The following is a 56,580-nucleotide window of genomic DNA, read 5'->3' as shown; positions in this document are numbered from 1 at the left end:
CCTCAGGCCTTCTTGCGGCGGCGCAGGGCCACCAGGCTTGCGATGCCCGCGCCCAGCAGGGGCAGGGCGGCCGGAACCGGAACCGTGGCGGGGGTATATTCCACCACATAGGCATAGGGATAGGCCGAGGGATTGTCGTTCCACTTGGTCACTTCAAAGCGCCAGCCCTGAAGGTAATCCTCGTCCGAGCCAAAGGTGTCGATCTGGTTGTTCGGCTCTGCCGTGGCCCAATTCGCATAGATGACCGGGATCGGCCCGCCGGGTTCCGTCACCCAAAGCCAGGTGCCTTCCTGCGCCAGATCCGACCCGCCCAACCAGGCCGCGACCGAAGTCGGATTGACCGCGGTGTTCAAAAAGGCCTGTTCGGCCGCCGAGGTGATCGTGGCCAGATAGCCATTGACCCCGGCATGGGTCCGCGCCGCCGCAGAGGTCCGGGCATTGACCCAGGTGCTCAACTCCGTGACCAATTCATACCAATGGCCATTGCCACCGGACCCCGTGGTCCATTGCACCGGTGCGGCCGCTGCGGTTTGGGCCGCCAGGGCAAGTGCCAGGGCAGAAAGCGACAGAAGTTTCATCAAACACACTCCAAAAATACTGAAGCCTCCACTTTGAACCGAATGCGATTCGAGTCAATCAAAGGGCGTCTTCCGCTGCGCCTGACAGGTGCAATCGACCCGTTTTTCCGCTTTTGGTGCCGCGATGGAGAAAGCCGCCCCAAAAAAAGCCGCCCCCCAAGGGACGGCTTCCGAAGGCCCCGCAGATCAGGCCTTTGCGTTCAGCCCGTCGCGCCTCAGGCCTTCTTGCGGCGGCGCAGGGCCACCAGGCTTGCGATGCCCGCGCCCAGCAGGGGCAGGGCGGCCGGAACCGGAACCGTGGCGGGGGTATATTCCACCACATAGGCATAGGGATAGGCCGAGGGATTGTCGTTCCACTTGGTCACTTCAAAGCGCCAGCCCTGAAGGTAATCCTCGTCCGAGCCAAAGGTGTCGATCTGGTTGTTCGGCTCTGCCGTGGCCCAATTCGCATAGATGACCGGGATCGGCCCGCCGGGTTCCGTCACCCAAAGCCAGGTGCCTTCCTGCGCCAGATCCGACCCGCCCAGCCAGGCCGCGACCGAAGTCGGATTGACCGCGGTGTTCAAAAAGGCCTGTTCGGCCGCCGAGGTGATCGTGGCCAGATAGCCATTGACCCCGGCATGGGTCCGCGCCGCCGCAGAGGTCCGGGCATTGACCCAGGTGCTGAGCTCTGTGACCAATTCATACCAATGGCCATTGCCACCGGACCCCGTGGTCCATTGCACCGGTGCGGCCGCTGCGGTTTGGGCCGCCAGGGCAAGTGCCAGGATCGAAAGCGACAGAAGTTTCATGAAATCAACTCCACCAATGACTGAAGCCAACAGTTTGGCGCAATTGCGAACCGAGTCAATCCTTCCACAGGTTTCGGGCCACCCAAAGGTTTGGGGCCGTCCATAGGTTTCGGGCCGTCCATGGATTTCGGGGCAAACCCTGTCGTCCAAGGGGTTTTCGCCCAAAAATTCCGTGCAGAAATTCCGCCCAAAAATTCCGCGCAAAACCTCCCGCCCCTAGCCCGCCAATTCCGCCGCGATCAGCGCCCGGGCCCGGGTCAAAAGCGCCTGGGCCGCCTCGGGGCTTGCCGCCTCGGTGTAAAGCCGGAACTCCGGCGCATTGCCCGAGGGGCGCAGATGCAGGACCCGGCCGCCCGACACCGTCATGCGCAAACCGTCGGTCGTGTCGATCATGTGTCCGCTTGGCAGGGACAGCGCCTCCAGCAGGGCCACGCGGGCCAGTTCATCCGACACAAGCGCGCCCAGAAAGGCCTGGGCCCGGGCGCTGGGGATATGTTCGATCCGGTCGCTGGCGGTAAAGCGCGCGGGCTCTTGTGCCACGCGGGCGGCCAGGTCAAAGCCGCCCCCTGTCCGCGCCGCCGCCAGGGTCGCGATGATCGGCAAAAAGGCGTCCCGCGTCATCAGCGCGGACAGGCGGCCATTCTGCGCCGCAAAGCCCAGAAGAAAGCCGCCATTGGCCTCATAGCCGACCACAGCGCCGGTTTCCGCCGCCATACCCGCAATGACATAGGGCGAGCCAATCCGGGTGCGCCTGGTGTCAAACAGGTCATCGGCGCCGGAATTCGACGAAATCGGCGTGACGACAAGATCGGCGCCAAGGCTTGCGGCGGTGATCTGGCCCAGGATGTCCCCGGGGATCAGGCGGCCCCTTTGGTCGGTCATCAAGGGCCGGTCGGCATCGCCATCCAAAGAGACGAGCGCGTCGAAAGGCGCGGCATCCGGGCCTTGTGACGCGGCCCAAAGGCCAAGTTGGTGACGGGTGGCCTCATCGACGGCTTCGGTGTCGACGGGGATGAAATGCTCTGACCGACCCAGTTCCGTGACCCTGGCCCCCAGCGCGCCCAGGGTTTGCGCCAAAAGATCGCGCCCGACCGAGGAATGGGCCCAAAGCCCGATGCGCGCCCCCTCCAGCGCAGGGCCAAAGGCCTGCAGATAGCGCGCGCCATAGGGGGTGGCCGCGTCGATATGCGTCTCTGTGCCGGCCTTTTGCGGGTGGGCCGTCTGATTGGGCGTCTGGTTGGGCATTTGGCCCAGGGCCTCGATAATCGCCAACTCCTCGGATTTGGTGATCTCGCCCGCCGCGGTGTAGAATTTAAGCCCGTTGCGGTCGGCGGGGATATGGCTGCCCGTGACCATGATGGCCCGATGCCCCTGCGCCGCCAAGGCCAGGGCCGGGGTGGGCACAGCGCCGCAATCGACGACATCAACCCCGGCCTCTCGCGCGGTCCGTGACACCACAAGCGCCAGCGCCGGAGAGCTTTCGCGCAGGTCGCGGCCCAGGTAAAGCGGCCCGCCGCCCCCCGAAATTGGCCCCAGAGTTGGCCCCAGAGTTGGCCCCGAAACAGTCTCTGTAATAGCCAAAAACGCCCTTGTGTAATCGGCGATCAGATCCGGCGTCAGGTCGCGCACCAGACCGCGCAACCCACTTGTTCCAAACTTCGGTGTCATCAGCCCCTTACCCTTTCGCCTCTCAGCCCTTGGCGCCCTGCCCGCGGGCATAGACATCCTCGAACCGGATGATGTCGTCCTCGCCCAGATAGGCGCCGGTCTGGACCTCGATCAGGACCATGGGGATCTTGCCCGGGTTCTCCATCCGGTGACGCGCGCCCAAGGGGATATAGACCGACTGGTTTTCCGTCATCAGATGGACCGCGTCATCAATCGTCACCCGCGCCGTGCCCGAGACGACGATCCAGTGTTCCGACCGGTGGTGATGGCTTTGCAACGACAGCGCCGCGCCGGGTTTCACCACGATCCGCTTGACCTGAAACCGGTCATGCAGCGCCAGCGTCTCATAGTGCCCCCAAGGGCGGTGATCGCGGGCAAAGCTTTCGGCCTGTTTGGCGCCCTTTTTGCGCAGGGCCTCGACGGCCAGCTTCACATCCTGCGCGCGGGAGGCATCGGCAATCAGCACCCCGTCATTCATGGCCACGGCGATGATGTTGGACAGGCCGATCCCCACCAGCTCCAGCCCCTCGGAATCGGACCGCAAGATCGTGTCCTGACAGTCGATCGCCGTCACCGCCCCCGATTGCGCCACGCCGCGGGCATCGGTGCCCATCTCGCGGCCCACGGCATCCCAGCCGCCAAGATCGCTCCACCCGTCTGAGAAGGCCACCACAGAGAGGTTTTCGGCCTTTTCCATCACCGCATAATCGACCGACTTTTCCGGCGCGCGGGCCCAGGCCTCGGGGTCAAGGCGCAGGAAACCCAGGTCGGATTTCGCCTCGGCCAGGGCGGCACGGACCGGGGCCAGGAAGTCCGGCGCATGGGTCTGAAAGGCTGCGACCATGGTCTGCGCGGTGAACAGGAAGATCCCCGCATTCCACAGGAAATTGCCGGCGGCCAGCATCGCTTCGGCCTGGGGCGCCTGGGGCTTTTCGACGAAGCGCGTCAGGGGCACGGCGGCCGCACCCGGGGGGGCCGCCAGCTCCAGCCAGCCATAGCCGGTTTCGGCATGGGTGGGGGCGATGCCAAAGGTCACGATCTGGCCCGCGCGGGCGGCCGGCACCCCGCGGTCCACCGCGGCGCGAAAGGCCTGGGGATCGGGGATGGCATGATCCGAGGGCGCGATCAGAAGCAGGGTCTCGGGGTCCTGGGCCTCGGCCCAAAGGGCGGCGGCCAGGACCGCGGGGGCGGTGTTGCGGCCCCGGGGCTCGATCAGGATCGGGCCGGGATCAATGCCTGCGGCCTGCAGCTGTTCGGTGACGATAAAGCGGAAATCCGACCCGGTGATCGTCAGGGGAGGGGCGAACCCCGGCCCCGACAGCCGGCGCGCCGATTGGACGAACAGGCTTTCGGCCCCGGTCAGGGCGACGAATTGCTTGGGATAGCTCTTGCGCGACAGCGGCCAAAGCCTCGTGCCAGAGCCGCCACACAGAAGAACCGGCGTGATCATCGCATATCCTTTCCGCCCGCCATCTCCGCCCGCCATCATGGTCGGCGCATGCTGGGGCACTTCACCCCGGTCGGGGGAGCCTTGCCCATGATGGGGGGGCGGGGACGGGGGGTCAAGCGCCGGTTTGGGTTGCGAAATTCGCGCGCGCCCTGCTTGGGGGCGGGGCTGGCGCCCACCCAACTCGCGCCTCAGTTCGCTTCTGCCGCCAGGTTGCTCATCGAGGTGGCCGCCGGCTTGGGCGCCGCGGGGGCCGGTTTGGGCGCCGCGGCGGGCTTGGTGCTGGCGGCCGGTTTGTTCGAGGCCGGTTTGTTCGAGGCCTGGGCCGCGGGTTTGGGATCGGGTTTGGGCTTGGCATAGGGCGCCTTGCAGGGGCTCAGCGCCTCGCCCTGAAGCGCGCGCCAGGCGGCTTCGGTGGCATCGCCTTCGCGGGCCAGCGCCGGATTGGCGTCGTAAAACAGGTTCAGCGATCCGACAGAGCCCGCGCCAAACCCGCCATCCACCGCGCCGGAATAGCAGTTCTGATCCTTCAGCAGTTGCTGGACGGCGCGGACCAGGTCCTTGCCCTGGGGGGTCGGGCCGAACAGCGCCTCGGGCGAGCCGGGCTCGGGGACGACGACGGGCTGGCCTTGCAGCGTCACCGGGGGCAGGGCCCCTAGCGTGGCGGGGGGCAGGGCCGCCAGCACCAGGGGGGCTTTGTCCGCCAGGGCTGCGGGGGGCTGGGCGGCCAGGGCGGCATCGGGGGCCTTGTCCACCAGGGCGGGGGCGGGCGCCATCCCCAGGGCCGCCGCAGGGACAGAGGCCAAGGGCGGGGCGGGAACCGCGGCAAGCGGCAGGGCTTCGGGCGCCGGGGCGGGTTCAGGTGCGGGTTCGGGTGTCGGCGCTGCGGCGGCCACCACACTCTCGGGCTGGGCAGCTTCTGGCAGGGCGGGGGCCTTCACGCCATTGACGGCGACGCGGTCGGGGGCCGCGAAGTGCAGCTCTGGCGCGGGGCCGGGATTGCGCAGGTAGTCCAGGAAATCACGGCTGACCTCGGCCGCCAATTGCCCCGCCGGCCACAGCGCCATCAGCGCCAGACCTGCCATCATGGCCTGCGGCGTCAGGCGGGAGAGCGTCAGGTGGGGGAGGGCCACAGATTGTGATACAGATTGCGCGCCAGATTGTGAGACGGGCAAACCGGAGATCATCGGGCGGGATTTGGAAAGGCTCATCTCGTGACACTCCAGCGCGGCCATGGGCTTGCGGTCTTTGGCCCGGCGATCCGGTGCCAATAGTGCCCCGAAAGCCCGCGCGGGGCAATGTCGGATATGGGGTCGGATATGGGGTCGGATATGGGCCCCCATATCAGCTTTGCCGGCCAAGATCGGCCAAGATCGACCGCAGATGGCCCCCCGATCAGGCTTTGCCGCGCCCCGTGAAAATCCTCTCGCGCAAATCCGTCCGGCTCCGCTAGAGTGGGGCGCAGGATTTGATCCAGGAATTGACAGGGAGGCCCGGAATGTTCGGCCAGAAGACAAATGCGATCGTGAAGGCGGCAATGGCGGCGGCGGCGGGCCTGATGGCCCTTTCGGGCGCGGCCCTGGCCCAGGACAAGGGGCTTGGCATCGAGCTGAACACCACCCTGCCGGCCGATGGCGCCTGTGCGCTGCTGTTCGTGCTGGACAACCAGACCAAGGCGGATTTCGCCGCCTTTCACCTGGATGCCTCGGTCTATGACAAGGACAAGAAGATCGCGGGCTTTTACCGCCTGGGCTTTGCCGAGATCCTGGGCGGGGCGAAAAGCACGGTGCAATTCCAGCTTGCGGGTCTGGATTGCGAGGAAATCTCGGCCGTGACGGTCAATCCCGGCCCGCCCGGCGATTGCACGACCAAGGACGCGGGCGACGCCGCCGCCTGCGAGGCTGCCCCCAGCATCACCGCCGGCCCGGGCCTGGGCTTCGAGGTTCAGTAAAAGGGTCTGAAACAGGCCCTGTTGCGGCGCAAAGCCCTATTCCACCGTAAAGGGCAGAAGGTCGATCGAGGCCTCTGCCCCGGCCTTTTGCAGCGCATGGGCGATCAGCCGCAGGGCGCCATCCGCGGAATGGCCATCCACCAGCGCCTCCAGCTCGGGCAAGGCGACCCCGGGCGACAGCGCCAACAGCATCTCGGAGGCGGGATCGCCCGAGACCTCCAGCCGCAGCGTCGCACGCCCCTCCGACAGGGGCAGGGGCGTGATGCGCCCGGTCTCGGCCCCGATCAGGTAAAGCCGCGCATGGGCATCGGCGCCGGCCAGGCGAATGGCCATCTCAGAGCCTGATTTCAGGGTCTCGCCCTGCTGACCTGTAACCTCCAACCCCGCTCCTTCCAACCCCGTAACCTCCATCTGGACCGGCGCCGTTGCGCCCGGCGCATCACGCAGGTTGGCCAGTTCGACCGCACCGCAAAAGGCATCATTGGGCGCAAAGCCCTGGGCCTGACGGGTCAGGCTTGCGCCCTGAGGCGGGGTGATGCCGTCCAGCGCCGCTTGCGCATTGGCGCCGACACCTTGCAGGACCAGGGCGGTATCGGACCCCTCCAGCCGCAGAAAGCTGCAACTGCCCAACAGGCTCTCGCGCAGCGGGGTCAGCTGAGAGAGAACCGCGGTGCGGATCTCGGCCGGGCTGGGCGTGGGTTCAGGCGCGGGTTCGGGTTGAGCGGGTTCGGGTTGAGTGGGTTCGGGGGCGGGCTCTGGAGCCACAGGTTCGGGAACCACTTCGGGAACCACTTCTGGGGCGGGTGCAGGCTCTGGTTGGGCGGGTGCGGCGGGTTCGGGGGCTTTGACGGGTTCGCTTGCCGCAGTTTGGGTGGGTTCGGTTTGGGTGGGTTCGGATTGCGTAGGCGGGCCGCCAAGGAACATATAGGCCCCGCCCCCGCCCAGCACCGCCACGACGCCCAAAGCCAAAAGCGGCACCAAGGCGCCGGATTTCTGGGTCTCGGATTTTTGGGGTGCAGATTTCTGGGGCGAGGCAGGCTTTGCGGGCGGCAAGAGATCGTCAAGATCGCCCAGACCGAGGGGTTCGGGAGCCGGGGAAACAGGTGCAGAAACAGGCGCAGAAACAGGCTCTGTGACGGCCTTTTCGGCTCTCGCGGGCGGCCCGGATTGGGGTGCGGATTGCGGCTTTTGCAGGCCCACGACGGTGCGGCCGTCACTGTCCTCGGCGGGGTCCTCTGCGGGGTCCGGCTCGGCCTGAACAGGGGCGGCAGGCGCACTGACGGGCGCCTTGACCGGGGGACGCTTGATCACCGTCGCCTCAAGGTCGAAGGCCTCGGCTTCAGGAAGCGGCGTCACAGGAAGCGGGGTCACGGGAGGCGGGGTGGGCTCCCTTGCGGGAGGCGGCGTCACCTCGACCGGCACAGAGGGGGACACGGCGGGGGATATAGCAGCGGCCACCAGAGGCGGGGTCGGCTCGGCCGGGGGAACAGACTCGGGGCCCGGCAGGACCTCGGGGCGCGGGGTCAGGACGGTGGGACCGGCGTCAAAGGCCTCGATCGGGCGGGGCAGCACGGGCTTGGCCTCGTCCAACAGCCGCAGAACCGCTTCCATGTTCAAGGGCCGGTCGGCGGGCTGCGGGCTGAGCATGGAGTGCAACAGCGGCTGCAGCTCGGGGGAAACGGCCGAAATATCCGGCACGCTTTGGCGGCGCATCACCGCCTCGCCGATGTTCTTGCCCATGTCCACGGCCTTGCCGCGGAACAGCCCAAGGATGATCAGCCCCAGCGAGTAAATATCGGTGCGCGCGTCGATCTCGTCGCCAAAAAGCCCCAGCTGCTCGGGTGCCATATAGCTGAACTTGCCGGCGATCTGACCGGCCAGCATGGATTTTTCCGCACTTTGCGCGCCACCCTTGGCGATGCCAAAGTCGATCAGCTTGGCCTTTTCGACGCGGCCATCCTCAAGGATGACGTTGTCGGGCGACAGGTCGCGGTGATAGACCTTGTAATCGTGGTTGTGCGCGGCCGCCAACCCCGAGGCCAGGCGCTTGGTCAGAAGCCGGATGTCGCCCGCCGTCATCGGCCCCTGTTCCATGCGTTCCTTCAGCGAGGGCCCGGGGACGAATTGCATGACCAGACAGGGGCGCCCGGTGGTCTGGTCGACGGCGTAAAGCTGATAGCGGACGATGGCTTCGTGGGCCAGTTCCTCCAGGATCAGCGCCTCACGCTCGAAGAGGGCCATATAGGTCTCGTTCCGGGCGAGGCTGGCCAGGATGATCTTGATCGCCACATTGCGCCCGGTCTGGACGTTGCGGCCGCGGTAGACCTCGCCCATGCCGCCGGCCTTGATCAGGCGTTCGACCTCATAGGCGCCGCCAATGATCTTGGCGCCGCTGGAGAGCGTCGTGGGATCGGGTCCGGCGCCTTGGTCAGTCACGTGTCATTCCTGCCTTTGCCCCCAGATTCGGGACCGTCTTGTCGTCGTCCGGCGTCACGGGCCGGCTGCCCACAGGTTTTGGCCCACAACGCACGACAATGACAGAGACATTATCCTTGGCGCCGCGCGCAAGGGTCAGATTGATCAGATCCTCGCAGGTGGCATGGGGATCGGGCAGGGCCATCATGGCGGCGATATCGGGGCCCAGCAGATGTTCGGTCAGCCCGTCCGAACACAGCAAGAAAACATCGCCCGACTGCGCCTGACCCGTCACCGTATCGGGATTGGCATGGTCAAAGACGCCGACCGCCCGGGTGATCACATTGCGCCGCGGCCAGGCGCGGGCCTGTTCGGGGGTCAATATGCCTTGGGACAAAAGCTCTTGCGCCTCGGTGTGGTCCTTGGACAGCTGATGCAACTGGCCATCGCGCAACAGATAGGCCCGGCTGTCGCCCGCCCAGACCACGGCAAATTGCGCGTCATGGCACAAAAGCGCCACCACGGTCGATCCGATCGTGGCGCCGCCCAGCTTGATCGAATGGTCGCGGATGTTGCGATGCGCCACCTCGATCCGGTCGATCAGCCGCGCCAGCATATCGGGCGCCGAGGTGGGCTGGCCCAACGTGGCTGCGGCGGCGGTGATCATGCCCGATGCCACTTCGCCCGCCTCATGCCCGCCCATGCCATCGGCCACGATCCAGACCCCGGCGTCTGGCAGGGCCAGGATACTGTCCTCGTTATGGTCGCGCACCATGCCGCGATGCGTCATGGCCGCAGAGAGGATCGGAAAGGGCGGGGTCATGGCAGGGTCTTCCCTTGGGCCCGCACCGCAAGGCGCGCGCCACAGGTCGCGGATATCCCGCGGCGCACCCGGGGGGCGCGCCGCGGGACGGGATCAAAAGACGATGCGGACCTGGGCCGTGACGCTTGAGGCTTCGGGGACGCTTTCGCCCGACCGCACGCTGCCCTCGAACTTCAGGAACATCAGCGCGTCCTTGCCAAACATCTGGCCGACGTTCTTGGTCATCGTATAGCCGATCGAGACCTCGCCGAAGGCGCCCAGGCTGGGCGAGTCGATCGTGGTCGAGCTGCCATTCGACGTGAAGGTCGAGGTGCGCTCGCCCTGGAAGTCCTTGTAGTAGTTGGCGGCCAGCGACACGGCCTGGCCTGCGCCACTGGCGGTGACGGGCAGGGCCTTGGTGATCGTGGCCCCACCAAACAGCACGGCAGAGTCGTAATCGCCGGTCTCCAGCTGGTTGTTGGCGTCAAACACCAGGGTATCGCCCGTCACGCGGGTCAGGCTGAAGCCACCGCTGGGGGTGATGTTCCAGTTGTTCTCCAGCTTGATCGAATACTGCAGGCGGGTGTTCAGGCTCAGCGACTGGCTGGACATCGACTTGTCGGCGCCCGCGGCAAAGATCGCCGGGGTCGATTCCGAGAAGTCGTAATCGGCATCGGCATAGCGCAATTGCACGTCGGCCGAGAGCTGACCCTTGCGGCCCGAGACATAGACCCCGGCATAGGTCTGGCTGAAGTCGGTGTTCAAGGTGCCCAGGGCGGCCACGTTGTTGCCAAAGCCGTCGATCGAGAATTCCTGCTGTTCGGTCTGGCCCTGGTTCAGGCCGGCCGTCACGCCCAGAACCGCCGACCAGCCGCCAAAGCGCCCGTCATAGCAGCCATAGTCGCCGCTGACCTGGGCCGAGATGTAATCGCCCTCGACCTTGTTCCCAAGGCCGCCGGCGTTCACATCGCCCTCGACCGTGGCCGTGCCATAGACCGCGCGGCCATAGCCCGCCTTGCGGCAGGCCTCGCCGGTCGATGTATCGGCCACAAGGCTGAAGGGGCTGACCGGACGGTTGATCAGCGAGGACAGCAGCTGTTCGGTCAGGGTCAGGTTGGCGGCCAGGCCGCCGATGGCGGGGTTGGGCGCCAGATAGGTGTAAAGCTCTCCGGTCCCGGCATCGGCCTGATACAGCCGGACCTGGGCGCCGCTGGCGATGGTGCCGGTGACGAACTTGTCCGCCGCCATGCCCGAGCCCGCGATCATCAGCACCTCTTTGTTGCCGATGCCGATGGCCTGGCCCGAGAAGTCGCCCAGCAGGTTGAAGGCCACGGTGCCGGTGCCGGCCAGGGTGCCGACCTCGACCGGGCTTTGCGCCATATTGGCCATGGTGAAGGTCGATTGCCCGTTCAGCGTCAGGCTGTTCATCGTCAGCTTGCCGCCGTCCGACAGGTTGAAGGCGCCTGCGTTGCTGGTGACATTGGCCGCGATATCGACATCGCCCAGGGCGATCAGTTCGGCGTTGTTGATCAGCGTCCCCGTGGTCGTGCTGCCCGAAGCCAGCGTCAGCGTCCCCGAGGCCAGGGTGGTCGTCCCGCCCAGCGTGCCGTTGTTGACGATGGCGCCCGACAGGTTGTTCGTGGTGCCGTTCAGCGCCCCGCCCGCCCCGATGATGCCGCCGGTGATCGTCGAGACCCCCGAGGCCGTGACCGCGGCATCCAGGCTGCCCGCGCTTTGGATATACGAGACGACCGAATTGGTCCCCGCGCCCGACAGGCTGCCGCCCGACAGCGTCAGCGAGGCCATGTTGGTGATCGTGCCGGCATTGGCCAGGCCCGAAGCCAGCGCCAGCGTGCCGCTGCCTGCGCCGTTCAGCGTGCCTGCGGCGGCAATCGCGCCGCCGCCCGAGATCGTGCTGGCGCCCGAGGCCGTGACCGTGCTGGCCAGGGAACCGCCGGTCTGGGTAAAGGTCGTGGCCGTGGCCGTGCCCGCCCCCGACAGCGTCGCCCCCGTCAGCGTCAGGCCGGTGGCCGTGATCGTGCCCGAGTTGGTGACTGCGCCATCCACCGTCACCGCAGCCCCGTTCAGCGTGCCCGTGATCGTGCCGCCCGACAGCGTCGAGGCGCCCGAGGCCGTGACCGTGGCGGCCAGCGATCCCGCGCCAGTCTGGGTATAGGTCGTGGTGCCGACCGACCCGGTGCCCGAAATCGTGCCGCTGTTGGTCAGGCCCTGCACCCCGGTCAGGGCGAAGGTGCCGGTGTTCAGCGTGGCCGTGTTGACGAAGCTGCCCGTCGAAGCGCCGGCCCCCGTCAGGGTGACGGTGCCATTGTTGACCACCGCTGCGGTGCTGCTGCCCGCGCCAAGGCTCAGCGTCCCATTCACCGTGGTGCCCGCGGTGATTGTGCCGTTGTTGGTCAGGGTGCTGCCCCCGGCCACCGTCAGGCCCGATCCGCCCAGCGTGCCGGTGCTTGTCACCGTGACCGCGCCATTCGAGGTGATGCCCGCCCCGTTCAGCGTGCCCGAAACCGAACCGCCCGACAGGGTCGAACCGGTCGAGGCCGTGACCGTGGCCGCCAGCGACGATGCCGCCCCGGTCTGGGTATAGGTCGTGGTGCCGACCGATCCGGTGCCGGAAATCGTGCCGGCATTGCTCAGGCCCTGCACGCCGGTCAGGGCGAAGGTCGCGGTGTTCAGCGTGGCGCCGGCGGTGTTGGTAAAGCTGTCATTGGCCGTGGCGGCGCCCGTCAGGGTGAAAGTGGCGTTGTTCGTGTTGTCGCCGCTGATCGTGCCGGACGCGTTCACCGTGCCATTGTTGACGATGCCGATCGAGGTGGTCCCGGTCGTGGTCAGCGTGCCCCCCGCATTGACCGTGACGCCCGTGGTGATCACGCCGCCGTTGGTCAGGGTATTGCCATTGGTGATGGTCACGCTGGTGCCGGCGATCTCGCCATTGTTGGTGACAGCGCCGCCCACCGTGACGACCCCGCCGTTCAAGACGCCCGCGGCGCCAATCGTGCCGCCGGTCAGGCTGGAACTGGTCGAGGCCGTGACCTCGGATGACAGCGTGCCATTGCTTTGCGTATAGGTGACCGTCTCGGCCGTGCCCGCGCCCGACAGCGTGCCACCTGACAGGGTCAAAGATGCCAGGCCCTGGATCGTGCCGTCATTTGCATAAGACGCGCTGACCGTGGCCGCTCCGGTGCCGGACCCATTCAGCACGCCTGCGGCCGCAATCGTGCCGCCCGACAGCGCAATGGTCCCGGTGGCCGTGACGTCGGTCGACAGGGTGCCGCCCGATTGCGTATAGGCCACCGTATCCGCCGTGCCCGCGCCCGACAGCGTGCCGCCCGACAGCGTCAGCGAGGCCAGGCCCTGGATCGTGCCGTCATTGGCATAAGACGCGCTGACCGTGGCCGCTCCGGTGCCGGACCCATCCAGCACGCCGGTGGCGCCGATCGTGCCGCCCGTCAGGGTCGAAGCCCCGGTGGCCGTGACCGTGGTCGACAGGGTGCCCCCGCTTTGGGCGTAATCCACCGTCGCCGTCGTGCCCGCGCCCGACAGCGTGCCGCCCGACAGCGTCAGCGCATCCAGGCCCTGGATCGTGCCGTCATTGGCAAAGTTGGCGCTGACCGTGGCCGTGGCCGTGCCGCCGCCATCCAGCGTGCCGGTCGGGCCCATCGACCCGCCCGACAGCGTCGCGCCGCCGGTGACATTGACCGTGGTGGCCAGGATGCCGCCGCTTTGGGCATAATCGACCGTATCCGTGGTCCCCCCGCCCGAGAAGGTGCCGCCCGTCAGCGTCACCGCCGCCATGCCGCTGATCGTGCCCTCGTTGACGGTCGAGCCCGACACCGTGGTCGTGGCCGCCGTGCCGCCGTCGATGATCCCCGCGGCGTCGATCGTGCCGCCCGAAAGGCTGGCCGTGCCGGTGACATTGACCGTGGTCGACAAGGTGCCGTCAGTCTGGATGTAATCCGCCGCCGTGACAGAGTTGGCCCCGAGGCCATCATCGGTCAGGATGCCCGCATTGGTCAGCGTGCCCACCCCGGTCAGCGCCGCCGTCAGCGTCATCGTGCCGGTCGCCGTGTTGGTGACATCGCCGGTCAGCGTGCCGCGGGCCTCGAAAGCCGCATTGTTGGTGACATCGGCCGTGATCGTGCCGTTTTCCAGCGCCAGAAGGCCGGCATCGACGGTGATCCCGCCCGAAACCGTCAGCCCGCCATTCAGCGCCACAGTCAGCTGGCCCGTGCCGCTGATCAGCACGCTGTCGGCCACCGCCGCGGTCCCGCTGGTGACGCGGGTCGGGTTCAGGGTCTGGTTCTCGATGAAGACAGTGTCGCCCGCCACGGGGAATACGCCCGCCGCAGGACCGGCCGACGATCCGGTCAGCCAGCTGCCCGGCAAGAGCCAGCTTTGACCGCCGCCGCCGCCCCAATACAGATCGGCCGAGAAAGAGATCTGCGGCAGGATCGAAACCAGGGCTGTGGTCGCCAGGACCAGACGGGCCCGCTTGCCCGCGCTTGCACCCCGGCCCCCCCGGTTTGCCTGCATCTTCGCCCCGTCAAAACCCGGACCGCGCCCCGAACCGCCATTGGAATCAATCATATCACTCTCCTGCAACACCTTGATTGCACGTACTCCCGGCCGAATGCCCGGAAGTTCATGCATGATTAACCATGGAGAATGAGGCCTGACGCGGTTTTGGCAAGCAAAAAAAGGCAAAATCGGGGCAAGGCGGGGGCCGCGCGCCCCAGAAGCCACAGCGCCTTGCCCCGCACGGCCCCCGCCTTGCCCCCGCCCGTCCAAAGAGTACCGGCCAAAGCGCAGGAAGCCTCTTGGTTGTGAGGCGGGGCGGGGGGAAAGGGAGGGGCGGGAAAGGGAGGAAGGGCCAGAGCCCGCAAGCGGCGGGGCGGGGACTGGGGGCGGGCGGGGGGCGGGCGGGGACTGGGGGCTAGAGGCGGGGATGGGGGCGGGGCTCCTCCTCCCCCAAGATATCGCTGAAGTCGTCACCCAACCCGGGCCCCAATTCGGGGCGCAATTCGGGACCCAGTTCGGGACCCAGTTCGGGGCTCACCCCATTTGTCCCCGCTCCGCCTGTTCCCGCTCCGCCTGTCCCATATCCACGCCCAGATCCATTCCGGGACCCGTTTGCCGGATCTTCGCCCCCCGCGTCAGGCTCGGGTGCCCCGAAAGCCTGCGCACCCGCCTCGGCACTCTTCCCGGCACTTTTCCCGGCCCCCATATCTGAAGCCGTATCCGGGGTCTTCTCTGGGGTCTTTTCTGTCGCCCGGTCATAGGCCTGGGCGAAATAGGCCAGGAAGACATCCATCATCCCCTGGTCATGGGTCAGGGTCCTTGCGTCCCAGTCGCGGGTATAGCGCGCCCAGGCCCTGGCCGCGCGCGAGGGGAAGATGCCGCCCTGCGCCCGGGCCTCGACCGTTTCGGGGGCCAGTTCGCCCAGCATCCGCGCCAGGGCCGATTGCATGGCGCCGTAACTGGCCGTCTGGTGCTGGCCGATATCGGCAAAGCCCTGACGAAAGGCCTCGGGCGCGGTCAGGAAAAAGCCCGGGCGCTGGATGAACAGCTGCTCCAGCGCGACATCGGCCCCGGGGCTGGCCTTGAGGGGATTGTTGCCGCGCGGCGCCATCATGGTGCGGTTGCGGCTGCGGATGGTCTTTTTCGTCGAGGCCCGCCCGGCCAGAAGGGTGATCATCGCCTCGGTGGCAATGCGCAGGCAGGCGCCGATCTCGGCCCCCAGCGTCTCGGGGTCCTGTTCCGCCAGGGCCTGCAGATCCAGCCCGGCGCTTTGGGCCATGGCCTGCAAGAGGCGCTGATCGGGGGGAGGCGGTTCGGAAGCGCGTTCGGGGCGCGGTTCGGGGCGCGGTTCGGGGCGCGGTTCGGGGCGCGGTTCGGGGCGAAACTCCGGCCCCAACCCTGGCCCCAACCCTGGCCCCGACCCTGGTCTAAATTCTGGCCTAAATTCTGGCCTAAACTCGGGAACCCGCTCGGGAGGGGGGGCCGGCAGCGGGGCAAAGCCGTAATCGGGCGGGTTCTCTTCCAGCACGGCCTGGATGCGGTAATGGCCGATGACGATCAGGTCGTCATGGGTCAGGCGGCGGATCCCCTCCAGCGGACGGCCATTGACCGTCGTGCCGTTCTTGGAGACATCCTGCAGCCAATAGGCGCCCTCCTGGTAATGCACGCGCAGATGTTCGCCCGAAATGCGCTTGTCAGGATCGGGCAGGACCCAGGCCATGGCGGGATTGCGCCCGATCTGAAAGCCATGCCCCTCGGTCCGATGCGCCAAGGGAAAGCCCTCGGGCAGGCCCGCCATATTGGTGATGCGCAGCGTCAGACGTGGCACGTTCAACTGACCCGACATTGCGATCTGGCCCTTCCGATGCGGTCTTGCGACCCGGCATGGGCCATTACTGCGGCCAAGCGGGGCCTGGCGCAAGAGCGGCCAGGGGGGCCGGGCCGCCCGGGCGCCCCGCAAGGCCGGAGTTTCGGGGGGGAATTTTCGCAGGCCTTTCCCCCCGGAGCTTGCTGGAGGGCCTTTGGGGGGCGGAAAGGGGACTTGGCAAAGGGACTGGGCCGGGGGACTGGGCCAGAAAATTTGGCCAGAAGATTTGGCCGGGGGACTTAGCCGGGGGTCTGGGCCATCAGGCTTTGGGCCATGACGACGCATTGCGCCAGGTTGCGGCGGCGGTCTTCTTGCGGGATGCGCGCCAGGGCCAGAAGCACCCCGGTCGCCACCGCCTGACCCGTCATGTGGCCCGTCATGTGGCCCGTCACGGGAGCCGTCACGGGAGCCGCAACTTCGGGAGCCGCCCAGCCGGCGCCAAGCGCCACCCAGGCGCCGGGGCCGCGCGGGCTTTGCAGCGCGCGCAACAGCGCCCCGTTGCGGCTGGCCTCGTCCTGGGCCGAGACCCAGCGCGCGGCCAGGGCCAGAAGGCTGCGATCCTCGGTCGTCACCACCTCGGGCCGGGCCAGGAGACATTCATGCCCCCACCAGACCGCAAGCCTTGGGGTCAGGGCCTGGGCGGCGAAGGTCAGGGCCTCTTCGGGGATGGGGCTTGTGGCCAGGCGGGCCAGGAAGTCGGCGGCGCTCTCGGCCGGAAGCGGCCGGGCCGAAAGCGCCGCCGCAAGCTCGGGCAGGGCCTGAAGCAGATCGGCAGCCAGGGCAAAGCGCAGGGGGGACAGGGTCAGGGTCATGCAAAGGCCGCGGTCATCAGGGGGCAAGCCTAAGCCAGCCGCGATCCGGGGGCCAGAGGGTTGTAAGGGAGCGGGTTGTAAGGGGGCGGGTTGTGACGAGAGGCTTGAGGGGGTGCAGGTTTGGCGGTTAATCAACATTATGTCACAAGTTGAATATCCGGGCCAGATCACGGGATCAGATCACGGGATCAGATTATGGGGATAGGTCCTGGGGGGCCCTTGCCCAACCTGCACTTGCCCAGCCTGCCCTTGCGCCAGCCTGCACTTGCGCCAGCCCAACGCGTGTTCAGCCCATCTTGTTCAGCCCGTCTCGCGGGCATCGACCAGGCGGCGGAAGACGGCATTGTCGCGATACAGGTCGTCGTGGCGGCCCAGGCCCACCATGCGGCCCTGGTCCAGCACCAGGATCTGGTCACAGGCCTGCACGGTGGAAATCCGATGCGCGATCAGGATCACGGTCTTGGGCGCGCCGCCCGCGCTTTCGGCAGCCGCACTCAGGGCGGCGATGGCGCGCACGACCTCTTGTTCGGTCAGGTTGTCCAGCGCGCTGGTCGCCTCGTCGAACACGATGATCCCGGGGTTGCGATAGAGCGCGCGGGCGATGCCGATGCGCTGGCGCTGACCGCCCGACAGGCGCACGCCGCGCTCGCCCACCTCGGTGTCAAAGCCCTGCGGCAGCCGGGTCTCGATGAAGTCGGCGATCTGCGCCATCCGCGCCGCCTCACGCAGGCGGATGGGGTCGATTTCGTCCCGCGGCAGGCCCAAGGCGATGTTTTCCCCCACCGAAGCATCCAGCAAGAACACATCCTGCGGCACATAGCCCAGATCGGCCTGCCAGCCGCGCAGGGTCTGGGGCGTGACCGGGATGTCATCGACCAGGATGGCGCCGGATTCAGGCGTCAGAAGCCCCAGCAAAAGGTCGACGAAGGTCGTCTTGCCCGCCCCCGTCGGCCCCACGATGCCCAGGGTGGAACCGGGCGTGATCGTCAGGCTGACGCCCTCGACCGAGGGGCCTTCGGACTGCGGATAGCGGAAGGACAGGTCGCGGATCTGCACGGAGCGGGTGAAGGGCAAGGGGGGGGCCTGGGTCTCGGGGAGGGGGGGCAGGAGGGCGGCCTGGGCCAGATCGGCGGACACGCGGTCCAGCGCCGAGGCGCCATAGCGCAGCTGCGACAGCGCCTGATAGATGCCCTGCACCGCGGGCATCAGCCGATAGCCTGCAAAGGCGTAAAACCCCAAAAGCGGCAGGATGTCGGCCATGGCCTCGGATTGGCCGGTGCCCGCCGCCGCATGGGTCAGCATCAGCGACACCGCCAGCAGCAGGATGCCGCCAAAGGCCACGGCCTCGATCGCATAGCGCGGGATCGTGGCCAGGCTCATCGTGGCCGCACGCAGGCTGGCGTAATCCTGGCAGGTCTGGGCAAAGCGCTGGCGATAGCGGGTCTCGTTGCCCAGAAGCTTGGTGATCTTGATGCCGCCCATGGCCTCGTTGATCAGGCGAAACCGGGTCTGGATCAGCGCCGATTGCTGCGCCCCTGCCCGGTCAAGATAGCGCCGCACGCCCAGATAGACCGTGCCGTAACAGGCCGCCAGCACCGCGACACCGATGGCGGCCACCAGGGGATTGACCGCGACCATGAGCCCGGCCAGCAGCACCAGAAGCACGCCCTGCGCGATCAGGGCGGCGATGGGCTGATAGATCAGCGTGGTCAGAAGCTCGACCTCGGAGAGCAGGTTCTTGGCCAGGTCGCCGCTGTTGTGATGCAGGAAAAAGGCATAGGGCTGGCGCAGATAGGTTTCCATCAGACGGGCGCCGATGGCCTGGGTCCGGGTCTGGGTCACGCGGTTGACGAAGTAGAAGCCAAGGCTGCGCACCAAAGCCGCAAAGACCAGAAGCGCAAAGGCCAAAAGGCCCAGAAAGACCAGAAACCCGCGCTGATCCAGGCCGGTCAGGCCCTGCAGCCCGGACAGCCAGGGGTTCGAGGTGACAAGGCCCGGATTGGCCAGCACGGCCAGAAAGGGCATGACCGACAGCGTGCCCAGGCTGTCAAAGAGCGCCATGACGATCGAGATCACGACAACGGCCCAGGCGCGCTTGCGATCGCGGCGGGTCAAGAGAAGATAGGCCTTGGCGAATTGGGTCACGTGGCGTCCTTGGTGGCAGTCTGGGGGTCGGCAGTCTGGGGGTCGGCAGTCTGGGGGGCCGCAGTTTGGGGGGCCGCAGTTTGGGGGGGTGGCGGCCGGGAGAAGAGGGGAGAACGCCTGTCACGGCAAGGGGGGTTGGGGGGCCAAGAGGTCTTCGGGCGGCAAAAGGCGATTTTCGCCGCCGGGATCGACAAAGCCCAGAAGGGCGATGTCGCGGAAGCGGATGGTCTGGCCAGAGTCCGTATGTCCGGGGCCCGTATGCCCAGGTTCCGTATGCCCGGGTTCCGTGCGATCTGGCCCCACAAGGGTGAAGACGGCGCCCTGAGGGGTCTGGTCGCCAGTCAGGTCGCCAGTCTGCTTGCCGGTCAGGTCGGGGGTCAGGTCGGGGGTCAGGCGGTAATCGGCGGGCTGGCCTTGCAGGATCAGGACATCGCGGCCCCCGCCTCCGATCACCAGGTCGTGGCCAAGGCCGGGAATGAAGCGCTCGGCCCCGGTGCCGCCCATCAGGACATCATCCAAGTCGGTGCCAAGCAGGGTGTCAAGGTCGGAGCCAAGGAGGGTTTCGCGCCCCGCAGAGGAGGGATCGGAAGCAGCGGCCGCAGCGGCGCCCGACAGGGGGAGCGCAGAGAGCGTGACCACGCCCTGTTGATACTCCACCCCGCCGCCTGTCCCGAACCAGGCCTTTTGGGTCATGTTCAGCCGGGTCAGCATGGTGGCCAGCGGGTTGGTGGCCAGAAGATCGGCAGCCGGGGCATTGGGGGCGGGGGCGTTGAAGGAGGGGGCATGGCTTTGGCCCAGATGGGTGTAAAGCCCCCAGGCGCCGGTTTTCGAGGTGGCGGCCACCTCGACCAGCGGCATGAAGGGCCCGTCCGATATCTGCGCCCAACCCTGCCAGAGCCGCCGATAAAGCTCTGCCATCTGCGGCCCATGGGCATAGGCGGCGAAGAAAGGGGTCAGGATCTCTTGGTCGGTCTTGGTCAAACCGGTCACGGCAAAGGACTGAAGCAGGTGCTGGCCGCCCTCATAGGCCACCAGGTCCAGGCCATGGGTCTTGGCCAGGCTTTGCATCTCGGCCAGTTGGGCCAGGACCTGGGGGATGGATTGCGGATAATCGGGGTCCAGCATCCGCAGGGTCAGCCAATCGGCCGCCGCCCGGGGATCGGCCTGGACGCGGGCCACAAGATCGGCGCGCAGGGCGTCATCCGACATGGTGGCCCCGCCGAAATAGGTCGTCACGGCCAGGCTGTCGAAGGTGCTGGCCGGATCGACATGGCCCGCGGGGTCGCGCGCGCGCCACAGCACGGGGGACAGCAGGCGGGCCGCGGCCCAGGCATTGCCGGTCTGGGCGCCGAGAACATGATCGAGCCGCGCCCTGGCCTCGGCGCCGAAGACCTGGTCCCAGATCTGCGCCGAACCTGTGGCCAGCATGACCTGGTAATCGAGCCAGGCGGCTTTGTCCCAATCCGACTTGTCGTCGCCGTTCCAGGCGGCCCTGGCCTGGGCCTCGATCCATCGGGTCTGGGGGAAGGCCCAGTTCCACATCTCGTTGCTGTATTCGACATGGATTTTCAGCCTTGGGTCCATCTGGTCGCGGACCCGGGTGGCGAAGCTGACGATCCAGGCCTTTGAGGCGCCGGCGGGGATCGAGAACCAGGGCTCGGCCCCGACATCATTGGCCAGGCGCGTCATGAGGTCGACCGGCACGCCATGTTGCATATAGCTGGCATCGTCAAGCCGCGCCAGGCGCTGGCCGTCCCAGGTGTCGCCCGTGGTGCCATCGACCTGGAGCCAGTCCTTGAAGCGCAGGACGCGGGCATCCTCGATCACCGCGCGCCACCGGGGGTCGAAGACCTGCCCCAGGTCATGGAGCGGCTGATACTCTTGCCGGACAAGGGTGATGTCGCGGATATGGTCGCCGCTTTGGTCGGGATCGGTGGTCAGGATGTTCAGGATCATCTGGCCGCCGGTCGGATTGGCAAAGATGATCTCGCCGGGTTTTTGCGACAGGATCTGCAGGGCGGCGTTCAGCTGCAATTGCCCCCTGCCCCGGTGGCGCAGGACATAGACCCCCGCGCGCGAGGCGGCGGCGCCGGCATCCTGCGGGTTCCAGTCCCAGATCGTGCCGACCGCGGTCATGCCGGGGGGGATGGCCCGGGGCCAGCCCTGGGCATCCAGCCAGCCGCCTGCGGCAAGGGCCTGGTTGCTCATCGCCTCCCAGGCGTCGGGGGAATGGGCGAGGAAGGGGCGCGCGGTCTTCATCAGGTCAAGGAAGGGCATGGCGGTCGACCAGTCGGACACTCCGTTCAGGCCAAGGGCCAGGGTCGGGTCGGCAAGGCCCGCGGCGGGGGGGAGGCCGGAGGCGGGGGGAGGGCCGGAGGCGGGGGGGACAAGGTTTTGGGCGCGCAGGTCTTGGGGGCCCAGGAGGGGCAGGGCAAGGCAGAGAGCCAGGGCCGCAAGGGGCGCGCGGCTGCGGGAGAGGGCGGGGGAGAGGGCGGGGGAGAGGGGCGCGCGCCCTGCCCTGCCCCGGTCTTGGCGGCTGGGGGCTTGGCGGCTGGGGGGTTGCGTGGCGTCCGGTTGGGAGGGGTCAAGTTTCGGGCGCAGGCGCAGGCGTCCGGCCAGGGCTCCGGCGATCAGCCAGGTCAGGGGGGTCATGGTGGCATTGGGGATCATGTCGACCAGGTTGGCCACCAGGATGAGGCCGAGCGCGGCGGCCTCGGGGTTGAGGCTCTTGCCGGGGGGGGAGAGGCCGCGGGCCAGTCCCAGCGCGATGATCGGCCCGCCCAGGAGGCCATAGGTCGCCAGATAGCCCAGCCAGCCCTTGACCCCCATGACGATGACCCAGGCGCCATCGGTCTCTGCCTTGTCGGCGCCGGTTTCGGCATCATAGACGCGGTTGCGCCCATAGCCGCCCCAGCCGCTGAGGGGCTTTTCATTGGCATGGTCCAGAAGCATGTCCTCATTCCTGAGGCGGTAGGCGAAGGAGGAGGCGCGGTCGGGGCTGAGGCTCTCGACGGCGGAGAGCAGGGGTTGGACGGGGATGAGCCCCGCGCCACGCAGCATCGGATAGGCCAGGAGGACGGTGGCGAGGAGGGCCGCGGCCAGGATCTGCAGGCGGGGGGGGAGGACGAGGAGCGGGGCGAGGACGACGAAGACCAGGGCTGCGCCAAGGGAGTTGCACAGGAAGACCATGGCGGTCAGCCCCAGGCCCAGGGCGGTGGCCGGTCCGCGGCCAAAGCCTGCGCCGCGGATAAGCGCGAGGCCCGCCAGCGCCGCCATGGCCATGAAGATCGCCAGCCACAGCCCATGCTGGAGAAAGACCACAGGGCGATAGCCAAAGCCACGCACCGCCTGCTCGAAGGACTGGAAGAGGAAGCCATAGAACCAGTTGCTGAGCTGGGGGCTGAGGCGCAGCTCCAGCAGGATCGGCAGGCTGTAGAGGACGGCCCCCCAGGCCAGGACCTGCAGGAGGATGCGTTGATCCTCGGGGCGGCCCAGGAGGCGCTGGCCGAGGAGGAAGGGCAAGAGCGTGACAAGCGCGGCCTGGGCCATGGCAAAGCCGTCATAGAGCCGGAGGCCCGACAGGAGGCGGGGGCCCATGGTCACGGCTTCGGTATTGGAGGCGGCGGTGAGGAAGGGGGCGAAGATCAGGACCAGGACCAGGGCCTGGAAGATCAGGGGCAGGCGGCGGCGGGTCCAGCCGGGCTCGGGCGCGGGGGTGGGGCCGCCACGCCGGGCACGGGTGAAGGATGGGGCGCGGGTGACGGATGGGGCGTTTGGGGGGGCCTCTTGGGGACTGGTCCTGGCGGCTGCGGGGCGGCTGCGGGTCATGGTCCGGGGCTCGGCGCCGAGGATCACGACCATGAGGGCGGCGGCAAGGGCAGGGATCAGGTCCTTGGACAGGGTGGGCAGCAAGGGAAAGTCGATCCCAACGCCGAAGGGCAAAAGGAGGTAGCCGCCGATGATCGAGACGCAAAGCGCCATGGCCCGGTTTCGCGTGCGAAACAGCCAGAGCACGACCAGGGGCCAGCCGAAGAGGACGACATAGGCGAAGGTATTGCCCATGGGGGGATGCGGCCCTTTCTGCGGCCCCGCGCCTTGCGGTGCGGTTGTGATGCGGTCCGGTCCTGTTATAGTCGGCCTTGGATCGGACGGGCAAAGGGAATGTGGCCGCCGGTCTTGACCAATGATTTGCCACAGAAAACCACAGGACGGCGCCGATTGTCAAAGGAAGCCCAGCCCCCCGTTCCGCAACCTCCGGCCACCGGGGATGTTGTGGCCATCGTGGTGAATTATGGCACAGCCGACCTGGCCCTGGCGGCGGTTGGCAGCCTTTTGGACCCCAGCCTTTTGGACCCCAGCCTTCCGGATCACAGCCGGTTGGCCCATGTCCACCTGGTCGACAATGCCTCGCCGGGGGGGGATGGGCTGCGGCTGGCGGCCGAGATCGCGGCGCGGGGTTGGGGCGCGCAGGTGACGCTTTGGGCCGAGACGGTGAATCACGGCTTCGGGCGCGGCAACAACCTGGTGATCGACCGGCTTCTGGCCGAGGGCGGGGGGACAAAGGTCTTTCTGTTGAACCCCGATGCCCAGGTGACGGGCGATGCCCTGGGGCTTTTGGCGGCCTTCCTGGATGACCATCCCGGGGTCGGCGCCGTGGGGGCGCGGATCGAAAAGCCGCAGGGCGATGGCCCGCCCTGCCCCGTGACCGCGGCCTTCCGCTTTCCCTCCCTGGTCTCGATCTTTGCCCAAAGCGTCGGCTTTGGCCCGGTGACGCGGCTCTTTGCGGCCTGGACGGTGGCCCTGCCCCCGGATCAGCCCACAGGCCCGGTCGACTGGGTCTCGGGGGCGGCGGTGATGTTCCGACTGGAGGCGCTGCGGGCGGTGGGCGGCTTTGATCCCGATTTCTTCCTCTACCACGAGGAAGTCGAGCTGATGCACCGCCTGGCCCGCGGGGGCTGGCAGACCTGGCACCTGGCCGAGGCCCTGGCGCTGCATGCCGAAGGTGCGGCCACGGGCGTGCGCAGCAACGAGGGCCTGCGCAAGCGCCGCCCGGGTTACTGGTATGACTCCTGGCGCCATTACATGACCAAGACCCATGGCCGGGCCGGCGCGCTGCTGGCGGCGGGGCTTTGGATGACGGGGGCCACGCTGAACCATGTCATCGCGGCGCTCCGGCGTCGTCCCCCGGCCGCGCCTCTGCAGTTTTACGGCGATCTTTGGACCCATGTCCTGCATCCCCTCCTGCGGCCCCCCCATGGGTGACAGCCTGGCCGCCGTGGTGATCGGACGCAACGAGGGCGCAAGGCTCGTACGCTGTCTCTCTTCGCTGGCGGGCGGGGTCGCGCGCATCGTCTATGTCGACAGCGGCTCGACCGATGGATCGGTCGAAGCCGCCCGCGGCCTTGGCGCCCTTGTCGTCCCGCTGGACCCTGCCCTGCCCTTCACCGCCGCCCGCGCCCGCAATGCCGGTTGGGCGGCGTTAGAGACAGATCCGCCCGATGCCGTCCTCTTCGTCGATGGCGATTGCGAGGTGCAGCCGGGCTGGATTGCGACGGCCCAGGCCTTCCTGACCGCCCATCCAAAAGTCGCCGTGGTCTGTGGCCGCAGACGCGAACGCTTCCCCGAAGCCTCGGTCTATAACAGGCTCTGTGACCGCGAATGGAACCGCCCGGCCGGCGAAACCGCCTCTTGCGGCGGCGATGCGCTGATCCGCTGGGCGGCGCTGACGGCGGTCGGCGGCTATGACCCTGCCCTGATCGCCGGCGAAGAGCCCGACATGTGCCTGCGCCTGCGCGACCAGGGCTGGACGATCTGGCGCCTGGCCGCCGAAATGACCCTGCATGACGCGGCCATCACAAGGCTGTCGCAATGGGCCAAACGCTGCCGCCGCACCGGCCATGCCTATGCCGAAGGCGCCTTCCGCCACGGCGGCGCCCGACTCGGCGGCCCAGGCCAGCGCCGCGCCCTGATCTGGGGTGTGATCCTGCCGCTTTTGGCCTTGTCAGGGACTGTTTTCACCCCCTGGGCCACGCTCCTCTTCCTCGCCTGGCCGCTGCAGATCCTCCGCCTCGCCGCCCGCCCGCCACAGCGTTTCGCGCGCGAAACCTGGGAGGAAGCCTTCTTCCTCACCCTGGCCAAATTTCCCGAGGCCCGAGGCGTGGTCGAATTCCACCTCCGCCGCCTGTTGGGCCGCAGCCGGGGGCTGATCGAATACAAATGAGCCCCGAACATCTTCTGATCCTGCAATATGGCGACTATGGCGCGGCCTTCCGCCGCCTCGAACAGGGCCTGCCCGAGACCTACCGCGACCAGAAGGCCTCGGTCGACCTGGTGGCAAGCCTTGCCCAAAGCGGGCGTTTCCGCGTCACCACCCTGGCGATCTGCGAGCGCCCCCATGACGAGATCCTGGCCCCCGGCCTGCGCTCCATCGGCATCGCGAAAGCCACGGCCTATAGCGCGCGCAGGCTCTTGCCCCTGCTGCGCCGCCTGGACCCCGACCGGCTGATCCTGCGCAGCCCCCACCTGACAACCGCAATCTGGGCCAGGCTCCGCGGCCTGCCCACCCTGCCGACCTTCGCCGATCTTTTCACCCCGGGCCCCCTGCGCCAGCGGGTGAAAGCCCGCGCCCTCGCCTGGGCGCTCTCGGGGCCAAATGTCACTTGCGTGGCCAACCACAGCCGCAACGCCACGGCTTCGCTGCACCTGGTCCTGGGCCTGGCCCCGTCCCGAACCCTGGCCTGGGACCACCCCGCCCTGCCCGCCGATCCGATGCCCAAAGCCCCCGCCTCCCGCCCCTTCCGCATCTTTTACGCCGGCGTCATCCGCCCCGAAAAGGGCGTCGAGGATATCCTCTCCGCCGCCCGCCTCCTGCCCGACCTGGGCTTCGACCTTGCAGGCCAGCCCGCCACCGGCCCACTCTCGCACTGGCAAGACCGCGCCCCGCCCAATGTCCGCTTTCTCGGCCCCCTGCCCCATGCCGAGATCCAGGCCCGGATGCGCCAGGCCGACCTGATCCTGGTCCCCTCGCATCACAGCTACCCCGAGGGCCTGCCCAACACGATCTATGAGGCCCTGGCCGCCCGCACGCCCCTGGCCATCTCGGATCATCCGGCCTTTGCCGGCCGCCTCAGACCCGACCGCGATGCCCTGATCTTTCCGGCCGCCAACCCCGCAGCCCTGGCAGCCACAATCGAAAGGCTCAGGTCGGACCCCGCCCTGCAAATCCGCCTGTCAGAGGCCGCCCCCCAGGCGCTGAACGCCCTGCGCCACGGCGCCCTCTGGTCCCAGATCGTCACGGAATGGGTCAATGACCCCAGAAACCGGACCGGCTGGCTTGCCAGGCTGCAAACCTCAGGCTGAAAGCCGGTTCTGCGCCACCCACTCCGCCAAAGCCGCAAAGCGCCCATCGCGGCTGTTCAACTTGTGAACCGGCAAAAGCGCCAGCACCTCTTCGGCCGATTGGAAAAACGCCGCCTCCGGCGTCTCGCGGTCGCGCGACATGGCGCCGATCAGATGCGGCAGATCGGCCCAGCGTTTGGGCACCCGATCCCAGATCGCGGCCAGATCGGGATCGGACCGCACCATCCAGGCAAAATTGTAAAACGTCACCGCATAGGGGTAAAACACCGATTTCCGCCCGCCCGCCGGATCGACGAACCACAAAGTGTCGCGCGCCGCCCATTTGCGGCAATAGGTCCAATAGGCCCAAAGCCGCCGCTCGATCAAAGCCCGCCGCCAGGTCGGATACAGCCGCGGCGTGCGCAGGTAATCGACGAACAGATCCCGCCAGGCCGTGATCAGCGGATGGCCCGGCGCGGCATAGAGAAACCAGGTCTGCAAGGTCAGGTTCGGGTCCCCCGGCGAGCGAAAGGCAAAGAACCCCGCCTGTTTCAACTCGGGCGTCAGCCATTCGGCCAGCGGCCGCGTCGGCAACAGCGTCGCATCGACCCAGACCCCGCCTGTCCGCGCCAAAAGCACCTTGCGCACCAGATCCGACGTGATCTGCGCCGTGATCCGGGGCTGGCTGATGCCATGTTCGGCCAAGATCGCATCGGCCTCGGCCTGTTCGACGACATGCAACCGGCACTCCGGGTTGAAAGCCTCCCACAGGTCAAAGACCCGGCGCACGAAATCGGGCGCCTTGTCACGGCCCTGAAACCAGGCCGTGTAGATCATCATCGGCTTGGTCGGCGCAACCGTCGCGGGCTCGGGCTCCAAATCACTCCGCTCCCGGCAGGAAGGCGGGCAGGGGGACGACCACCGCGCGCAGGGCATCTTGCAACCGCGCCTCGGCGACCGCCTCGGTCTCGCCCGGCCCGATCGCCGTGATCAGCCGCACGATGGCCCCGTCGCTGCGCCCGGTCTGCACCTTGGACAGCGTCATTTGCACCTTGGCCGCATAGGACGAGGCCGTGCGTTGCCCCTGCTGGTCATACCAGTAATAGACCAACATCCGCTGCATGCCCTTTTGAATCACCGTCCGGTTCATCGTAAAGGGTGCGCCCGCCACATCCGCAGGGGCGGCCACCGATTGCAGCCCCGCGATCTCCCAACCGGCCGAGGGCAGGCAGATGGTCGGCGAATGGGTGCCGCCATCCATCTGGTCCTTGTACCAGGCCATGAACAGATCGACAGGCGCCGCAGCCCCCGGCTTGGTCAGCGTCACCGAATGATAATCATCCGCCCCCAGAACCTTGGCCGTCTCGGGGTCCAGCCGCATCGGACCGGACGCCGTCCAGCCCTCCAGCCGCGTCGGAAAGGCGTAAAAGGCCTCCCGCGAGACCTGGGCCATCTCACGCGTGGGCACCATCGCCCAGGCCAAGGCCCCTGCCGTCATCAGACCCGCCACAAGGATCAAAGCCCGCGAGGGCTCGATCAGCCGCAAGCGCTGCGCCTGGGGCCAAAGCCCGTCGAAATCCAGATCCAGCGCCTCGACCAGGCCCATCTTCTGCGGGTTCAAAAGCAGCATGACCCGCGCCAGCAGGAACAGGATCCCCACGCAGGCGACAAAGATCACCCAGCCCTCCATGAAATGGCTGACCCCTTCGACATGTTCGATGCCATAGCGGTCGACCACGGCGCCGGCGATGGCGATGCGGACCGAATTCATCAAGACAGTGATGGGCGCGGCCGAGATCAGCAGCACCGCCTTGTGCCACATCGGCCCCTTGTAAAGCACGGCAAAGATATAGGAAAACGACAGGATCGGGAACAGATAGCGCAGCCCCGAACAGGCCTCGGCCACCTGCAGCTTATAGACCCCCAGGTCGATGATATTGCCATCCAGGAAGACCGGAACCGAGATCTGCTGCAGAAACCAGACCCCCAGATGCGACGAGACCCATTGCAGCCAGGTCGACAGCCCGTAATACAGAACCCCCGGCAAGGGCAGCATATAGACCAGATGCAGCACCGGCGGCCAGAATTGCCGCCCCTGGCGCCAGCCAAAGGACAAAAGCAGGATGCCTCCGGTCCACAAGATCATCGCATAGGCCGCGAAATCGGCGATCTGGATCAGCCGCCCGACCCCACCCAACACCATGGCAAAGACAATCAGCGCCACGCCCGCGCCGCGATCGGTCACAGGGCCCGTCAGCACCGGCACCCGCTTCAGATGGCGCAAAAACAGGAACAGCGACAAGAGCGGGATCAGCGGCCCATGGGAATATTCCGGCAGAACCCAGGCCTCGCCCAGGGCGGCCACCCCGGTCTGGAAATAGACCCCGGCCGACAGCACCGCGAGGGCGAACCAGAAAAGCCCCATCGGGCGGGTCGCGCCTTGCGCGCTCTGCGGCGCCTCGCCAGAATTGAACACAGAATTGGATACCGACACGAAAACCCTTTCAAACCGCAACAGGCCCGCGCTTGAAGCTTGCCCGATGTTCTGGTCCAGAACGTGGCAAACCCGGGGCATTTCGCAAAGCTTAACAGGGATGCGTCCATATCTCAATTTTCCCCTTGGGGTCTTCACGACCCTGTCATGAGCCACCCAAGATCAGCCCAGCTCTGCGATCAACCGATGCAAGGCCGCCGCCGCGGCCTCATCGCTCAGGTGATCGCGGGCAAAGGCCCGGGCCCGGGCGGCCTGGGCCTCGCGCAGGGGCGCATCCTGCCACAGAGGCTCGATCGCCGCGCGCAGGGCCGCCACATCAAAGGGCGGCACCAGGACCCCGGTCTGGCCATGCTCGACATAGAAGTCCGTGCCGGGGCAGGCGGTGGCCACCAAAGCCACCCCCATCCGCATGGCGTTGATGAAGGTCACCTGGCCCGAAGCCGTGGTCATATTGGCCAGAGGCACGACGGTCAGCCGCGCCCGGGCCAAAAGCGCCATGCAGTCCTCGGCGCTTAGCCCATGGCGGAAGGTGACATGCGGGGCCACGACGGCGCCGGGGGTCTCGGTCAGGCGCGCGATGATGTCCTTGCGGGTGACGATGACCGTCGGGATCTGCAGGGGCGCGGTGGCCGCAATCAGCGTGGCATAATCGCGCCCGGCCGAGCCCATGGCCAACAGAAAGGGCGCCTCCCGGTCCTCGGCCCGCGCCACCGTCAGGTCGCCGCGCTGCAGGGGCACGAAGCGCACCCGCCCCGGCGGCAGGCCCAGATAGGCGCCATAGCTTTCCACTTCCGAGGGCGAATGGACGATGACGATATCAAGCCCGCGCGCCGCAAACCGCGCCAATGCCCGGCGGGCGCCGCCCGGAAAGCCGCCCAGGTTGAAATTATGCGCGATCACCCGGGCGCGGGAAAAGCTCAGACGCTTCAGCACCCCCACCACCATGGCCAGCTGCGGAAAACAGGTGATGACCCCATGGGGCCGCGGCGCCAGCGCGCGCGCCCCCTGGCTGATCAGCCGCAGCCATTTGCGGACCCCCGTCCTTGGCCGCGCGGCCTGGTGCCAATCCTCGCGCCGCACCGCCGGGATCTTGGTGAAACGCAGGTCCGGATCGGTGATGAAATCATCCAGCCAGGCCCCCAATTTGGCCCCGGTTTTGGCGGTAAAGAACTCGGCCGCAATCGTCCAATGCTGCATGACACACCCTTTGGTTCCTGAAAACGCCTTAACCCGGCAGGCCGGCGATCCGGGCCAGCTTCCAGCGCTGCAAGAGCCGCCACAGCAGATAGGGGCCGAAAATCCCGCCCGCCAGGCCCAGGGCCAGATGCAACACCACCGATGTCACCCCGCCCTGCAGCAAGCCGATGCGCAGGGCGGCCGAAAACAGCACATGGGCCACATAGATCGCGGCCGAAGCCTGGCCCAGAGGCGCCAACCAGGGCAGGACGGGCAGGGCGCGCAGCCCCAGGATCACCGCCAGAACCGCCCCCGTCGCAGGCCCAAGATCACGGACCGCATCGGGCGCCCAGGACAGGGCCAGGGCCTCGCAGGCGACAAAGGCCGCCAAGGCCGCAAGCGCGACCCGCCAACCGCCCTTGTCCGCCGTCGGGGCCAAAAGCCAGGGCGCCAGCAACAGCCCCAGCCCGAAATGCCCGGCATTGCGCAGCGCGCCGCCCAGGTATTCCGCCGTCCCCCCCAGCGGCACAAAGACCAGCGCCAGGCCCAGGACCCAGACCAAAGCCAACACAGGCCCGCTCAGGACAGGCACGCTCAGGAAAGGCCCCCTCAGGCCACCACGCCGCGCCATGGGATGCAAAAGCCCCCAGGCCAGGACCTGGATCACGAAAAGCGCCCAAAAGAACCAGAACTGCTCACGCGGCGGAAGCGGCAGCAGTGGAAAATCCCCCCAATCGGCCGGATGATTGGCAAGGCTGCCCGCCAGCGCCTTGAAGGCAAAGAAGATCCAGGTCCACAGCACCAGCGGCCACAGGATCTGCAGCCAGCGCGAGCGCAGGAAATCCACCGGGCCGCGCCGCAGGACGCCATGAAAGAACAGCCCCGAGAGGCAGAAAAACAGCGGCATGTGAAAGGCATAGATCAGCCGGTCCAGGGTCTGGAACACCGCCCCCCCGGGCAAGAGCCCCGCCGCCTCCAGCCCGCGCCAGACATGGCCCAGCACGACCAGGAGGATGCCCAGCCCCTTGACCTGATCGGGCCAATCCAGCCGGGGTCCCCTCATTCGCGCACCCTCATTCCCGCACCTGGCGCAAAAGCCGGATGATCTGCATTTGCACATCTGCCGTCAGCTTCGGGCCGCGGAAGGTCATATAGCCAAAGCCCGTCTCGACAAAGAGCCCTGGCAGCTCTTCGGTGCCATTTGGCGGCAGAACGGGGGACGAAACGGGGGGGGCCTTGGCAGGCTTTGCCGGGGCCAAGAGCGCCTCCAGCCGGGCAAGCTCGGTCTGGGGCTGCAAGGCGGGATCGGCGGCAAGGCTGTCGGTGATCGCCACGCCCAGGCCACTGTCCTGATCCAAGCTGCGCGACAGCACCAGCCCCAGACGTTCGGGAATATGCGCGGGAAAGCGCAAGACCCCGTCCAGCGCCTGAACGATGCGGAAAAACGACCCGATCTTCGACCGCTTCGCCTTGGAGGCCGGCGCGAACAGCCGCGCCAGGGCTGTGGCCGTGTCGGGAAAGACCCCCTGTTCCACGGTGCGCAACACGATGCGGGCGCGTTCGTAATACGAAAGCCCCACGCGCAGCTCGTTTTCCTCGACCATGGCCAGATAAGCCGTCGCCGCCGTATCGGGACGGCGCAGGATCGCCAGGACCCTTTGCAGCTGCGGTTCCGTCTTTGACAGGCGCCGCAAGGCCGTCAGCCGCCGCCAGCCCGAGATCAGCCCATAGCGCCCATCCGCCAGCGCCGTCACCTCGATCGGCATTTGCTGGCCGCGCTGGCGCATCGAGGCCATCAGCGCCTCCATCTCTTCGGGATCGGCATGGACGCGGTCGCGCACGAGGTAAGCCTCATCCACGACGTCCAGGGGCAGGGACAGGATCATCCGCCCGCTTTCGCGCGCCTGCGCCATCTCGTGGGCCAGGTCCGACAGCGCGGCCTGCGCGGCCTGATCGGCGGCCACCCGGGCAATCGGGGGCGCGCCCCCCATCATGCCCAGGGGGGCCGCAAAGAGGGCAGGGGGGTCTTGCAGGCCCGCCAGGCTCTCACCCGCCTCATAGGCGCCCTCAACCTGGCCGGGCAGGGTCAGACGTTTGCGCTTTGCCATCTCAGCCCCCTGTTGCCGGCTTTTGTGCCGCCAAACCTTGCGCCGCCAGTTCATCGCGCTTCCAGGCGCCGATCAAGAGCTCCTTGAGCCCGGCATAGGTCTCATCGAAAGTGGCACGACCCCGCGCATAGGTCTCGCGGTTGAAGTCGCGGTAATCGGCCTCATAGATGCCGTTCACGCTCTCCCCCGCCTGCCCGATCAGCGCGGTGAAATCCTGGCGCCAGGGCGAGAGGATGCGCCCCATATAGGCCTGGATCAGCCCCGCCATCTCGGCCTGTTGGCTGGCGTCATAGCGCGTGATGACGGCCCGCACCGCGTCCCATTCGAAATTGAGCTCCGGCCGACCCAGCGCACGGGCCGCGACATTCTCCCCCTCCTCGATCGAGCCAAAGGTGGAATGGAGCATGTCGAAAAACCGCCCCGTCGAATCGAACTCCAGGAAAGAGGCCCCCAGCGGCACCAGAAGGATATCGGCAGCCGCCAGCCCGTTGATCGTCAGATACCCCAGCGCGGGGGGCGTATCCAGAAAGACGACGTCATACTGATCCAGCACGCCATCGGCGGCCAGGATATCGGTCAAGGCATCCCACAGCTTCCAGCCGCGCGAGGCCATGCGCCAGACCGGGATCTGGAACTCGGCCCAGTAAAGGTTCAGCTGGGCGCCAATCAGGTCGATGTTCGGCCAATGGGTCTTTTTGATCACGTCCTGGGCCTTGATCTTCAACGCCTCGCCCAGGGTGTCGTCCAAGGGCTGGGGCGCCTCGCCGCGATCGACCCGGCGCTGGTTTTCCGCCCGCAAGGACTGCGCGTAATGCCGGGCGAGCAGCGGGAAGACCGTGCCCCATTCATCGGGCACGCGGGCGCCGAAAATGGAGGACATGGAACCTTGGCTGTCCAGGTCGATCACCAGCACCTTGTAGCCATCCAAAGCCGCCGACATGGCCAGATGGGCGGCCGTCGAGGTCTTGCCGACGCCGCCCTTGAAATTGGCCACGGCCACGATCTTGGCGGGCAGGCCTTCGGGGCGCCAGGGCAGGTATTCCTTGGCCTTGGAGCCCTCGGCTCCGAAATGGGCGCGCAGGCGCAACACCTCATCCAGCGTAAACCAGCGCGCCCCGCCCTCGGTATCGGCGCGGCCCTGGGGCAGGTCGGGATGGGCGCGCAGCACGCGGCGGAAATGCTGGACCGCCACGGGGATCAGGTATTTGGTGATCTCCCAGGTGGAGAAAAGCCGCAGCCGTTTCGCCCCCGTCTCATCCAAGCCGCGGCCGGCCAGATCGTCGCGGCCCCTGCGGCAAGCCTCGGCGATGGCGGCAAAGCTTTGGGTATCGGCCCCAGTCCCCAGCCCCTTGGCCGCCTTTTCGGGCGAGAGGTTGAAATAGGGCGGCAAGCTTTGATCGGCCATCTTATCCACTCATGTTCCGCGTTTTCGCCAATATACCCGAAAACGCGACACATGCAAGGATTTCGCGAACATTGCCCCAGGATCCCCCGGGTCTTCCCAAGCAAATCAAGCCTTTGGGGGGCGCGCGACCTCTCCTCTTGTGACCTTTTCCGCGGCATCCCGCAAATTCTTTCGTTATGATTTGGTTATAAGAACAGTTACGCCCCGCCAGAACCTCTGCAGCCTGCTGATCGGACAGGATTTTTCTTGGCCCCCCGACTCTGATCCCACGATGGGGCGACTCTGAAACCCCGATGCCCCGACTCTGATCCCCCGATCCGCGCGCCAATCCCGCCTTGCCCGAATCTGCGCCGCCGCCTAACCATGGTGTCAATGAAACAACGATAACAAATCGAGCAGGCACATGAGGCAGGGCATCCAAAAGCCCCTCCCGATCAGACGGGTCCGGGGGGCATGGCAGCACTAGAGACAAGCCGCGGGACCGAGGCGCCCGATTTCTTCGTCTGCGACTTTTTCGGCGCGACACCCAAACATGACCTGGCCGCGATGGAGCATCCGCTCTTCTCGCTGTCCACACGCCCCGATCTGCGGGTCGTGACCTATGCGCATAATGACACGGTGATCACGGTGACGCCCTCGGTCCGGGGCCGTGCCACGATCTTTGACGCCGATATCCTGATCTTTTGCATCAGCCAGCTGATGGCGGCGATCAATGCGGGCGTCACCACGGCGCGCAAGCTGACCCTGACCGCGCATGACCTGTTGACCGCCACCGGGCGCGAAACCTCTGGCGATGGTTACGCCCGCCTGCGCGAGGCCTTTGAGCGCCTCGCGGGCACGCGGATCACCACCAATATCATCACGGGCGATGTGGAAACCACTTCCGGTTTCGGCCTGATCGAGGCCTGGGAGATCGTGCGCCGCACCCGCGCCGGGCGGATGGTCTCGGTCTCGGTCACGCTGTCGGATTGGCTTTACCGGGCGGTCGTCTCGAAATCGGTGCTGACGCTGTCGCGTGAGTATTTCACCTTGCGCAAACCGCTGGAGCGCCGGCTTTACGAGATCGCGCGCAAACATTGCGGGCGCCAGCCGGAATGGCGGATAGGCCTTGAGACCCTGCTCAAGAAATCCGGCTCGACCTCGCCGCGCCGGGTGTTTCGCGCCATGCTGCGCGAGACGATGCGCGGCCCCGGCCTGCCCGATTACCTGATGCGCGAAGAGCCGGGCGATATCCTGGTCTTTGCCCCGCGCGGGGTGATTGAAGAGATGCGCGCGCTGAAGCCTGGCCCCGCAAGGCCTGCCGCGCCCCCCCTGGCGCTCGCGACGCTGGAGGCCGCGCGCAAATTGGCGCCCGGCGCCGATGTCTATGCGCTGGAGGCGCTGTGGCGGTCGGAGCTGGCCAAGGTGCCGCGCCATCCCGATGCGGCTTTCCTGGACTGGCTGGCGCTGGCGCGGGATTAGGCCCGCGCGCCCCCAAGCCCGCCGCCCCAAGGCGGCAAACAAAAAGCGCAAACAAAAAGCCCGGTCACAAGGACCGGGCTTTTGCAAGGCGAAGGCGGTTGCCCTCAGGCGGCGCGGCGCTGCTTGCGACGCAAGAGCGGCAGCACGACCAGCGACCCCAGCATCAGGCCCGCAGCGGGGACCGGAACGGGGGTCACGGGCGGCAGCTTGTCGACGGTGATCGAGGTGATCAGGAAATTCCCGCCGGCGCGGGCGCCGATGGCAAGGTCCATGCCCTGATAGGCCGGGTTGGTGAAGCTGTGGACGACCGAAGGAACGCCGGTCGCGCTGGTGAAGGTCGTGTCGCCGGCACCGGGGGTCACGCTGCCCGTGCCACCAACAAAGACCAGACCGCCACCCAGCGAGCCGCTGCCGGCCAGCCTGGTCACGGTGATGCTCATCAGCTTGACCGCGGCGGTGAAGTTGAAGCGCAGCGCCTCGCGCAGCGTCGCGCCGGAGCCGTTGATGGTCTCGTTCGTGTCCGAGGCGGTCAGCTTTTCGCCCAGGCCATTGGCCTTGAAAGTCACCGAAGAGCCCGGCGCCACGGCCAGGGTCTTGGTGTCGGAGCCGGCGCCGTTGAAGGTCCAGGCGCTGACGGTGACGCCAAGGCCGCTGAGGACATCGGTCGTGGTCAGGCCGCTGGAGGCATTGAAGGTGAAGGTCACCGGGGCAGCAGAGGCAGCAAGGCCCCCAAAGGCCAGGATGCCGGCGGCGATGACGGACTTCAGGAGGGATTTGCGTTGCATTCTGCTCACCATGGAAAAGGATACGAAGGGACACTGTAGATAGAGTTAGTGGCATATTAATGGCAAAGGCCGCGGGCTCAATGCCAAACTTGCCGCCGCGGTGATTTCAGAGGGTTTTTTTGCGCTTCGCGGCACAGGGATGCAACAGTTTAGGCTTTCCGAAAGGAAGTCCTGCCTCACTGGGCGGATCGGCGGCGCTTGGGTCGCCGGTTCTGTCGGAGGTTGCGATGGCATTGGTCCTGGTCCTTGCGGGCCTGATTCCCGGGCTTGTGGCGGCGGGTCTGGCCCTGGCGGGGGGGGCGGGGTTCCTTCTGGCGCTGGCGGCCTATATGGCGGCGGGGCTTGCGGGCATGGTCCTGGCTGCGGGCCTGGCGCTGAGCCGCGCCGAACGTCGCGGCCAGCGCGCCGCGCTGTCGCTGGTCCGGCCTCTGCCCTGAAGGGGCTTGCGGCCTGAGGGTCTGGGGGTCTGGGGGTCTTGCGACCTCATCTCCAGAGGGCCTCATCTCCGGGTGTTTCATCTCTGGACGCGCGTGAGGCCGGCGCGGCTTCACCCTTGACGCTTTTCGGTGGCCTCATCTCCGGGTGCCGTAAGCCCGGGCGTGCGTAAGTCCGGGCGTGCGTAAGTCCGGGGGCGCGTGAGGCCAGGTCTTTGGGGCCCGGGACCGGAGCCCCCCCTTGCGCCCCTTTTGCCCCCCCCGCCCGTCCCTTCCCGCGCTCATCCTCTGCCCCCAGCCTCTGCCCCCAGCCTCTGCCCCCAGCCTCTGCCCCCAGCCTTTGCCCCCAGCCTTTGCCCCCCCCCTTTTCCGCCCCTTATAGCTCGGCTTTTCCCCCGCGGCCTTTTGCTGATCCCATTGCCGCCATGATGCGGACACAGATGTCCGGCCTTTTTGCCAGCGATCCGGGGCCTGCCCCGGGGTCCGGGGTGCCCTGTGGCGGCCCGAGTCTTCTGGTCTGTTCAAAGAGGTTTTCATGGTGACGCTGACTGCAACCCCTGCCACTGGCCTTGCGAACCCGACCCTGGCGCTTGGCCTCAACGGTTTGTCGGATTGGTCGACCGCCATGCCCTTTCTGGACCTGATGAAGACCTCGCGTCCCTTCCTGGCCCATTCCTCCCAGGCCTGGGAGGCGATGAGCAACCAGACCCTGGCCGCGGGCGGCTGGCTGGATGCCGATGGCTGGCCCCGGGCCATCCCGCCGGGCATGACCTCGATCGGCACGATCTGGGACTGGAGCACGAGTGACGCCGGGGCTGCGGCCTCGCGGGCGGGGGTCTATGTCCTGCACTATGAGGGCACGGGAAAGCTGCAGCTGAATTCCACCCTGCAGATCCTGTCGCAAAAGGACGGCGAGATCATCTTTGCCAATCCGACCGGCGGCCAGATGATCCTGAACATCCTGACCACCGATCCCAATCACACCGGCGATCATATCCGTGACATCACCCTGGTGCGCCAAGAGTATCAGGCGCTCTATGACATGGGGCAGATTTTCAACCCGCAATGGCTTGCCTCCGTCCAGGATGCGCGGGTCTTGCGCTTCAAGGACTGGATGGAGGCCGATGGCGCCACCGGGGCCACCTGGGATGGCAAGACCATGCCCCAGGTCGGCGATGCCAGCTATGTCCAGGACGGGGTTCCCGTCGAGATCATGGTGAAACTGGCCAACCAGACCGGGACCGAGCCCTGGTTCTCGATCCCGGCCGGCGCCTCGGAGGCCTGGATCCGCAGCTTTGCCACCTATGTGCGCGACCACCTGGACCCCAGGCTGAAGGCCCATGTCGAATACAGCAACGAGACCTGGAACTGGTCCTATGCCCAGACCAAATGGATGGATGCCCAGGCCAAGGCGGTCTGGGGCACGACGGACAAGGCGGCCTGGCTGGATTACCATGCCATGCTGGCCACCAAGACGGCGGTGATCTGGGATCAGGTCTTTGGCACCAGTTCGGATGCGCGGCTGGATCATGTCATGGCCAGCCAGACCGCCAATGCCTGGATCTCTGAACGGCTGATCACCGCGCCCCTGTGGAAGGCCATGGACCCCACGGGCTATGTCGATCCGTCCAAGGTCTTTGACAGCCTGGCGGTGACGACCTATTTCGGCACGGCCACGATGACGAACACGGCGCTGCGTGACGATCTGCTGGCCCGCATCCAGGCCGATCCGGCCGCGGCTGCGACCTGGCTGACCGAACGCATGCTGGACCCCGCCTATGCCCAGTCGATCCCCCAGGTGGCGGCCTTCTGGCAGGCCTCCAAGGTTGTGGCCGACAAATACGGCCTGGACCTGACCGCCTATGAGGGCGGCCAGCACCTGCTTCAGGGCTGGACGGTGACGGGCTTGACCGAGGCCAGCCAGGCGGTGCTGACCAAATTCCTGAGCGCCTATGCCCATAGCCCGCAGATGGCGACGCTGTATCAGGCGCTGTGGACCGAATGGGCCAAGGTCTCGGACGGGCCCTTCATGCAATTCGTCGAGGTGGCGGCCGCGTCGAAATGGGGCGCCTGGGGGCTTTACACCCATCTGGGCGACGACAATCCGCTGTCCGACATGCTGACCGGGCTGAACGCGACCCAGGCCAACTGGTTCGGCACCGGCGGGGTGCAATATCAGCAAGGCGTGGTCAAACTGGCGGGCGACAAGGCGGCGGCGCTTATGGGCAGCGACCTGGACGACTTTCTGATCGGCAGCAAGGCGGCGGACAGTTTCACCCCGGGCAAGGGCCAGGATGCCATTGCGGGCGAGGGCGGGCGCGACACGCTGATCTTGCAGGGCCGGCCCGAGGATTACCGCCTGATCAAGGATGGCGACATGGCCCGGATCGAGGGCCTGGGCTCGTCCTATCTGCTGCGCTCGGTCGAGATCCTGAAATTCGACGGCGGCGTCACGCGCTATATGGATCAATACATGCCCGGCGTCAGCACGCCCCTGGGCAGCACCGTGACGCTGAAGACGGCGGGCGGGCGGGTCGATGCCTCGGCCGCGGGCGTCGTCAGCCTGGCGGGCCTTGGCGTCACGATCCAGGGCGTCGAGGCGGGCACCACGCTTGGCACCCAGATGGGGCTGAAGACGGGATCAGTCACGGGGTCGGTCACGGGGTCGGTCACGGGCGCGACCATCGGGCTTGGGTCGGATGCGGGGCTGGCGGCCTCGACGCTGGGCGGGGCCTATCAGACCAAGATCGGAACCCTGTCGACCCTGGCCACAAGCCTGACCGAGGCCCTGGCTCAGGGCTCGGTCGTCACCGGCGCCAAGTCGATCCGGGCGACCGGGGGCAATGACCGGTTCATCGGCGCCAGCGCCAATGACGTGGTCTTCGGCATGGGCGGCAATGACACGCTCTCGGGCGGGGGGGGGCATGACAAGCTGGACGGCGGCCTGGGCAATGACTGGCTGTCGGGCGGGGCGGGCAATGACATCTTGCGCGGCGGGGCAGGGGTCGATGTCTTTGTCTTTGCCCCTGGCAGCGGCCAGGATGTGATCACCGATTTCACCCCGCGCGACCGGCTGGACCTGTCGGCCTTTCACCTCGGCAGCCGTGCCGCGCTGACGGCCCTGGCGGGGGCCGATGCGGCGGGCCACCTGGTGCTGGATTTCGGGGTCGAGACGGTGACGCTGCAGGGCCTGCAACTGGGCGATCTGCCCTGGGTGCTGGCGACGCTTTAGGCTTTAGCTGTCCCCGGTCTTCTTGCCGAAAGGATCGCGGTAAAGCCCCAGACGCTGCGCCATCAGCCGCCACAGCACCGGCGGTTGATGCAGCACATAGCGCCGCCAGCGCTGCTTGGGCTCTTTCACCAGGCGGTAAAACCACTCCAGCCCGGCCGTCGTGATCCAGGCGGGCGGGCGCTGGAAGGTGCCGGCCTCATAGTCGATCGTGCCGCCCAGGGGCAGATAGAGCTTCACCCCCGGCATCCGGTCACGGTATTTCACCATGAACTTTTCCTGCCGCCCGCCGCCCAGGCCCACCAAAAGCGCCCGCGCCCCCGAGGCATTGATGGCGGCAATCATCCGCTCGATCTCGTCGGGGTTCTGGTCATAGTCAAAGGGCGGCGCATAGGCCCCCACGATCATCCGGCGCCCGGCCTTGGCGTTGATCTTTTCGGCGGCAATCTCCGCAATGCCCGGCTGACCACCGCACAAAAACACCGTCATCTCCGGGTTGTCGCGGTGATGGGCGTAAAACAGCGGGAAGTAATCCGACCCCGAGACCCGTTCCGTCACCGGCGTGCCAAGGAACTTCAGCGCGAAATACAGGATCTGGCTGTCGCAGGTCACGACATCGAACAAGGGCAGCAGGTCGCGGAATTCGCGGTCCTTTTGCATCTTCATCAGGCTGTCGACATGAAGCGTCAGAAGCAGCCCCTCATCCATGCCCGCGATCAGTTCCGCCATGGTCAGGTCATGGACAAAGGCGTTCAGGATCGGAACCCGTTTCAGCGGCCTGGTGATTTTCATGCCGCGCTCCAATACTTGGCGACCAGGTCGCGGGTGGACAGGATATTGCCACGGCTTGAGGCGCCAAAGACGATGGATTTCAGGTTGGGCAGGCCCGTGACCCAGGCAATCGCCTCATCGGCCGGAATCGCGCCCGAGGCATAGACCGACATGGCCACGGCCTGAAGCTTGCCGTTCTGCAAGACGTCCAGATAGGCCTCATGCCCGCCGCACATGCGAAATCCGATCTTGTTGATATTGGCGCAGATCACCGGGTTTTCGATGCCCTCATCGGTCAGGGCCTTGTAAAGCCCGGGCAGATTCATGGTGATATAGCCCGGTTCCGCGCCGTATTTTTCGCGCACATGGTCATGGAAAACCCGGAAGGCCCCGGTAAAGCCCAGGCCCAGCATCAGGTCGGTGAAGACGTTTTGCAAAAAGATCACCGGGGTTTTCAGCCCCGAGAACATCTTCATTTCCGCGTCGATCAGCAGTTTCGCGATGGTGCCGACGTCCTTTTGCGCCACCGCCATGCCGCCCGACAGCATGGCGCCCAATTTCCCCTCTTCGGGCAAAAAGCTGGAGATGGCGCCGACCAGGCCCAGATCGGTCATCGCATTGGCATATTTATGGGCATAGGGCATGCAGGGATAGAACAGGAAATCCGGGTAACGCGCGGGGTTCGCGCGCACCACATCGGCCACATCGCGGATGCGTTCATGGGTCGTGCACATGAAGGTGCGGATGCCCGCGTCATAGGCCTGGTCCAGCACCTCCATGATGGATGCGGTGTCGCGAAAGCGCATCATCTGGGCGCGGGCCTTTTCCTCGGACATGTGGTTCACGCCGAAGAACTGGTTGTCGCCGAACAGAAGGCGATCCATGGGTTGGGTCATCTGATGCCCTTTCACAACAGGCCGAAGAAGCGGCGCTTCTTGGGGGCTTCGGGGCGCGGGGGAGGGGCCATGGCCGTTCCCGCCCCGGCCTGATCCTCCAGGATCATGGCGATGGTGCGGTCGGTCGCAGCGCCAGAGCGGAAGTCATTGGGCACAGCACCGGGGTTGGGCGCGCCCCTGATGGCATCGACGAAATCGCCGATCTGGTGGGAATATTCCTCGCCCCGCAGATAGAACCAGGGGTCCTGGGTCAGCTCTGTCGTGTATTTCACGCTATGGCCCTGGGGGATATCGGGCAGCGCCGCCACCGGTTTGCGCAGATAGATCTGCGCCTCCTGGCGGTCGGCAAAGATGCGGCCATTGGTGCCGATCAGCGTGATCCGGGTCGTCATCTTGCGCTGACTGTCGTCGGACCAATTGACCGAAAGCTGGGCCGTGGCGCCGTTGGCAAAGCGCAGGGTCGACATGACCTGATCATCGACATCGGTCGAAAAGATCGGCGCCAGAACCGAGCCTGACACCGCGACAGGCGTGCCGAAATACCAGTTCAGCAGGTTCAGGGGATGGGCGGCATAATCATAAAGACAGCCGCCGCCCTCGGCTTTCTGACTGCGCCAGGTCGACCGTTTGGGCGCCAGGACCACGGGGCCATAGGCCTCGGCCAGGATATGGGTGACCTGACCAATGGCGCCTGCGGCCAACAGCCGCGCCACCTCGCCAAAGGCGCCGACATGGCGGTAATGATAGCCCACGCGGTTCACCAGGCCCTTGGCTTCGGCCAGATCGGCCAGTTCCTCGGACAGTTTCCAATCCAGCGTGAAGGGCTTTTCGCAGAACACATGGCATCCGCGCTCCAGCGCCTTGCGCACCATCGGCCCATGCAGGCGGGACGGCGTGGCGATCAGCACGGCATCCAGCGCCTGAGCATCCAGCATCGCGTCATAATCGCGAAACACCGGGGCCTTGATGTTCTTCTCCAGCACATCGGTCAGAAAGCCCCCCGCGTCGCAGGCCATGGCCGTGACCTGGGGATGGGCGTTCACCATGGCGAAATGCGAAAGCCCCATCTTGCCCAGGCCCACGACGGCGATGCGGGTCTTGTCGGTCTGCGCGGTCTGGGGCAAGGCGTCTGTCCATCAAAGGGGCCATCTTGGGCCGTCAACAAAGAATACTTTCGGCAAGATAGGGGGCGCGCCTGCCCTTGCAAGCGCTTTCCACCCCTGCTGGCTCCCGCGGGAGCCGACTGCGGCAGAGGCGCCGCAGTTGCCGGCCCGGCACCCGGGGGGCGGGGCTTCTGTCTTGTGTTTTGCCCGGCCTGCGGGAAAGGTAAACCACATTTTCCCGGAGCCTTCATGTCCCCTTCGCGCCGTTACCTTCTGGTCAGCCCCTGCCGCAACGAGGCCGATTACATGGTCCGCACGCTGGAAAGCGTCACGCGCCAAAGCCTGCGGCCGGCGCTTTGGGTCATCGTGGATGACGGCTCGACCGATGCGACGCCCGCCATCCTGGCCGATTATGCCGCGCGCCATGACTGGATCAAGGTCGTGACCAAGCCCGACCGCGGCAAGCGCGCCGTGGGGCCCGGCGTGATCGAGGCTTTTTACTTCGGGCTGAACCAGGTCGACTGGACGGGCTTTGATTACCTTTGCAAGCTGGATTTGGACCTGGACCTGCCGCTTGGCTATTTTCAGGGCCTGGTGACGCGGATGGAGGCCGATCCGCGGCTGGGCTCTGCCTCGGGCAAGCCGTGGTTCACCGGGGCGGGGGGCGCGCGCATCCCCGAAAAGATCGGCGACGAGATGTCGGTGGGCATGACGAAATTCTACCGCAGGCGGTGCTTTCAGGCCATCGGCGGTTTCGTCCAAGAGGTCATGTGGGACGGGATCGACTGCCACAAGACAAGGCAGCTGGGGTGGACCTGCCGCAGCTTCCCCGATGCAGAGCTGGAATTCGAACATCTGCGCCCGATGGGGTCCAGCCAGCAAAGCATCTTTACCGGCCGCAAGCGCCATGGCTTTGGGCAATATTACATGGGGTCGGATTTCGCCTTCTTTACCGCGTCCTGCTTGTCGCGGCTGACCCATCCGCCCTATGTGCTGGGGGCGCTTGCCTCGTGGTGGGGCTATGTTGATGCGGCACTCCGCAGGCTCCCCCAGCATCAGGACCGCGACCTGATCACCCTGATCCGCGCCTATCAGCGCCGCGCCCTGATCGTGGGCAAGGCCCGCGCCACGGCCGAGGTCGAGGCCGCCCATGCCCATCTGTGGCGGCCAGAATGAAGGGGCCAGAATGACGGCGGGTATGACGGGTCCCATCGCCTATATCACCGGGGAATATCCCAAGGTCAGCCATACCTTCATCCAGCGCGAGATCATGGCCCTGCGCGCGCTGGGGATCACCGTGGTCACGGCCTCGGTCCGCCGGCCTGACCCCAAGACCGTGGTGGGGGCCGAACAACAGGCCGAGGCGCGGGCGACCTTTGGTGTGATCGAGGCGGCCAGGAGCCCCCTGCGCCTGTTGGCCGCCCATGGCCGCATGATCCGCCGCAGCCCCTCGCGCTGGCTGAGGGCCTTTCACCTGGCCTGGAAGACCCGCGCGCCGGGGGTGAAATCGACCCTGTATCAGCTGTTTTATGCCTTGGAGGCCGGGGTTCTGGCCGATCACCTGCTGTCCCAGGGCGTCACCCATCTGCACAATCATTTCGGCGATGCCAGCGGCAATCTGACCCTGATCACCGCCCATATGGCGGGCCTGCCGTTTTCCATCACCCTGCATGGGCCGACGGTGTTTTTCGAACCCTATCGCTGGCATCTGGGGGTGAAAACCCAACGCGCGGCCTTTATCGCCTGTATCAGTCACTATTGCCGCAGCCAGGCCATGCTGTTTTCCGCCGAGGCGGATTGGGGCAAGTTGCGCATCGTCCATTGCGGCATCCGCCCCGAGGCCTATCGCCAGGCTGGTGGCGAGGGCGGCCATATGGTCTTTGTCGGCCGACTGGAGCCGGTGAAGGGCGTCCCCCTGCTGTTAGAGGCCTTTGCCCGCATCGCGGCCACCCATCCGGGGGCGCGGCTGACCATTGCGGGCGATGGCGGGGTGCGCGCGCGGTTGATGGCGCGGGCCGAGGCCTTGGGGCTGGCGGACCGCATCCATTTCCCGGGCTATCTGGACGAGGGTCAGGTGGCCGATCTTCTGGCCAGCGCCGACATGATGGTCCTGCCCTCTTTTGCCGAGGGCTTGCCCGTGGTGCTGATGGAGGCCATGGCCTCGGGCCTGCCGGTCATCGCGACCCAGATTGCCGGCGTGCCGGAACTGGTGGTGGATGGCGTCTCGGGGTTGATCGTGCCGCCGGGCGATGTGGCGGGGCTGGCGCGTGCCATGGACCGGCTGCTGGCGGACGCGGATTTGCGCGCGGCCATGGGGCAGGCCGGGCGGGCGCAGGTTCTGGCCCAGCATGACATCAGGGCCGAGGCCGCCTGGCTGGCCGCGTTGTTCGCAGGCAGGGGGCAGGGCTTGCGGCCAGAGGTGCATCCCGAGGACATCCCGTGACGTCTTCCCCTTCACCGCATCGGATTTGGCTGTCACAGAGCCGCTTTGGCAGCCTGGACGGGTTGCGCGCGCTGTGTATCCTGGCGGTGCTGTGGCATCATGCGCCGATCTGGGCGGGGATGGCTTCACCGCTTGCGGGCCCCTTGGCGGGTTCTGTCATCTGGAGCCGCGGATTCCTGGGCGTCGATGCTTTCTTTGTGCTGTCGGGGTTTTTGATCACCACGCTTTTGCTGCGCGAAAGGGCGGCGCTTGGGCGCTTTTCGTTGCGCGCCTTTTACCAGCGCCGCGCCTTGCGCATCCTGCCGGCCTATTACCTGACCGTGGCCCTGGCCGCGACCTGGGCCGTGGTCTTCAAGGGGCGCAGCGAAGATCTGGCCCTGGTGCCCTGGTATCTGCTGTTCCTGGCCAATTTCCTGCAAGGCGATATCGCGCTTTTGTCGCCCACCTGGTCCTTGTCGGTCGAAGAGCAATTCTATCTGGCCTGGCCCTTGGCCTTGATGCTTTTGCCCGCGCGGCTGGTTCTGCCGGCGCTGGCCCTGGCGGTGGGGTTGAATGTCGCGGGCATCCTGGGGGTCTTTGGATCAGGTCCCCAGATCGGGCCGCTGATCCTGGCCCTGCCCAATGCGACCTATGCGCCGATGCTGATCGGGGCGGGGCTGGCGGTGATCCTGGCCGGGCCAAGGGGCTTTGCGGGCCTGTGCAGGGTCTTTGGCGGGCGTCTGGCCGCGCCCCTGATGCTGGGTCTGGTCGTGGTGCTGGCGGCGGTGCTGCCCGAGGATCTGCGCGGCTGGCCGAACCTGGGGCTGCATCTGGCGCTGGCGGGGCTTGTGGCGGCCCTGGTCCTGCGTGAGGACAACGGCCTGGCGCCCCTGTTGCGCGCGGCGCCTCTGGCCCGGCTGGGGGCGGTCAGCTACGGCGTCTATCTGTATCACCTGATCGCCCAGACCCTTGTGCTGCGCATCGCGCCCGATATCGCGCCCTGGGCCTTGTTCGTGACCTATTCCGCCCTGGCCTGGGCCCTGGCCGAACTCAGCTTTCGCCATTTCGAAAGCTGGTTCGCGCGCTTTCGGCCCTGATCAATAATAGCTTTGGTCAAAGCCCGTGTTGCGGTCGGTATAGCGGCATTTGTTCAAGACCACGCCCAGGACATTGGTCAATTGCCCGACCTCGGATTCGCAGCGGTCCAGCTGGGGCAGGGTCGTCATCTCGGCCGCGGCGACGATCAGCGCGCAATCGACATGGGGCAGGAATCCCAAAGTGTCGTCATTGCCCTGCATCGGCGGCAGGTCGCAGATGACGATATCGGGGCGCCACTCGGCCTCCAGCCGGTCAAGGGCGGCCAGGGTCGTCGCATCTTGCAGCAGTTCGGCGGAATCAATCCGCGCCAGACCATTGGGCACCAGGGCCAGGTTCGGCCCATAGCTGTAGCCATGGCGCGCCAGCTTGCCGCCGCGCAAAAGCCCGGTGATCTCGGGCGGGTCGCGCAGTTCCAACAGGCTGGCCAAAGACGGATGGCGCAGGTCCAGATCCAGCAGCAGGATGCGGAACTGGCCATAGCGCGCCAAGGACAGGGCCAGGTTCAGGGCCAGGGTGCTTTTGCCGCATTTCGTGGTCGGAGAGGTCACGGCCAGCCGCTTCCAGCCCTTTTCCCCCATCTGCCGCACGACGCGGGATCGCAAGATGTCATGCGGTGTGGCCGGCCCCTGACCCAAAAGCGCGCCCAGCCTTTGGCGCCGCGCAAGGTCGGGGCTCAGGATCACCGGCGGCAGGGCGGCCAGATCGGCGCGCTGATCGCCATTCTGATCGGCAACCTCGGGTCCCTCCCCCTCGACACCCTTGGCCCCACCCTTGGCGGCGCGGGCGCGCTCCAGGGCCTCTTGGCGGGCGGCGCGGGCCTTGACCATGGCAGCTTCCAGACGTTCCATGGGCGGCTCCTACAGGTTCAGCTTCTTGATGATCTTGTCGACGATCAGGTCGATGGGCAGATAGAACCGGTCCACCGCCCAGACCGCCAGCGGCAGGCCCACGACGCCCACCACCAGCACCGCCGCGATGACCCAGCGCCGCCGGGCGATTTCGCGCGGGGTGGAGATATAGGGGATGACGCCGATCGGGATGATCTGCAAATGCCGCTCCAGATCGGTCGGGCGGCGGATGGCCGAGTTCATCAGCTCGGTCAACAGGATCAGGCCAAAGCCCAGCACGATCCCGGCCACGCCGCCAAGCGCCATGATCTTGACGCGGTTCGGGCTATAGGGCGCATCGGGCACGGTGGCCGCGTCCAGCACGCCGATGCGCTGACCCTTGGCCAGGGCCTCGATCCGCTCGCCGGTCGAGGCTTTGGACAGCCGGTCGGTGGCGGTGGCATATTGCACCTGCGTGTTGTCGTAATCGCGCTGCAGCGCCTGAAGCTGGACGGCAACGGCGGCGGTGCGGTCGATGGACTCCTTCAGCTTGGCCAGTTCGGTGGTGATGTCGCGGGCCTGAAGCTCCAGCTGGGCCAGTTGGGCGTCGATCTGGGTGGTCTGGATGTCCAGCGGCGTCATGACGACCTGGCCATTGGCATCGGGCGGGGCCTGGGTGTCGATCTTGGCCTGCAGCTCGGCGATGGTGCTTTCCAACAGCGTGACCTTGGGATTGGTCGCCGAATAGATCGCGCGGGCCCGGGCCAGGTCGGTTTGCAACTGCGCCAGCTGGGCGGCCTCGGGCGTGATCTGGGTCGCGCCCAATTGCCCGGTCGAGCGATAGATTTCCACCAGGCGCGCGCGCTGGTCGCGCAGGCTGGCCAGGTCACGCTCGACGCCGGCCAGACGCTCTTGCAGGTTGGATTGCTGGGTCAGGCGGTAATCCAGCGTATCGGGCAGGGCATCGGCGTTCTTGTTCTGGAACTCCAGGATGGCGGTACTTTGGGTCGACAGGTTGGTCGACAGCCGTTCGACCTCTTGGGTGAAGAATTGCAGCGTGTCCTGGGCCTGGCCGGTGCGGGTCGCGGTGTTGTCGGTCAGGATGCGGGTGACATATTCGTTGACCACATCGGCCGCAGCCTTGGCGGTGGGGGCGCGGAAGCTTACGGTCATCAAGGTCGCCTGGTCGCGCCCGGCCTGTTTGTCGATCTTGCTGGCGCGGCGCATCGCCTCGACGATCTCGTCGGGGGTCATGGTCGCGATCCCGGGCAGGGCGTCGAACTGGCGGGCGATGGCCAGAAGATTGGTCCGCGTCATCAGGCGCTGTTCGACGATCTGCAGCTGTTCCAGGGCGGCGGTGGCCACGGTGGGGGCGGCCAGGCTGTCGGGGATGCGCGGGCTTTCCATCAAAAGCCGGGCCTGGCTTTCATAGACCGGCTGCATCCGGAAGGCCACGACGGCGGCCACGGCGGTGATGGCGGCAAAGGTCAGGACCAGGTAATGCAGCCGCCGCATCACGACGGCCAGGTAATAGCGCGGATCGAAATTCATGACGTCTGTCCCGAGGTCTTGGCCGGCGTGGCGGTTTTGCCCTTTTCATGACCCTTCTCGGGGCCGGACCTGGTCCCGCCTGCCAGCGCAGGGGAGGTCGCGAGTTGGGCTGCAAAGAAAATGTTGTCTTCCAGAACCTGAGTCAAAAGCGCGGGTCCGATCTCATGGGCTTCGGTGGTCCAGGCATATAACAGGGAAATGTCACAGAACTGGTTGATCAGCCGCGGCACCCCGCGCGACACCTGGTGGATCATCGCAAGCGCGGCCGCGTCGAATTCGCGCCCCGAGCCGCCGACGGCGCACAGCCTGTGGCGGATGAAATCGGCGGTGGTCGTGGCATCCATGGGCTTCAGGTCATAGCTGACGGCGATGCGTTGGGCCAATTGCTCCAGCCTGGGGCTGCGCACCAGGTCGCGCAATTCCGGCTGGCCGGTCAGGACCAACTGGATGACGACATCCTTGCCGGTGTTGATATTGGTCAGCATCCGCAGCTCTTCCAGGCTTTCCAGGCTCAGGTTCTGCGCCTCGTCAAAGATCAACAGCGTGCGGCGACCGGCGGCATATTCGGCCACAAGCACATCCTGCAGCGCCTGAAACAGGGCCACATAGCTGGTCTTGCGCCCCGGGTCATGGCCAAGCGCGTTCAAGATCCATTGCAACAGCTCGCCCCGGCCGCCTTGGGCATTCGAGATCAGCCCGACCGTCACCGTGTCATCCAGCCGCCCCAGAAGCTCGCGCAGAAGCGTGGTCTTGCCGCAGCCGATGGCGCCCGTGAGCAGTGTGATGGGCGCCCCCGAGATGACGCCATATTCCAGCACCGAGAAGGCGCGGCGGTATTCGCGCGACCACAGGATCAGCGAGGGATCGGGCATCAGCGCGAAAGGATGGTCGTGAAAGCCGAAGTGATCGGCGTAAAAGCTTTGGCGCAGATGCGGGGTGCCCGGATTGGGGCCAGTATTGGGGCCAGTATTTGGGCCAGCGTTGGGGCCAGCATCGGTGTCCGCATCGGGGCCAGGCTGCGCCGCGGCGGAAGGGGCCAGGGGGGGGCGCGGATCGGCCGAGCGCGGGTTGGTATAGCGCGGCCCTTCCGTCCTGATACCTTCCGGTCTGCTATTTTCCGGTCTGTTATTTTCCGTTCTGGGGCCTTCCATCCGGCTGCCCAGGCCCTGGGGATGGGGGATGCCGTCCAGGTCGCGCCCCTGGCTTTCGCTCGGGCTCCCGTGAAGGCTCCCGTGCTGGCTCCTGTCCTTGGGCGTACTGACCATGCCGCGTTCAAACCCGTCAAATCCGGGCGACCCCGGGTGCAGATCCCTGCGCCCAAGTCCCCGGCACCAAACTTCTCTTCTCATCTGGGACAGGCTTCGGGCAAAAGCAACAGCACAGGATGATTCGCCTTGGCGATTTGTGCCCGGGGGTTGCCCGAGGGTTGCAGGGATTGGTTGCCGGGGGGCGGTTGCAGGGATTGGTTCGGGGATTGGTTCAGGTTGGCCCCCCATCCCCGACCTTGCCCGCGCGCAGGGGCTTGCCCTGGCAGGCCCTGCAAACCGCATGATGCCCCCGCGCGATTCGCAGACCCCATATCTGGCCCCATATCTGGCAGCTCCCCCCGCCCCACCCCCCGCCCCACCCCCCGCCCCACCCCATGCCGCCTCAGGAGGCCCCCATCCCGGGTCCGACGGCTGCCCCGATTCCGGCGCAGGCCGTGGCTTTTTCAGGGCACTTGGCACGGGCCAGAAACGATCGCCTCCGGCTTTGACATTCCATGGGGCGCGGGAAACAATCCTTGGCCGGAAAGGGAAGAAAACCGCCGTTTGCCCGGGGTTCCGCAGGGAAAACCGGTAAATGAGAAGATTTTGGTCGAAATACAGGGAAAATTGTAGTAGCCCAAGAGCAGGTGCCAGAGTCTTTCCAAGAGTCTTTCCAAGAGGCTTTTTGGACCCCGTGACGGACTGACCGCCAGGAGCAACCTGGTCCAGACCTGCCGGGGCGGTTTCTTGGGGGAACCGGAGGGCGTGGCGCCTCTTATATGGTGCGGGATTTTGGGTCCCGATGTTTTCGCCCGAAGTCCGCTTCGGGTCTGGTGTTTTCCCCTTGCGGGGTTGGAGGGTGCAGATGAGTTTCGAACCTGTCGAGATCGTTTCCGATCTGCCGCATGCGCCCCTGGCGCCAAACTCCCGGGCAAAATCCGCCGCTCTGGCAAAGTCTCCAGATTTTCGCAGCCCGGATTTTCGCAGTTCCGAATACCGCAGCCTCGAAGTCGAATCCCAGGGCGCCTATCGCCGGGTCTTCAAGCGGCTGATCGACGTGACCCTGGTGCTGCTGTCCGCCCCCCTGGTGCTGATGCTGGTCCTGCCGCTGATGGTCTGGATCTGGCGCGACGGCCATTCGCCGATCTATTGGTCGGACCGCGTCGGCCGCCGCGGGCGCATCTTCCGCATGATGAAGCTGCGCACCATGGTTCCCGATGCCGATGCCAGGCTTGAGGCGCATTTGGCCGCCCATCCCGAGGATGCGGCCGAATGGGCAGAGACGCAAAAGCTGAAATGCGATCCGCGCATCACGGGCTTTGGCCGCTTTCTGCGCAAGTCGTCGCTGGATGAGTTGCCGCAGCTGTGGAACGTGCTGAAGGGCGACATGTCGCTGGTCGGCCCGCGTCCGATGATGCCCAACCAGCGCAAGCTTTACCCCGGTCGCGCCTATTACGCGCTGCGCCCCGGGATCACCGGGTCCTGGCAGGTCAGCGACCGCAACGAATCCACCTTTGTGGCCCGGGCCGATTACGACCTGGATTACAGCCACAACGTGACGCTGAAGACGGATATCGGCCTGATCTGGCGCACGCTGTCGGTGGTGCTGCGCGGCACCGGTTATTAAGATTTTCACCAGCAGGGGCGGGCCACACGACAAGGTGTTTGCCGGGCCTGCCCAAAGTGCCGCATAGAGATGGCATGCAAGGATGACGGGGTAAGGCGACAGATGAATTTGCGCAATGGCATGGCGGCGCTGCTGGTTTCAGTGGCGCTTTTTGGTTTGACGGGCTGCGAGAACTCCAAGGACAAGGCGGCGCGCCACCTGGCCTCGGCTTTGGAACTGGCCGAAAAGGGCGATGGCGACCGCGCCCTGGTCGAGTTCCGCAATGTCTTTCAGCTGGACCCCGAAAACGTCGAGGCCCGGCGGTCCTTTGCCGATTTCCTGCGCGCACGCGGCGACCTGGCCGGGGCCTATGGCCAATATCTGGCCGTGACCGAACGCAAGCCCGATGACCAAGAGGCCCTGCGCGCCGCCGCCAGCGTGGCCGCCCTGATCGGCAATTGGCCCGAGGCGGCGCGTCAGGCCAAGGCGCTGCTGGCGCTGGTCCCCGATGATCCCGAAATGACGGCCGTCCAGATCGGCGCCGCCTATGCCGAAGCCGCCTCCAAGGGCGACAAGGCCGCGCGCAAGGTCCAGGCCGATGCCGCCCGCGCGCTGATGACCAGCCGGCCCAAGGATCTTTTGCTGCACCGTCTGGTGGTCGACGACCTGGCGCAGGATCAGGATTTCACCGCAGCCCTGGCCGCCCTGGACCAGGCCCTGGTGATCTTCCCCGAGGAGGCGCAGCTTTATTCCCTGCGCGTCTCGCTTTTGGCCGCCCTGGAAGACAAGCCCGGCGTCGAGGCCGCCTTGCGCGACATGGAGACGCGGTTCGATGACCCCGCCGTCGGTCAGGCGCTGTTGCGCTGGTATGTCGCCAATGGCCAGATCGACCAGGCCGAGGCCTGGCTCCGCTCCAAGACCGCGGCCGAGGGCGATGCGGGCCTTCAGGCGCGGGTCCAGATGATCCTGTTCCTGAAGCAGTTCCGCACCCCCGACGCCGCCCTGGCCGAGATCGACGCCGCCCTGGCGCTGGTGCCCGCCACTCCGGCGGCCCCTGATGCGGCAGATGGCGCCAAACCCGCGATCACCGCCAATGGGCTGAAGGTGCTGCGCGCCTCGATCCTGTTCGATCAGGGCAAGCAGGACGAGGCCGTGGCCGCGATGAAGGCGATCCTGGAGGGGGCCACCCCTTCGGTGGAAACCCGGATGGTCAAGGTGACGCTGGCGCGGATGCTGGTGGCGACCGGCGATCTGGTGCAGCCGCGCGCCCTGGTCGAAGAGGTCCTGACCGAGGATCCGGGCGATGTCGAGGCGCTGAAGCTGAAATCGGCCTGGCTGATCGACGAGGACAAGACCGACGAGTCCATCGCGCTGTTGCGGACCGCGCTGGAATCGGCGCCGCGCGATGCGCAGACCATGGCGCTGATGGCCGAGGCTTACGGCCGGGCGGGGTCACGCGATCTGCAGGCCGATATGCTGGCCCAGGCGGTCGAGGCCTCGGGCAAGGCGCCGGGGGAAACCCTGCGCTATGCCAATTTCCTGGCCGGGGATCAAAAATTCCTGCCCGCCGAAACGCTTCTGGTCGATGCCCTGCGCCTGGCGCCCGACAACCTGGAGCTTTTGGCGGCCATGGGGGATCTGTATCTGCGCATGAAGGACTGGCCCCGCGCCGAGGGCGTGGCCAATCGCCTGGCCGAGATCGGCTCGGACCAGTCGCGCGCCATGTCCGACCGGCTGCGCCCGGCGATCCTGGCGGGGCGCGAGGATGTCCCGGGCGCGGTCAGCTATCTGGAAACCCTGGCCGGCACCGGCGATCAACGCGCCGAAGTGGCGCTGATTTCGGCCTATCTGGGTCAGGGCAAGACCGCCGAGGCCAAGGCCAAGGCCGAGGCGCTTTTGGCACGCGACCCCAAGGACCCGGCCGCGCGTTTCGTCATGGCGGCGGTCAAGGGCGCCACGGGCGAGGGGGTGGCGGCGGTGGCCGATTACCGCGCGCTTTTGGCCGAAGAGCCGGGGCGCGCCGATCTGTGGATCGCACTGATCCGCCAGACCGCGCAGAACGACGGCCAGCCCAAGGCCGAACCGGTGATCGACGAGGCGCTGAAGGCCCTGCCCGACCAGGGCGATCTGCTGCTCATGAAGGCCAATATGCTGGAGCTGCGCCAGGACATCGACGGCGCCATCGCCATCTATGACAAGCTTTACGCGCTGAACTCGGGCAATCTGGTGGTGGCCAACAACCTGGCCTCGCTGATCTCGTCCTATAAATCCGACCAGCCCAGCCTGGACCGGGCCTGGACCGTGGCGCGGCGGCTGAATGGCACCGATGTGCCGGCCTTTGCCGATACCTATGGCTGGCTGGCCCATCTGCGCGGCCAAAGCGCCGAGGCGCTGCCCTATATGGAACTGGCCGCCAAAGGGCTGGAAACCGATCCGATGGTGCAATTCCACATGGCCGAGGTGCTGAAGGCCTCGGGGCGTGCGGACGAGGCCAAGACCTATTACGCCAAGGTCCTGACCCTGGTCCCCGAGACCGACACCCGCGCCTTTGTCGCCACCGCGCGCAAGGAGGCAGGCCAATAGGGTCCGGATCGGGTTTTGCGGCCACATCCGCGGCCAAATCGCCGCCAGATCTGCGGCCCGGCACGCCATGAACTGCAATCGGGCGTTGTCCGGCGCCCGATTGCAAGGTTAACATGATGCAACTTCCCCGCGGGGACAGGACAAAGCCGGGCCCGACAGGCCGGGCGTGAGCAAGAGGTAAAGGTGATGCGGCATTTCGGGAAATCTCTGCAGGCTTGGGGCCTGGCCGGCCTGATGGCCCTGCCTCTGGCCTCCCCCATTTCCGCCCAGGAGGCCTACAAGATCCAGCCCGGCGACACGCTGCAACTGGATGTGCTGGAGGATGGCTCGCTGTCGCGCCCGCTGCTGGTTCTGCCCGATGGCACCGTCTCGGTTCCCTCGGGCGGCACGGTCAAGGCCGCAGGGCTTGGCGTGGCCGATGTCCAGGCCGCGGTGGCCGCAGCCCTGGCGCCCAATTTCGCCAAGACGCCCACGGTTTACCTGTCGGTGGGGCAGGTCAATCCGGCCAAAGCCGCCAGCGCGGGCAGCGGCACGGGCGGGGCGGGAACCACGGTCTATCTGATGGGCGAGGTCGCCAAGCCCGGCAAGGTCGCCGTCACCTCGGGCACGACGCTGTTGCAATTCCTGGCCGAGGCCGGCGGGCTGACCCCCTTTGCCGCCACCAAGCGCATCCAGCTGCGCCGCATGGATGCGACAGGCGTCGAACAGGTCTATCTGTTCAACTATGCCGCCATCCAGGCCGGCGGGGCCGCCCAGAACATCCGGCTGCAAAAGGGCGATGTCGTCATCGTCCCCGCGCGTCGGCTGTTTGAATGACCCGGGCGCGCGGCGCTGTTCTGGGTCTGGCGGGGCTCTGCGTCCCGGCCCTGGCCGCGACTGTCCTGGCCCAAACGCTGCGGGCCGAAGATGTCCCCCCCCGGCTGAGCTTTGATCTGTCGGCCAATCTGCGCCAGGCCTCGAACCCCGATCTGGTGGTGACGGGCGGCGCGTCCGATACGACGGCCGCGCTGCGCTTTGGCCTGAATTACGCCGCCGTCACCCGCGACCAGGATTTCCGCCTGGGCCTGACGGGGGCTTTGGATGGGACGGGTCTGACCGATCCCCGGGTGACGCTGTCCTATGATCGCAAGGGCGCGACCTCGGCCCTGGGCTTTGACCTGACCCTGACCGATGACCCGGTCGATCTGTTCGAACCCCAGGTCCAGCCCGATGGCTCGCTGTCTTATGGCGACCTGGCCGCGGCCTCGGGTCGGATCAAGACGACCAATGCCGCCCTGTCGCTGCAGACCGGGACCACGGGGCCGCTGGGCTTTGACCTGGAGGCCAGGGCCTTTGACCGCGACTATTCCCAGACCAATGACCCTTCGGTCTATGACAGCGCCAGCCAAAGCCTGCGCCTGACCGCCCATCTGCGCAATGTCGCGGGCGGGGAGATCAGCCTTGGCCTGGGCGCGCAGACCGCGCGTCAGGATGACCTGGTCCAGACCCGGCGCGAAAGCCGCAGCCTGACGCTGTCTTATGGCCGGGCGCTGGACGGCGCCACGCAGCTGCAGGCCAGCCTGGGCATGACCCGGGCCGAAACCACCGAATTGGGCCAGACCGCCGCCGCCTCGACCGGGTTGACCGGCGCTTTGGGGCTGAAGCGCGACCTGGGCAATGGCACGGCCGAGCTGGGGTTCGAGCTGACGCGCGACGCCCGCGGCCCCCGCAGCGCCCTGCGCTTTGGCCGCAGCCTGAAACTGGCCTCGGGCGAATTTGCCGCCGAACTGGGCTTTGGCGCGCGCCAGGGCGAGGGCGGGGCCGCCACGGGGCGACTGTCCTGGACCCAGGACCTGGCCTCCGACCGCATCTCGGTCGCGCTGTCGCGTCAGGTCGTCGCCAGCGAAACCGATGCCGACAGCTTGCAAAGCAGCCTGCGCGCCGATTGGAGCCATGATCTTGCCGAGACCCGCCGCCTGGGGCTGACCTATAGCCTGAGTGCGATCGAAGGCACAGGCGAGGGCGGGGCCACGATCGACGGCGTGACGCGCCAAAGCCTGCGCGCCAGCTTTGCGCAGGACCTGGGCCGGGATTGGGCGCTGACCACTGGGGTCGAGCTGCGCCAATCCGACCGCGACAGCACGGGCAAGGCCGAGGATCAGGCCATCTTCCTGACGCTGGCCCGGCGCTTCGTGCTTTTGCCCTGAGCCCCATGGCTCTGCACCCGCGTATCGCCCAAGGTATCCTGCGTCTGTCGCCCGCGCTTTGGGCGCTGTTTCTGGCCTGCCTGGTGCCGGAACTGGTGCTAAGCCTGGCCGATCTGGCGGGGGCGGGGCTGTGGCGGGCGCTGGCCACCGGCTATCTGGGCTTTTGGCCCGGGCTTCTGGGCGATTGGCGGCCGAATTACCCGGGGCAAGCCTTGGCCATGTTCGTGACCTATGGCGTCTTGCACGCGGGCCCGGTGCATTTCGCGGTCAACATGATGTCGCTGGTGTCGCTGGGGGCCGCGGTCGAGGACTCGGTGGGGCCGCGGGGCCTGCTGCGGATCTATGGCGCGGCTTTGGTGGGGGGCGCCTTGGGCTATGGCGCGCTGGTTTCGGGGACCGTGCCGATGGTGGGGGCCTCGGGGGCGCTGTTCGGCCTGGCGGGGGCGCTGGTCTTTTGGGGCGCGCGCGATGGGCTGGCGCTGGGTCAGGGCCTCTGGAGCCGGGCCTTCTGGCCGGTCTGGCGCGCGGTCCTGCTGTTGCTGGGGCTGAATGTGGTCTTGTGGGTGGTGACGGGGGGAAGGCTGGCCTGGCAAACCCATCTGGGCGGCTTTCTGGCCGGAGGCGCCATGGGCCTGTGGGAAATCCGCGGCGAGGCGGGCGATGCGAATGGCCCCCAATCAAACGGCCCGGATTCAAAAGACCCCTGATCAAACGGCCCGGAGGTTCCCCCGGGCCGATCTGAAACCTGAACCCTCAGGCCTTTTTCTGAACCCTCAGGCCTTCTTGCGGCGGCGCAGGGCCACCAGGCTTGCGATGCCCGCGCCCAGCAGGGGCAGGGCGGCCGGAAC

At 66.8% G+C, this 56,580-nt stretch carries 41 protein-coding genes; 15 read left to right on the top strand and 26 right to left on the bottom strand.

From position 1 onward, the window contains the following. Positions 1-2: 2 nt before the first annotated feature. From NX862_RS18750 to NX862_RS18730, 5 genes are all read right to left on the bottom strand, one after another. The gene (locus NX862_RS18750; RefSeq protein WP_264495472.1) at positions 3-578 is read right to left on the bottom strand and encodes a lectin-like protein; all 576 of its coding nucleotides are present in this window, start codon (positions 576-578) and stop codon (positions 3-5) included. A gap of 215 nt (positions 579-793) precedes the next feature. Then, positions 794-1,369 carry a lectin-like protein gene (locus tag NX862_RS18745; protein ID WP_264495471.1) on the bottom strand — a complete coding sequence of 192 codons (576 nt, stop codon included), beginning with the start codon at positions 1,367-1,369 and terminating at the stop codon, positions 794-796. A gap of 216 nt (positions 1,370-1,585) precedes the next feature. Continuing rightward, positions 1,586-3,037: a phosphohexomutase domain-containing protein gene (locus NX862_RS18740; RefSeq protein ID WP_264495470.1), complete on the bottom strand. Its 1,452-nt coding sequence runs from the start codon at positions 3,035-3,037 to the stop codon at positions 1,586-1,588. A gap of 22 nt (positions 3,038-3,059) precedes the next feature. Then, complete coding sequence (locus NX862_RS18735; RefSeq protein ID WP_264495469.1) at positions 3,060-4,487, bottom strand: mannose-1-phosphate guanylyltransferase/mannose-6-phosphate isomerase; 1,428 nt, start codon at positions 4,485-4,487, stop codon at positions 3,060-3,062. Between the two features lie 188 nt (positions 4,488-4,675). Next, entirely contained in the window at positions 4,676-5,617 is a 942-nt protein-coding gene (locus NX862_RS18730) for a hypothetical protein (RefSeq protein WP_264495468.1), read from the bottom strand. A gap of 365 nt (positions 5,618-5,982) precedes the next feature. Here NX862_RS18730 and NX862_RS18725 point away from each other — a divergent pair, with 365 nt between their 5' ends. Continuing rightward, positions 5,983-6,435: a hypothetical protein gene (locus NX862_RS18725; RefSeq protein WP_264495467.1), complete on the top strand. Its 453-nt coding sequence runs from the start codon at positions 5,983-5,985 to the stop codon at positions 6,433-6,435. A 36-nt stretch (positions 6,436-6,471) separates the two neighbouring features. Here NX862_RS18725 and NX862_RS18720 read toward each other — a convergent pair whose 3' ends face one another. The 7 genes from NX862_RS18720 to NX862_RS18690 all read right to left on the bottom strand — a co-directional run bounded on the left by NX862_RS18720 (position 6,472) and on the right by NX862_RS18690 (position 23,074). Then, positions 6,472-8,871, bottom strand: coding sequence for a serine/threonine-protein kinase (locus NX862_RS18720; protein WP_264495466.1), 2,400 nt, complete (start codon positions 8,869-8,871; stop codon positions 6,472-6,474). Then, positions 8,864-9,673, bottom strand: coding sequence for a PP2C family protein-serine/threonine phosphatase (locus NX862_RS18715; protein WP_264495465.1), 810 nt, complete (start codon positions 9,671-9,673; stop codon positions 8,864-8,866). Before NX862_RS18715 ends, NX862_RS18720 begins: the two co-directional genes overlap by 8 nt. Positions 9,674-9,766: 93 nt before the next feature. Further along, entirely contained in the window at positions 9,767-14,257 is a 4,491-nt protein-coding gene (locus NX862_RS18710) for a beta strand repeat-containing protein (RefSeq protein WP_264495464.1), read from the bottom strand. A gap of 346 nt (positions 14,258-14,603) precedes the next feature. Then, positions 14,604-16,034: a type VI secretion system-associated FHA domain protein TagH gene (gene tagH, locus NX862_RS18705; protein WP_264495463.1), complete on the bottom strand. Its 1,431-nt coding sequence runs from the start codon at positions 16,032-16,034 to the stop codon at positions 14,604-14,606. A gap of 260 nt (positions 16,035-16,294) precedes the next feature. Then, positions 16,295-16,867, bottom strand: a complete 573-nt coding sequence (locus NX862_RS18700) for a DUF6931 family protein (RefSeq protein WP_264495462.1) — start codon at positions 16,865-16,867, stop codon at positions 16,295-16,297. 300 nt (positions 16,868-17,167) lie between these two features. Further along, positions 17,168-19,012: an ABC transporter ATP-binding protein gene (locus tag NX862_RS18695; RefSeq protein ID WP_264495461.1), complete on the bottom strand. Its 1,845-nt coding sequence runs from the start codon at positions 19,010-19,012 to the stop codon at positions 17,168-17,170. Between the two features lie 120 nt (positions 19,013-19,132). Beyond that, positions 19,133-23,074, bottom strand: a complete 3,942-nt coding sequence (locus NX862_RS18690) for a calcium-binding protein (protein ID WP_264495460.1) — start codon at positions 23,072-23,074, stop codon at positions 19,133-19,135. A 156-nt stretch (positions 23,075-23,230) separates the two neighbouring features. On the opposite strand from NX862_RS18690, the gene NX862_RS18685 reads away from it, so the two are divergent. Genes NX862_RS18685 through NX862_RS18675 form a run of 3 tightly spaced genes read left to right on the top strand, consistent with a single transcriptional unit; the run spans position 23,231 to position 26,371 of the window. Then, complete coding sequence (locus NX862_RS18685) at positions 23,231-24,274, top strand: glycosyltransferase family 2 protein (protein WP_264495459.1); 1,044 nt, start codon at positions 23,231-23,233, stop codon at positions 24,272-24,274. Next, positions 24,267-25,232, top strand: a complete 966-nt coding sequence (locus tag NX862_RS18680; RefSeq protein WP_264495458.1) for a glycosyltransferase family 2 protein — start codon at positions 24,267-24,269, stop codon at positions 25,230-25,232. Before NX862_RS18685 ends, NX862_RS18680 begins: the two co-directional genes overlap by 8 nt. Beyond that, a complete protein-coding gene (locus tag NX862_RS18675; RefSeq protein WP_264495457.1) occupies positions 25,229-26,371 on the top strand; it encodes a glycosyltransferase family 4 protein in 1,143 nt (380 codons plus the stop codon). The genes NX862_RS18680 and NX862_RS18675 overlap by 4 nt, the downstream gene beginning before the upstream one ends. Here NX862_RS18675 and NX862_RS18670 read toward each other — a convergent pair. The 6 genes from NX862_RS18670 to NX862_RS18645 all read right to left on the bottom strand — a co-directional run bounded on the left by NX862_RS18670 (position 26,363) and on the right by NX862_RS18645 (position 33,533). Beyond that, positions 26,363-27,229: a capsular polysaccharide synthesis protein gene (locus NX862_RS18670; protein WP_264495456.1), complete on the bottom strand. Its 867-nt coding sequence runs from the start codon at positions 27,227-27,229 to the stop codon at positions 26,363-26,365. The genes NX862_RS18675 and NX862_RS18670 overlap by 9 nt on opposite strands. A gap of 1 nt (position 27,230) precedes the next feature. Next, complete coding sequence (gene xrtD / locus NX862_RS18665) at positions 27,231-28,844, bottom strand: VPLPA-CTERM-specific exosortase XrtD (protein ID WP_264495455.1); 1,614 nt, start codon at positions 28,842-28,844, stop codon at positions 27,231-27,233. Between the two features lie 162 nt (positions 28,845-29,006). Further along, positions 29,007-30,041: a glycosyltransferase gene (locus NX862_RS18660; protein WP_264495454.1), complete on the bottom strand. Its 1,035-nt coding sequence runs from the start codon at positions 30,039-30,041 to the stop codon at positions 29,007-29,009. Positions 30,042-30,069: 28 nt separating this feature from the next. Beyond that, the gene (locus tag NX862_RS18655; RefSeq protein WP_264495453.1) at positions 30,070-31,083 is read right to left on the bottom strand and encodes an acyltransferase family protein; all 1,014 of its coding nucleotides are present in this window, start codon (positions 31,081-31,083) and stop codon (positions 30,070-30,072) included. 10 nt (positions 31,084-31,093) lie between these two features. Beyond that, the gene (locus NX862_RS18650) at positions 31,094-32,128 is read right to left on the bottom strand and encodes a ParB/RepB/Spo0J family partition protein (protein WP_264495452.1); all 1,035 of its coding nucleotides are present in this window, start codon (positions 32,126-32,128) and stop codon (positions 31,094-31,096) included. Position 32,129: 1 nt separating this feature from the next. Beyond that, positions 32,130-33,533: an AAA family ATPase gene (locus tag NX862_RS18645; RefSeq protein ID WP_264495451.1), complete on the bottom strand. Its 1,404-nt coding sequence runs from the start codon at positions 33,531-33,533 to the stop codon at positions 32,130-32,132. Positions 33,534-33,986: 453 nt separating this feature from the next. Between NX862_RS18645 and NX862_RS18640 the strand changes: the two genes are divergently transcribed. Then, entirely contained in the window at positions 33,987-34,994 is a 1,008-nt protein-coding gene (locus NX862_RS18640) for a replication initiator protein A (protein ID WP_264495450.1), read from the top strand. A 104-nt stretch (positions 34,995-35,098) separates the two neighbouring features. Here NX862_RS18640 and NX862_RS18635 read toward each other — a convergent pair whose 3' ends face one another. Next, positions 35,099-35,779, bottom strand: a complete 681-nt coding sequence (locus NX862_RS18635) for a hypothetical protein (protein ID WP_264495449.1) — start codon at positions 35,777-35,779, stop codon at positions 35,099-35,101. 227 nt (positions 35,780-36,006) lie between these two features. Between NX862_RS18635 and NX862_RS18630 the strand changes: the two genes are divergently transcribed. Further along, entirely contained in the window at positions 36,007-36,216 is a 210-nt protein-coding gene (locus NX862_RS18630; protein WP_264495448.1) for a hypothetical protein, read from the top strand. Positions 36,217-36,748: 532 nt separating this feature from the next. Further along, on the top strand, positions 36,749-39,445 hold the full coding sequence (locus NX862_RS18625) for a calcium-binding protein (RefSeq protein ID WP_264495447.1): 2,697 nt from the start codon (positions 36,749-36,751) through the stop codon (positions 39,443-39,445). A 3-nt stretch (positions 39,446-39,448) separates the two neighbouring features. Here the strand turns inward: NX862_RS18625 and NX862_RS18620 are convergent, their stop codons facing one another. The 3 genes from NX862_RS18620 to NX862_RS18610 are packed head-to-tail and all read right to left on the bottom strand — an operon-like array spanning position 39,449 to position 42,233. After that, the gene (locus NX862_RS18620) at positions 39,449-40,234 is read right to left on the bottom strand and encodes a WecB/TagA/CpsF family glycosyltransferase (RefSeq protein ID WP_264495446.1); all 786 of its coding nucleotides are present in this window, start codon (positions 40,232-40,234) and stop codon (positions 39,449-39,451) included. After that, complete coding sequence (locus NX862_RS18615; RefSeq protein ID WP_264495445.1) at positions 40,231-41,097, bottom strand: hypothetical protein; 867 nt, start codon at positions 41,095-41,097, stop codon at positions 40,231-40,233. The genes NX862_RS18620 and NX862_RS18615 overlap by 4 nt, the downstream gene beginning before the upstream one ends. A gap of 23 nt (positions 41,098-41,120) precedes the next feature. After that, positions 41,121-42,233 (bottom strand): Gfo/Idh/MocA family protein, encoded by a 1,113-nt coding sequence (locus NX862_RS18610; protein ID WP_264495444.1) that lies wholly within the window; start codon positions 42,231-42,233, stop codon positions 41,121-41,123. 228 nt (positions 42,234-42,461) lie between these two features. Here NX862_RS18610 and NX862_RS18605 point away from each other — a divergent pair, with 228 nt between their 5' ends. The 3 genes from NX862_RS18605 to NX862_RS18595 are packed head-to-tail and all read left to right on the top strand — an operon-like array spanning position 42,462 to position 45,731. Next, positions 42,462-43,388 (top strand): glycosyltransferase, encoded by a 927-nt coding sequence (locus NX862_RS18605; protein ID WP_264495443.1) that lies wholly within the window; start codon positions 42,462-42,464, stop codon positions 43,386-43,388. 10 nt (positions 43,389-43,398) lie between these two features. Next, positions 43,399-44,655 (top strand): glycosyltransferase family 4 protein, encoded by a 1,257-nt coding sequence (locus NX862_RS18600; RefSeq protein ID WP_264495442.1) that lies wholly within the window; start codon positions 43,399-43,401, stop codon positions 44,653-44,655. Continuing rightward, positions 44,652-45,731 carry an acyltransferase family protein gene (locus NX862_RS18595; RefSeq protein ID WP_264495441.1) on the top strand — a complete coding sequence of 360 codons (1,080 nt, stop codon included), beginning with the start codon at positions 44,652-44,654 and terminating at the stop codon, positions 45,729-45,731. Before NX862_RS18600 ends, NX862_RS18595 begins: the two co-directional genes overlap by 4 nt. On the opposite strand, the gene NX862_RS18590 is transcribed toward NX862_RS18595, so the two are convergent. The 3 genes from NX862_RS18590 to NX862_RS18580 are packed head-to-tail and all read right to left on the bottom strand — an operon-like array spanning position 45,732 to position 48,982. Then, complete coding sequence (locus NX862_RS18590) at positions 45,732-46,580, bottom strand: nucleotide-binding protein (protein WP_264495440.1); 849 nt, start codon at positions 46,578-46,580, stop codon at positions 45,732-45,734. 9 nt (positions 46,581-46,589) lie between these two features. Then, positions 46,590-48,110: a GumC family protein gene (locus NX862_RS18585; RefSeq protein ID WP_264495439.1), complete on the bottom strand. Its 1,521-nt coding sequence runs from the start codon at positions 48,108-48,110 to the stop codon at positions 46,590-46,592. After that, positions 48,107-48,982, bottom strand: coding sequence for an ExeA family protein (locus NX862_RS18580; protein WP_264495438.1), 876 nt, complete (start codon positions 48,980-48,982; stop codon positions 48,107-48,109). The genes NX862_RS18585 and NX862_RS18580 overlap by 4 nt, the downstream gene beginning before the upstream one ends. 1,240 nt (positions 48,983-50,222) lie before the next feature. Here NX862_RS18580 and NX862_RS18575 point away from each other — a divergent pair. The 5 genes from NX862_RS18575 to NX862_RS18555 all read left to right on the top strand — a co-directional run bounded on the left by NX862_RS18575 (position 50,223) and on the right by NX862_RS18555 (position 56,439). After that, positions 50,223-50,984 (top strand): sugar transferase, encoded by a 762-nt coding sequence (locus tag NX862_RS18575; RefSeq protein WP_319800897.1) that lies wholly within the window; start codon positions 50,223-50,225, stop codon positions 50,982-50,984. A gap of 120 nt (positions 50,985-51,104) precedes the next feature. Beyond that, positions 51,105-53,546 (top strand): tetratricopeptide repeat protein, encoded by a 2,442-nt coding sequence (locus NX862_RS18570; protein ID WP_264495437.1) that lies wholly within the window; start codon positions 51,105-51,107, stop codon positions 53,544-53,546. Positions 53,547-53,732: 186 nt separating this feature from the next. Continuing rightward, positions 53,733-54,362: a polysaccharide biosynthesis/export family protein gene (locus NX862_RS18565; protein ID WP_264495473.1), complete on the top strand. Its 630-nt coding sequence runs from the start codon at positions 53,733-53,735 to the stop codon at positions 54,360-54,362. Continuing rightward, positions 54,359-55,732 carry a hypothetical protein gene (locus NX862_RS18560; protein WP_264495436.1) on the top strand — a complete coding sequence of 458 codons (1,374 nt, stop codon included), beginning with the start codon at positions 54,359-54,361 and terminating at the stop codon, positions 55,730-55,732. The genes NX862_RS18565 and NX862_RS18560 overlap by 4 nt, the downstream gene beginning before the upstream one ends. Positions 55,733-55,737: 5 nt before the next feature. Beyond that, positions 55,738-56,439, top strand: coding sequence for a rhomboid family intramembrane serine protease (locus tag NX862_RS18555; protein ID WP_264495435.1), 702 nt, complete (start codon positions 55,738-55,740; stop codon positions 56,437-56,439). 66 nt (positions 56,440-56,505) lie between these two features. Here NX862_RS18555 and NX862_RS19475 read toward each other — a convergent pair. Further along, positions 56,506-56,580 (bottom strand): VPLPA-CTERM sorting domain-containing protein (locus tag NX862_RS19475; protein ID WP_413694588.1); only part of this gene is annotated, 75 nt, incomplete at its 5' end.

Source organism: Stagnihabitans lacustris, assembly GCF_025950525.1.
Lineage (GTDB): Bacteria > Pseudomonadota > Alphaproteobacteria > Rhodobacterales > Rhodobacteraceae > Stagnihabitans.
This window is presented reverse-complemented; position numbering and strand designations above follow the sequence as displayed.

Bases quoted from the DNA above. Each gene is read 5' to 3' on its own strand.
- NX862_RS18650 (WP_264495452.1), bottom strand. From the start codon at position 32,128: ATGGCAAAGCGCAAACGTCTGACCCTGCCCGGCCAGGTTGAGGGCGCC.
- NX862_RS18600 (WP_264495442.1), top strand. From the start codon at position 43,399: ATGACGGCGGGTATGACGGGTCCCATCGCCTATATCACCGGGGAATAT.
- NX862_RS18640 (WP_264495450.1), top strand. From the start codon at position 33,987: ATGGCAGCACTAGAGACAAGCCGCGGGACCGAGGCGCCCGATTTCTTC.
- NX862_RS18655 (WP_264495453.1), bottom strand. From the start codon at position 31,083: ATGAGGGGACCCCGGCTGGATTGGCCCGATCAGGTCAAGGGGCTGGGC.
- NX862_RS18740 (WP_264495470.1), bottom strand. From the start codon at position 3,037: ATGACACCGAAGTTTGGAACAAGTGGGTTGCGCGGTCTGGTGCGCGAC.
- NX862_RS18700 (WP_264495462.1), bottom strand. From the start codon at position 16,867: ATGACCCTGACCCTGTCCCCCCTGCGCTTTGCCCTGGCTGCCGATCTG.
- NX862_RS18620 (WP_264495446.1), bottom strand. From the start codon at position 40,234: ATGAAAATCACCAGGCCGCTGAAACGGGTTCCGATCCTGAACGCCTTT.
- NX862_RS18675 (WP_264495457.1), top strand. From the start codon at position 25,229: ATGAGCCCCGAACATCTTCTGATCCTGCAATATGGCGACTATGGCGCG.
- NX862_RS18615 (WP_264495445.1), bottom strand. From the start codon at position 41,097: ATGGATCGCCTTCTGTTCGGCGACAACCAGTTCTTCGGCGTGAACCAC.
- NX862_RS18745 (WP_264495471.1), bottom strand. From the start codon at position 1,369: ATGAAACTTCTGTCGCTTTCGATCCTGGCACTTGCCCTGGCGGCCCAA.
- NX862_RS18660 (WP_264495454.1), bottom strand. From the start codon at position 30,041: ATGCAGCATTGGACGATTGCGGCCGAGTTCTTTACCGCCAAAACCGGG.
- NX862_RS18645 (WP_264495451.1), bottom strand. From the start codon at position 33,533: ATGGCCGATCAAAGCTTGCCGCCCTATTTCAACCTCTCGCCCGAAAAG.
- NX862_RS18575 (WP_319800897.1), top strand. From the start codon at position 50,223: ATGAGTTTCGAACCTGTCGAGATCGTTTCCGATCTGCCGCATGCGCCC.
- NX862_RS18625 (WP_264495447.1), top strand. From the start codon at position 36,749: ATGGTGACGCTGACTGCAACCCCTGCCACTGGCCTTGCGAACCCGACC.
- NX862_RS18565 (WP_264495473.1), top strand. From the start codon at position 53,733: ATGCGGCATTTCGGGAAATCTCTGCAGGCTTGGGGCCTGGCCGGCCTG.
- NX862_RS18590 (WP_264495440.1), bottom strand. From the start codon at position 46,580: ATGGAACGTCTGGAAGCTGCCATGGTCAAGGCCCGCGCCGCCCGCCAA.
- NX862_RS18570 (WP_264495437.1), top strand. From the start codon at position 51,105: ATGGCGGCGCTGCTGGTTTCAGTGGCGCTTTTTGGTTTGACGGGCTGC.
- NX862_RS18585 (WP_264495439.1), bottom strand. From the start codon at position 48,110: ATGAATTTCGATCCGCGCTATTACCTGGCCGTCGTGATGCGGCGGCTG.
- NX862_RS18690 (WP_264495460.1), bottom strand. From the start codon at position 23,074: ATGGGCAATACCTTCGCCTATGTCGTCCTCTTCGGCTGGCCCCTGGTC.
- NX862_RS18725 (WP_264495467.1), top strand. From the start codon at position 5,983: ATGTTCGGCCAGAAGACAAATGCGATCGTGAAGGCGGCAATGGCGGCG.
- NX862_RS18560 (WP_264495436.1), top strand. From the start codon at position 54,359: ATGACCCGGGCGCGCGGCGCTGTTCTGGGTCTGGCGGGGCTCTGCGTC.
- NX862_RS18555 (WP_264495435.1), top strand. From the start codon at position 55,738: ATGGCTCTGCACCCGCGTATCGCCCAAGGTATCCTGCGTCTGTCGCCC.
- NX862_RS18605 (WP_264495443.1), top strand. From the start codon at position 42,462: ATGTCCCCTTCGCGCCGTTACCTTCTGGTCAGCCCCTGCCGCAACGAG.
- NX862_RS18735 (WP_264495469.1), bottom strand. From the start codon at position 4,487: ATGATCACGCCGGTTCTTCTGTGTGGCGGCTCTGGCACGAGGCTTTGG.
- tagH (WP_264495463.1), bottom strand. From the start codon at position 16,034: ATGTCGGGTCAGTTGAACGTGCCACGTCTGACGCTGCGCATCACCAAT.
- NX862_RS18635 (WP_264495449.1), bottom strand. From the start codon at position 35,779: ATGCAACGCAAATCCCTCCTGAAGTCCGTCATCGCCGCCGGCATCCTG.
- NX862_RS18750 (WP_264495472.1), bottom strand. From the start codon at position 578: ATGAAACTTCTGTCGCTTTCTGCCCTGGCACTTGCCCTGGCGGCCCAA.
- NX862_RS18710 (WP_264495464.1), bottom strand. From the start codon at position 14,257: ATGATTGATTCCAATGGCGGTTCGGGGCGCGGTCCGGGTTTTGACGGG.
- NX862_RS18630 (WP_264495448.1), top strand. From the start codon at position 36,007: ATGGCATTGGTCCTGGTCCTTGCGGGCCTGATTCCCGGGCTTGTGGCG.
- NX862_RS18680 (WP_264495458.1), top strand. From the start codon at position 24,267: ATGGGTGACAGCCTGGCCGCCGTGGTGATCGGACGCAACGAGGGCGCA.
- NX862_RS18580 (WP_264495438.1), bottom strand. From the start codon at position 48,982: ATGCCCGATCCCTCGCTGATCCTGTGGTCGCGCGAATACCGCCGCGCC.
- NX862_RS18715 (WP_264495465.1), bottom strand. From the start codon at position 9,673: ATGACCCCGCCCTTTCCGATCCTCTCTGCGGCCATGACGCATCGCGGC.